The organism is Roseibium sp. MMSF_3544 (assembly GCF_030732845.1).
Classification (GTDB): Bacteria; Pseudomonadota; Alphaproteobacteria; order Rhizobiales; family Stappiaceae; genus Roseibium.
The window spans coordinates 113,951-170,609 of record NZ_JASHKA010000009.1 but is presented as its reverse complement, the minus strand read 5'-3'; the positions used below and the strand labels follow the sequence as shown (position 1 = coordinate 170,609).

57 protein-coding genes (1 of these 57 only partly in view) are annotated in these 56,659 nt (G+C 57.8%); 24 read left to right on the top strand and 33 right to left on the bottom strand.

The features are described from left to right. Window positions 1–181: 181 nt before the first annotated feature. Window positions 182–700 carry an antibiotic resistance protein VanZ gene (locus RBB47_RS15015; protein ID WP_305986636.1) on the top strand — a complete coding sequence of 173 codons (519 nt, stop codon included), beginning with the start codon at window positions 182–184 and terminating at the stop codon, window positions 698–700. Here the strand turns inward: RBB47_RS15015 and rimM are convergent. The 10 genes from rimM to RBB47_RS14965 all read right to left on the bottom strand — a co-directional run bounded on the left by rimM (window position 649) and on the right by RBB47_RS14965 (window position 9,145). Continuing rightward, entirely contained in the window at window positions 649–1,203 is a 555-nt protein-coding gene (gene rimM, locus RBB47_RS15010; RefSeq protein ID WP_305986635.1) for a ribosome maturation factor RimM, read from the bottom strand. The genes RBB47_RS15015 and rimM overlap by 52 nt on opposite strands. 44 nt (window positions 1,204–1,247) lie before the next feature. Then, window positions 1,248–1,658, bottom strand: a complete 411-nt coding sequence (gene rpsP / locus RBB47_RS15005) for a 30S ribosomal protein S16 (RefSeq protein WP_305986634.1) — start codon at window positions 1,656–1,658, stop codon at window positions 1,248–1,250. Between the two features lie 17 nt (window positions 1,659–1,675). Continuing rightward, entirely contained in the window at window positions 1,676–1,999 is a 324-nt protein-coding gene (locus RBB47_RS15000; RefSeq protein WP_305986632.1) for a chorismate mutase, read from the bottom strand. Further along, on the bottom strand, window positions 1,996–3,543 hold the full coding sequence (ffh, locus tag RBB47_RS14995; RefSeq protein WP_305986631.1) for a signal recognition particle protein: 1,548 nt from the start codon (window positions 3,541–3,543) through the stop codon (window positions 1,996–1,998). The genes RBB47_RS15000 and ffh overlap by 4 nt, the downstream gene beginning before the upstream one ends. 268 nt (window positions 3,544–3,811) lie before the next feature. Beyond that, window positions 3,812–4,684 carry an oxaloacetate decarboxylase gene (locus tag RBB47_RS14990; RefSeq protein ID WP_305986630.1) on the bottom strand — a complete coding sequence of 291 codons (873 nt, stop codon included), beginning with the start codon at window positions 4,682–4,684 and terminating at the stop codon, window positions 3,812–3,814. A gap of 19 nt (window positions 4,685–4,703) precedes the next feature. Continuing rightward, a complete protein-coding gene (locus RBB47_RS14985; protein WP_305986629.1) occupies window positions 4,704–5,978 on the bottom strand; it encodes a TRAP transporter large permease in 1,275 nt (424 codons plus the stop codon). Continuing rightward, window positions 5,975–6,469, bottom strand: a complete 495-nt coding sequence (locus tag RBB47_RS14980) for a TRAP transporter small permease (protein WP_305986628.1) — start codon at window positions 6,467–6,469, stop codon at window positions 5,975–5,977. Before RBB47_RS14980 ends, RBB47_RS14985 begins: the two co-directional genes overlap by 4 nt. A 145-nt stretch (window positions 6,470–6,614) precedes the next feature. Further along, a complete protein-coding gene (gene dctP, locus RBB47_RS14975) occupies window positions 6,615–7,607 on the bottom strand; it encodes a TRAP transporter substrate-binding protein DctP (RefSeq protein WP_305986627.1) in 993 nt (330 codons plus the stop codon). A 187-nt stretch (window positions 7,608–7,794) separates the two neighbouring features. Then, window positions 7,795–8,025 (bottom strand): hypothetical protein, encoded by a 231-nt coding sequence (locus RBB47_RS14970; protein ID WP_305986626.1) that lies wholly within the window; start codon window positions 8,023–8,025, stop codon window positions 7,795–7,797. Between the two features lie 448 nt (window positions 8,026–8,473). Continuing rightward, entirely contained in the window at window positions 8,474–9,145 is a 672-nt protein-coding gene (locus RBB47_RS14965) for a YggS family pyridoxal phosphate-dependent enzyme (protein WP_305986625.1), read from the bottom strand. Between the two features lie 334 nt (window positions 9,146–9,479). On the opposite strand from RBB47_RS14965, the gene leuS reads away from it, so the two are divergent. Genes leuS through holA form a run of 3 tightly spaced genes read left to right on the top strand, consistent with a single transcriptional unit; the run spans window position 9,480 to window position 13,731 of the window. Next, the gene (leuS, locus tag RBB47_RS14960) at window positions 9,480–12,101 is read left to right on the top strand and encodes a leucine--tRNA ligase (RefSeq protein ID WP_305986624.1); all 2,622 of its coding nucleotides are present in this window, start codon (window positions 9,480–9,482) and stop codon (window positions 12,099–12,101) included. Further along, window positions 12,088–12,666 carry a hypothetical protein gene (locus RBB47_RS14955; protein WP_305986623.1) on the top strand — a complete coding sequence of 193 codons (579 nt, stop codon included), beginning with the start codon at window positions 12,088–12,090 and terminating at the stop codon, window positions 12,664–12,666. The genes leuS and RBB47_RS14955 overlap by 14 nt, the downstream gene beginning before the upstream one ends. 24 nt (window positions 12,667–12,690) lie before the next feature. Next, the gene (holA, locus tag RBB47_RS14950) at window positions 12,691–13,731 is read left to right on the top strand and encodes a DNA polymerase III subunit delta (RefSeq protein ID WP_305986622.1); all 1,041 of its coding nucleotides are present in this window, start codon (window positions 12,691–12,693) and stop codon (window positions 13,729–13,731) included. A 332-nt stretch (window positions 13,732–14,063) separates the two neighbouring features. Here the strand turns inward: holA and RBB47_RS14945 are convergent, their stop codons facing one another. The 9 genes from RBB47_RS14945 to hemE all read right to left on the bottom strand — a co-directional run bounded on the left by RBB47_RS14945 (window position 14,064) and on the right by hemE (window position 24,440). Further along, complete coding sequence (locus tag RBB47_RS14945; protein ID WP_305986621.1) at window positions 14,064–14,969, bottom strand: ParB/RepB/Spo0J family partition protein; 906 nt, start codon at window positions 14,967–14,969, stop codon at window positions 14,064–14,066. A 104-nt stretch (window positions 14,970–15,073) separates the two neighbouring features. After that, complete coding sequence (locus RBB47_RS14940; RefSeq protein ID WP_305986736.1) at window positions 15,074–15,898, bottom strand: ParA family protein; 825 nt, start codon at window positions 15,896–15,898, stop codon at window positions 15,074–15,076. A gap of 20 nt (window positions 15,899–15,918) precedes the next feature. Continuing rightward, a complete protein-coding gene (rsmG, locus tag RBB47_RS14935) occupies window positions 15,919–16,575 on the bottom strand; it encodes a 16S rRNA (guanine(527)-N(7))-methyltransferase RsmG (protein WP_305986620.1) in 657 nt (218 codons plus the stop codon). Continuing rightward, window positions 16,575–18,461 carry a tRNA uridine-5-carboxymethylaminomethyl(34) synthesis enzyme MnmG gene (mnmG, locus tag RBB47_RS14930; protein ID WP_305986619.1) on the bottom strand — a complete coding sequence of 629 codons (1,887 nt, stop codon included), beginning with the start codon at window positions 18,459–18,461 and terminating at the stop codon, window positions 16,575–16,577. Before mnmG ends, rsmG begins: the two co-directional genes overlap by 1 nt. A gap of 287 nt (window positions 18,462–18,748) precedes the next feature. Further along, complete coding sequence (gene mnmE / locus RBB47_RS14925; RefSeq protein ID WP_305986618.1) at window positions 18,749–20,098, bottom strand: tRNA uridine-5-carboxymethylaminomethyl(34) synthesis GTPase MnmE; 1,350 nt, start codon at window positions 20,096–20,098, stop codon at window positions 18,749–18,751. Window positions 20,099–20,517: 419 nt separating this feature from the next. Next, entirely contained in the window at window positions 20,518–21,090 is a 573-nt protein-coding gene (locus RBB47_RS14920) for a GNAT family N-acetyltransferase (RefSeq protein WP_305986617.1), read from the bottom strand. Window positions 21,091–21,411: 321 nt separating this feature from the next. Beyond that, complete coding sequence (rho, locus tag RBB47_RS14915; RefSeq protein ID WP_152499163.1) at window positions 21,412–22,677, bottom strand: transcription termination factor Rho; 1,266 nt, start codon at window positions 22,675–22,677, stop codon at window positions 21,412–21,414. Between the two features lie 297 nt (window positions 22,678–22,974). Continuing rightward, window positions 22,975–23,403, bottom strand: a complete 429-nt coding sequence (gene hemJ / locus RBB47_RS14910) for a protoporphyrinogen oxidase HemJ (RefSeq protein ID WP_305986616.1) — start codon at window positions 23,401–23,403, stop codon at window positions 22,975–22,977. Window positions 23,404–23,411: 8 nt separating this feature from the next. Further along, a complete protein-coding gene (gene hemE, locus RBB47_RS14905) occupies window positions 23,412–24,440 on the bottom strand; it encodes a uroporphyrinogen decarboxylase (protein ID WP_305986615.1) in 1,029 nt (342 codons plus the stop codon). A gap of 425 nt (window positions 24,441–24,865) precedes the next feature. Between hemE and RBB47_RS14900 the strand changes: the two genes are divergently transcribed. From RBB47_RS14900 to dnaQ, 5 genes are all read left to right on the top strand, one after another. Further along, on the top strand, window positions 24,866–25,714 hold the full coding sequence (locus RBB47_RS14900) for a pyruvate, water dikinase regulatory protein (protein WP_305986614.1): 849 nt from the start codon (window positions 24,866–24,868) through the stop codon (window positions 25,712–25,714). Between the two features lie 29 nt (window positions 25,715–25,743). Beyond that, entirely contained in the window at window positions 25,744–26,337 is a 594-nt protein-coding gene (locus tag RBB47_RS14895; RefSeq protein ID WP_305986613.1) for a Maf-like protein, read from the top strand. Then, window positions 26,334–27,182, top strand: coding sequence for a shikimate dehydrogenase (locus RBB47_RS14890; RefSeq protein ID WP_305986612.1), 849 nt, complete (start codon window positions 26,334–26,336; stop codon window positions 27,180–27,182). The genes RBB47_RS14895 and RBB47_RS14890 overlap by 4 nt, the downstream gene beginning before the upstream one ends. After that, window positions 27,179–27,766 (top strand): dephospho-CoA kinase, encoded by a 588-nt coding sequence (coaE, locus tag RBB47_RS14885; RefSeq protein WP_305986611.1) that lies wholly within the window; start codon window positions 27,179–27,181, stop codon window positions 27,764–27,766. The genes RBB47_RS14890 and coaE overlap by 4 nt, the downstream gene beginning before the upstream one ends. 89 nt (window positions 27,767–27,855) lie before the next feature. After that, complete coding sequence (dnaQ, locus tag RBB47_RS14880) at window positions 27,856–28,569, top strand: DNA polymerase III subunit epsilon (protein WP_305986610.1); 714 nt, start codon at window positions 27,856–27,858, stop codon at window positions 28,567–28,569. Between the two features lie 86 nt (window positions 28,570–28,655). Here dnaQ and RBB47_RS14875 read toward each other — a convergent pair whose 3' ends face one another. Together RBB47_RS14875 and RBB47_RS14870 are read right to left on the bottom strand one after the other, a co-directional pair. Then, entirely contained in the window at window positions 28,656–29,543 is an 888-nt protein-coding gene (locus RBB47_RS14875; protein WP_305986609.1) for an aminoglycoside phosphotransferase family protein, read from the bottom strand. Between the two features lie 9 nt (window positions 29,544–29,552). Next, window positions 29,553–30,539: a D-glycerate dehydrogenase gene (locus RBB47_RS14870; protein ID WP_305986608.1), complete on the bottom strand. Its 987-nt coding sequence runs from the start codon at window positions 30,537–30,539 to the stop codon at window positions 29,553–29,555. 246 nt (window positions 30,540–30,785) lie between these two features. On the opposite strand from RBB47_RS14870, the gene RBB47_RS14865 reads away from it, so the two are divergent. Beyond that, window positions 30,786–31,325 (top strand): SH3 domain-containing protein, encoded by a 540-nt coding sequence (locus tag RBB47_RS14865; RefSeq protein WP_305986607.1) that lies wholly within the window; start codon window positions 30,786–30,788, stop codon window positions 31,323–31,325. A gap of 124 nt (window positions 31,326–31,449) precedes the next feature. Here the strand turns inward: RBB47_RS14865 and fabI are convergent, their stop codons facing one another. The 3 genes from fabI to fabA form a co-directional block, all read right to left on the bottom strand. After that, window positions 31,450–32,262 (bottom strand): enoyl-ACP reductase FabI, encoded by an 813-nt coding sequence (fabI, locus tag RBB47_RS14860; RefSeq protein ID WP_305986606.1) that lies wholly within the window; start codon window positions 32,260–32,262, stop codon window positions 31,450–31,452. Between the two features lie 10 nt (window positions 32,263–32,272). Further along, window positions 32,273–33,496 carry a beta-ketoacyl-ACP synthase I gene (gene fabB / locus RBB47_RS14855; protein WP_305986605.1) on the bottom strand — a complete coding sequence of 408 codons (1,224 nt, stop codon included), beginning with the start codon at window positions 33,494–33,496 and terminating at the stop codon, window positions 32,273–32,275. 131 nt (window positions 33,497–33,627) lie between these two features. Next, window positions 33,628–34,134 carry a 3-hydroxyacyl-[acyl-carrier-protein] dehydratase FabA gene (gene fabA / locus RBB47_RS14850; RefSeq protein WP_305986604.1) on the bottom strand — a complete coding sequence of 169 codons (507 nt, stop codon included), beginning with the start codon at window positions 34,132–34,134 and terminating at the stop codon, window positions 33,628–33,630. Between the two features lie 339 nt (window positions 34,135–34,473). On the opposite strand from fabA, the gene irrA reads away from it, so the two are divergent. Next, window positions 34,474–34,908 carry an iron response transcriptional regulator IrrA gene (irrA, locus tag RBB47_RS14845; RefSeq protein WP_305986603.1) on the top strand — a complete coding sequence of 145 codons (435 nt, stop codon included), beginning with the start codon at window positions 34,474–34,476 and terminating at the stop codon, window positions 34,906–34,908. Between the two features lie 18 nt (window positions 34,909–34,926). Here irrA and RBB47_RS14840 read toward each other — a convergent pair whose 3' ends face one another. Continuing rightward, the gene (locus RBB47_RS14840) at window positions 34,927–35,460 is read right to left on the bottom strand and encodes a GNAT family N-acetyltransferase (protein ID WP_305986602.1); all 534 of its coding nucleotides are present in this window, start codon (window positions 35,458–35,460) and stop codon (window positions 34,927–34,929) included. Further along, complete coding sequence (nth, locus tag RBB47_RS14835; protein ID WP_305986601.1) at window positions 35,457–36,272, bottom strand: endonuclease III; 816 nt, start codon at window positions 36,270–36,272, stop codon at window positions 35,457–35,459. The genes RBB47_RS14840 and nth overlap by 4 nt, the downstream gene beginning before the upstream one ends. 22 nt (window positions 36,273–36,294) lie before the next feature. On the opposite strand from nth, the gene RBB47_RS14830 reads away from it, so the two are divergent. Beyond that, complete coding sequence (locus tag RBB47_RS14830; RefSeq protein WP_305986600.1) at window positions 36,295–36,816, top strand: DUF2244 domain-containing protein; 522 nt, start codon at window positions 36,295–36,297, stop codon at window positions 36,814–36,816. A gap of 168 nt (window positions 36,817–36,984) precedes the next feature. On the opposite strand, the gene mutS is transcribed toward RBB47_RS14830, so the two are convergent. Continuing rightward, complete coding sequence (mutS, locus tag RBB47_RS14825) at window positions 36,985–39,699, bottom strand: DNA mismatch repair protein MutS (protein WP_305986599.1); 2,715 nt, start codon at window positions 39,697–39,699, stop codon at window positions 36,985–36,987. A 135-nt stretch (window positions 39,700–39,834) separates the two neighbouring features. Between mutS and RBB47_RS14820 the strand changes: the two genes are divergently transcribed. The 4 genes from RBB47_RS14820 (at window position 39,835) to trpB (ending at window position 44,677) form a co-directional block, all read left to right on the top strand. Next, the gene (locus RBB47_RS14820; protein ID WP_305986598.1) at window positions 39,835–42,117 is read left to right on the top strand and encodes an NADP-dependent malic enzyme; all 2,283 of its coding nucleotides are present in this window, start codon (window positions 39,835–39,837) and stop codon (window positions 42,115–42,117) included. Between the two features lie 165 nt (window positions 42,118–42,282). After that, on the top strand, window positions 42,283–42,570 hold the full coding sequence (locus tag RBB47_RS14815; protein ID WP_305986735.1) for a GIY-YIG nuclease family protein: 288 nt from the start codon (window positions 42,283–42,285) through the stop codon (window positions 42,568–42,570). Window positions 42,571–42,784: 214 nt separating this feature from the next. Continuing rightward, window positions 42,785–43,429 (top strand): phosphoribosylanthranilate isomerase, encoded by a 645-nt coding sequence (locus RBB47_RS14810; protein ID WP_305986597.1) that lies wholly within the window; start codon window positions 42,785–42,787, stop codon window positions 43,427–43,429. 42 nt (window positions 43,430–43,471) lie between these two features. Next, window positions 43,472–44,677, top strand: coding sequence for a tryptophan synthase subunit beta (trpB, locus tag RBB47_RS14805; RefSeq protein WP_305986734.1), 1,206 nt, complete (start codon window positions 43,472–43,474; stop codon window positions 44,675–44,677). A 333-nt stretch (window positions 44,678–45,010) separates the two neighbouring features. Here the strand turns inward: trpB and RBB47_RS14800 are convergent, their stop codons facing one another. After that, a complete protein-coding gene (locus tag RBB47_RS14800; protein WP_305986596.1) occupies window positions 45,011–45,232 on the bottom strand; it encodes a hypothetical protein in 222 nt (73 codons plus the stop codon). Window positions 45,233–45,491: 259 nt separating this feature from the next. Here RBB47_RS14800 and RBB47_RS14795 point away from each other — a divergent pair, with 259 nt between their 5' ends. The 6 genes from RBB47_RS14795 (at window position 45,492) to RBB47_RS14770 (ending at window position 50,882) form a co-directional block, all read left to right on the top strand. Beyond that, window positions 45,492–45,659, top strand: coding sequence for a hypothetical protein (locus tag RBB47_RS14795; RefSeq protein ID WP_305986595.1), 168 nt, complete (start codon window positions 45,492–45,494; stop codon window positions 45,657–45,659). 171 nt (window positions 45,660–45,830) lie between these two features. Beyond that, window positions 45,831–46,664: a tryptophan synthase subunit alpha gene (gene trpA, locus RBB47_RS14790; RefSeq protein ID WP_305986594.1), complete on the top strand. Its 834-nt coding sequence runs from the start codon at window positions 45,831–45,833 to the stop codon at window positions 46,662–46,664. Window positions 46,665–46,760: 96 nt separating this feature from the next. Next, entirely contained in the window at window positions 46,761–47,735 is a 975-nt protein-coding gene (gene accD, locus RBB47_RS14785) for an acetyl-CoA carboxylase, carboxyltransferase subunit beta (RefSeq protein ID WP_305986593.1), read from the top strand. Window positions 47,736–47,889: 154 nt separating this feature from the next. After that, window positions 47,890–49,206, top strand: coding sequence for a folylpolyglutamate synthase/dihydrofolate synthase family protein (locus RBB47_RS14780; RefSeq protein WP_371932792.1), 1,317 nt, complete (start codon window positions 47,890–47,892; stop codon window positions 49,204–49,206). A gap of 35 nt (window positions 49,207–49,241) precedes the next feature. Next, on the top strand, window positions 49,242–50,501 hold the full coding sequence (locus RBB47_RS14775; RefSeq protein WP_305986592.1) for a hypothetical protein: 1,260 nt from the start codon (window positions 49,242–49,244) through the stop codon (window positions 50,499–50,501). A gap of 15 nt (window positions 50,502–50,516) precedes the next feature. Beyond that, entirely contained in the window at window positions 50,517–50,882 is a 366-nt protein-coding gene (locus RBB47_RS14770) for an endonuclease domain-containing protein (RefSeq protein ID WP_305986591.1), read from the top strand. Between the two features lie 257 nt (window positions 50,883–51,139). Here RBB47_RS14770 and RBB47_RS14765 read toward each other — a convergent pair whose 3' ends face one another. Then, window positions 51,140–52,057: a bifunctional helix-turn-helix domain-containing protein/methylated-DNA--[protein]-cysteine S-methyltransferase gene (locus RBB47_RS14765; protein ID WP_305986590.1), complete on the bottom strand. Its 918-nt coding sequence runs from the start codon at window positions 52,055–52,057 to the stop codon at window positions 51,140–51,142. A gap of 85 nt (window positions 52,058–52,142) precedes the next feature. Continuing rightward, a complete protein-coding gene (locus RBB47_RS14760) occupies window positions 52,143–52,583 on the bottom strand; it encodes an Lrp/AsnC family transcriptional regulator (protein ID WP_305986589.1) in 441 nt (146 codons plus the stop codon). A gap of 108 nt (window positions 52,584–52,691) precedes the next feature. Between RBB47_RS14760 and rocF the strand changes: the two genes are divergently transcribed. Then, the gene (rocF, locus tag RBB47_RS14755; RefSeq protein ID WP_371932791.1) at window positions 52,692–53,651 is read left to right on the top strand and encodes an arginase; all 960 of its coding nucleotides are present in this window, start codon (window positions 52,692–52,694) and stop codon (window positions 53,649–53,651) included. 11 nt (window positions 53,652–53,662) lie between these two features. Beyond that, on the top strand, window positions 53,663–54,748 hold the full coding sequence (locus RBB47_RS14750) for an ornithine cyclodeaminase (RefSeq protein ID WP_305986587.1): 1,086 nt from the start codon (window positions 53,663–53,665) through the stop codon (window positions 54,746–54,748). Window positions 54,749–54,883: 135 nt separating this feature from the next. On the opposite strand, the gene pyrF is transcribed toward RBB47_RS14750, so the two are convergent. From pyrF to RBB47_RS14735, 3 genes are all read right to left on the bottom strand, one after another. Beyond that, window positions 54,884–55,612 carry an orotidine-5'-phosphate decarboxylase gene (gene pyrF, locus RBB47_RS14745; protein WP_305986586.1) on the bottom strand — a complete coding sequence of 243 codons (729 nt, stop codon included), beginning with the start codon at window positions 55,610–55,612 and terminating at the stop codon, window positions 54,884–54,886. A gap of 80 nt (window positions 55,613–55,692) precedes the next feature. Then, on the bottom strand, window positions 55,693–56,541 hold the full coding sequence (locus RBB47_RS14740; protein ID WP_305986585.1) for an SDR family oxidoreductase: 849 nt from the start codon (window positions 56,539–56,541) through the stop codon (window positions 55,693–55,695). 22 nt (window positions 56,542–56,563) lie between these two features. Continuing rightward, a protein-coding gene (locus RBB47_RS14735; RefSeq protein WP_305986584.1) for an SDR family oxidoreductase crosses the window boundary here: on the bottom strand, window positions 56,564–56,659 show its 3' portion. Its footprint extends 720 nt past the window's final position; the window shows 96 of its 816 coding nt (coding positions 721–816); its start codon lies beyond the right edge, outside the window — the gene reads right to left on this strand; its stop codon occupies window positions 56,564–56,566.

Sequence of the window (56,659 nt, the reverse complement as noted above, 5' to 3'; positions counted from 1 at the left end):
CCTCGCTGAAGCGCCGGTAAACGACATCAGATTGGTCTCTGTTTGTTGCGGTCGTTCATAATACTCTATTAACCCTGATGATCGGAAACCCGGGTTCTCAACAGGCCAATAACGATATGGAAAGAACTGATTAAGGCTCGGGGTTCAAGCTGGCAAGAGCGTTTCAATCAGGTTCTTCGCCGTGGTCCAGTTTCCAGTTTTTCGTTTCAAGCTGCCAGCCTTCATACAAAAGCGGGTCGAACAGCACTATCTCGACATTTCACTGAGCCGGGTCATTCCGTTTATCAGTCTGATAACATTCGGTATTCTGGTTGGTCTTGTGTTCAACACGGGCGTTGGGCACCCCTACGACAAAGTCATTCACATCGGCTTTTTCGCGTTGCTGACGCTGTCTATCCACGCGCTTTTCTGCTGCCGCCTGCGTTTTTCGGCAGTGATCGCCTTCGGCATGGGTCTTGCGGGCGAAATCGCGCAGGGCTTCCTGCCCCACCACGAGATGTCGGTCCCGGATACGGTCGCAAACGGCATTGGAGTTGCGTTGATTGTTGCCTTGATAGCGCTGCTCCGCTCCGAGGTCTCGCAAGCGGTCCGCGACCCGGAAGAAGAGCTTAACTTGAACCAGATGGGGCTTGAGCCGCTCCCGATCCGTTATCTTTCGGGCGATGCTTCCGATGGTTCGGGCTTTTCTTCCGAAAAGTAGTCTTCCGGCAGATCAACCTTCACAAAGCTTTCAGCCAGAGACACCTCCGGCACGAAATCCTTCGTGAAGGGAATATAGAAGGTTCTGCCACGCTTCGGCCGGACTTCCAGAAGGTCGCCCGCACCAAAATCCTGAACCGCAACGATCTTGCCGAGCTGTTCGCCAGCCTGATCGAGAACGGTCAGTCCATTCAGATCCGAATAGTAGAACTCGTCGTCTTCAGGGTCCGGAAGCTGATCCCGGTCCACATAGAGTTCCAAACCATTCAGGTCTTCTGCCTGGTTCCGGTCGGTGATCTCTCTGAATTTGGTGATCACGACCGTTTTCTGCACCCGCGCTTTCTCGACTTCGAACGAACGGTTGCCGTCCTTCGTGGTCAAGACACCATAATCGGCAAAAGAAAGCGGGTCGTCGCCAAAGGGCTTGACCCGTACTTCCCCGCGAATGCCGTGCGCGGCTCCGATCTTTGCCATCAGGACTTTCTGACTGTCCGGTGAACCCATGTCAGGAAACGTCCTTTCCAGCCTGAGCCGCGCTCTTAGCCCGATTATTCGGCAGCAGCTTCTTCGGCTGCGGCTTCACTCGGAGCTTCGGCCGGCTCAGCAGCAGCGGCAGCGGCTTCTTCCTCAGCCATGCGCTTGGCTTCCAGACGTTCCTTGGCCTTGGCGCCGAGTTCGGCTTTTTTCGGGTTGTTGCGCGGCTCGCGCTTCAACAGGCCAGCGGCATCCAGGAACCGGTGGACGCGGTCGGTCGGCTTTGCACCGTTGCCGAGCCAGTACTGAATGCGCTCGACGTCCAGCTTGACGCGGTCTTCGGAATCCTTCGGCAGCATCGGGTCGTAGGAACCGACCTTTTCGATGAAACGGCCATCACGCGGTGAGCGGATGTCAGCAATAACGATGCGGTAGTACGGGCGTTTCTTGGAACCGCCGCGTGCCAGGCGAATTTTCGTAGCCATTTTTGTTTCTCCAGTTTTCAGTTGCCGGCGTTAGCGGCAATGGCTTCGTGGTGCCGGATGACTTCTCGAACGATGAAGTTCAGGAATTTCTCGGCAAAGTCAGGATCGAGATTGGCGTCGGCAGCGAGCTGGCGCAGTCGTTCGATCTGAATTTTTTCCCGCGCCGGGTCCGCCGGCGGCAGGTCGTTGTTGGCTTTCAGGACACCCACTTTCTGAGTGCACCGGAACCGTTCGGCGAGCATGTGAATGAGCGCCGCGTCGATATTGTCGATGGAGGCCCTCAGAGCGACCAGTTCCTCAAGGGCTTCGCTCCGCCCAAGCTGGATTTCCGCTTCGCTCATCGCTTCTTACCCTTGCCCATGCCCGGCAATCCCGGAAGTTTCGGTCCGCCAAGACCGGGAAGGCCCGGCATTCCTGGAGGCAGGCCGGCGCCACCAAGACCGCCCGGCATGCCACCGGGCAAACCTTTGGGCAACTCCATTCCACCCGGAAGTTGTCCAGATTTGGCCATTTCCTCAAGCTGCTTGGGATCGACATCCGGCATGCCGCCGCCCATGCCACCCATCAGCTTGCCGAGCATGCCTTTGCCCTTGCCCATCTTCTTCATCATGTCCGCCATCTGGCGATGCATCTTCAGAAGCTTGTTGACGTCGGCAACCTGCACGCCGGAACCGGCTGCAATGCGCTTCTTTCGGCTGGCCTTGAGAAGGTCCGGTTTCGAGCGCTCTGTCGGGGTCATCGACTGGATGATCGCAATCTGGCGCGCGAACATCTTGTCGTCGATGTTGGCCGCCTCGATCTGCTTCTTCATCTTGCCGACGCCCGGCAGCATGCCCATCATGCCGGACATGCCTCCAAGCTTTTCCATCTGCTTCAGCTGCTCGGCGAGATCTTCCAGGTCGAAATGACCTTTCTGCATCTTTTTCGCCATCTTCGCGGCTTTTTCCGCATCGATGGCTTCGGCTGCCTTTTCGACGAGGGAAACGATGTCGCCCATGCCGAGGATACGGTCGGCAATCCGCTTGGGGTGGAAATCTTCCAGCGCGTCGGACTTTTCACCGGTACCAATCAGCTTGACCGGCTTGCCCGTGACCGCCTGCATGGAAAGGGCAGCACCGCCGCGGCCGTCGCCGTCCATTCTGGTCAGCACGATACCGCTGATACCGACGCGTTCATCAAAGCTCTGAGCCAGATTGACAGCGTCTTGACCGGTCAGTGAATCGGCAACCAGCAGAATTTCGTGAGGCTGAGCGGCGGACTTCACGTCCGCCATCTCGATCATCAGCGGCTCGTCGATATGAATGCGGCCCGCCGTATCGAGCATCACAACGTCATAGCCGCCGAGCTTGGCGGCAGACATGGCGCGGTTGGCGATCTCTACAGGACCCTGGCCCTCGATGATCGGCAAGGTGTCGATTTCGTTCTGTTCACCAAGGACCTTGAGCTGCTCCTGCGCCGCCGGGCGACGGGTATCGAGCGATGCCATCAGCACTTTCAGCTTGTCGCGCTGCGTCATGCGCCGCGCGATCTTGGCTGTTGTCGTGGTCTTACCGGATCCCTGAAGGCCGACCATCATGATCGCGACCGGGGCGGGCGCATTGAGATCGATCGGCTGAGCCTCGGCGCCCAGCATATCCACCAGCTGATCGTGAACGATTTTCACGACCATCTGGCCAGGCGTTACCGATTTGACCACTTCGGCGCCGACGGCGCGGCTGCGGACCTTGTCCGTGAACGACCGAACGATCGGCAGGGCAACGTCGGCTTCAATCAACGCGCGCCTGATTTCGCGCATCGCTTCATTGACGTCATTTTCCGACAGCGCACCACGTCCGGTGAGCTTGTCGAAAATTCCACTTAGTCGATCGGACAGGCTTTCAAACATCAAAGGGTCCTTAGGTCATCAATTCGGGAGATCTCCCGCACCATATGGTCAACCGAAGTTCAGATCCAACCGTATTGCGTCTCGCAAAGCAGTTTGGCACCCGAGGGCGCATCGCGCTGTCGGGTGTTAACCTCCGGGATCTCTTTACACCTTTGCGGGTCCCGGTCGGCGGTCCAAAATGTCAGTCACTCATATGGAGTTGGCGGGTCTATGCCCGAAGGTGCGGAAAGAGTCAAGATTTGACTGCGTCCAAACAAGAAGGGGGCAATCACTCCCGCTTGGACGTTTCATAGCGTGCCGACTGTTCATAATAGTCATTAAAGCCGATCCGGTCCCGGAGCTCGGTGAAATTCATCATCAGCGGCGCCCTGTCGGAGTCCGTCTTCAGCTTTGAAAGAGTTTCCGTCATGGCCTTCATTGCGCTGGCCATCAGGGTCAGAGGATAGGCGGCAATCGCAAACCCGATGTCTTCCAGTTCCTTATGCGACAGTTCCGGCGTTTCACCACCCTCAACGATGTTTGCCATCTTCGGTCCCGGAAGCTCGCGGCAGATCGTCTCCATTTCCGCGACGGTTTTCGGTGCTTCGACAAATAGAATGTCGGCTCCCAACTCCTTGAAGCGTGCCGCCCGCTTGATCGCTTCACTCAAACCATGCTCATGGCGTGCGTCGGTCCGCGCCAGGATCAGGATATCCGCACCGTCTTCTCTTGCATCGTCAGCTGCGCGAATGCGGTCGAAGGCTTCATCGCGTGAAACCACGGCTTTTCCCGGAGTGTGTCCACATCGCTTGGGTGACAGCTGGTCCTCGATCATGACCGCGGCGGCACCGGCCCGGGCGAAGCCCTTGACGGTTCGGCGTACATTCATGGCATTGCCGTATCCCGTGTCGCCGTCTGCGATAACGGGAAACTCGACGGCATGCGTGATGTTGCTGACATGATCGAGCACTTCGCCGTAGGACATGAGCCCGAGATCTGGTTGCCCGATACGCGATGCCGACGTCGCAAATCCCGACATGAATGTCAGATCGAATTCCGCCTGCTCGATCAGCTTGGCCGAAAGGGCGTCGAAGCAGCAGGGCATGACATGCAGCTTGTCTGTTTCAAGCAGTTTCCTGAGTTTGTCAGCCTGGGATGACATGCCTACCTCTTGAGCTCAGTTAGAATTTGAACGGTATGTAAAGCGCGAGATCGGTCCAGACATACAGGATCACAACCGACAGCAGCATCAGCGCCAGGAACGGCAGAACGCCGCGCGACACATCGGAAAGACTGGATTTCGCGACGGATTGAATGACGTAGAGATTGAGACCCACCGGCGGCGTAATCAACGCGCACTCCACCATGACAACCATATAGACACCGAACCAGATCGGGTCGAATCCGAGCGCCATGGCCGCCGGCAACAGAACAGGCGTCATGATCAGCACCATGGAAAGAGCCTCGAACACCAGCCCCATGATCAGCAAAACAATCGAAACGACCAGGATGAATGCCAGGGGCGTATCGATGTTCTGACCGATAAACATCGAGATTTCCTGCGGAATCCGATAGAGCGTGATGGCCTTACCGAACACTTTCGCTCCGGCCACAATCAGAAGAATCGCAACAGTCGTGACCATGGAATCATAGGCGGCCTCCTTGAGACCCTGCCAGGTCAGCGTCCTCAAGATGGCGCCCGTGATAACGAGCGCGACCGCAAAACCAATCGCCGCTGCCTCGGTTGGTGTCGCAATCCCGGTATAGATTACGCCAATCACGAAGGCTGCAAGCACCACTGACGGCAGGGCGCGCAATGAACTCCAGAACCGTTCCTCCGCGCTCGCGGCAGCTTCCGCCTGATAGCCACCGAACCAGCGCGCATGGATCATCGCGAATGCGATGAAAAACACCACCAGAAGAATGCCCGGCCCGATGCCCGCCAGAAACAGCGAGATGACGGATTGTTCTGTAACAAATCCGTAGACGATCATCGGAATGGAAGGCGGGATCAAGATCCCGAGCGTGCCGCCGGCTGCGAGCAGTCCGTAGACAAAACGACGCTCATATCCGCGGCTGATCATTTCGGGAATGGCGACTGTACCGATCGTTGCGGCGGTTGCGACCGAAGACCCTGAGATCGCGGCGAAGATCGCACAGGACAGAATTGTCGCGACGGCGAGACCGCCAGGCCAGTGACCGACCCAGGCATGCACGGCGGCAAAAAGATCCTTTCCAACACCCCCTTTCAGGAGGACGTTCGACATCAGCAGGAAAAGCGGAACGGCCAGAAGAATGAACCCGTCCAGCGTCGATAGAATGGCCTGTGGCGCCATCAGTGGTGAGAAGCCACCGAAGATCAGCAGCGCCAGTCCGAGGCCACCAAGCGTGAAAGCGACCGGCACACGAATGAGCAGGAGTGCGAAGAGGGCAACCAGGATCAGGAATGTTGTCATGACACCGGCGTGCCACGCTGATCCGTGCGCCTGACGGCCGTGCCGAGCTCTATGAGAGCCTGCACGAAAAGCAAAGAGAAACCGAAGGGAATGGCAAGTTCAGACACCCAGGTCGGTAGATCGAGCATAGAACCGGTGGTGCGGCCGCGCTCGAACGAATCGTAGAATATTTCGCCGCCTTTCCAGGTGACAATTGCACTGAAAAGCGCAATCGCTGCCATGGCGAGCACGCGGCACGCGCGCCGAGCAGCGTCGCCGAGCCTCTCGGTGACAGCATCGACCGCAATATGCTGATTGGTTTTCAAGAGCCAGGGCATCCCGATCATGCTGCCCCAGATGAGACATAGCTGCGACAGCTCCGCCGCCCAGATCGTCGGAGCGATGAACAGATATCGGGCGCTGACTTCATAAGTCAGCATACACCCGGCGAGAACGAACAAGAGCGCTGCGACCCCGGCAAGCGCCTGCAAGACAGCGTGGAACGCTTTCATTGGTTCATGGGCAATCTTTGTTGGCGGGAACGGCCAAAGGAAAGCTGCAGCATGCGCCTGTTCCTGAATGGCCGCTCAAGGCGGTAGATGGGAAAACTGAGCACGCCGCCCTGTCAGACAGGCGGCGCGCTTGAAATGGGCCGGTTCAAAGACCCTTTGCTGCATCCATCACGGTTTTGCCCAACGGCCCGGCCTTTTCGGTATAAGTGTCATAAACCGGTTGGCTCACGGCCTTCCAGGCCGCAATCTCGTCTGCAGTCGGCTTGTACACCGTCATGCCGTTCTCTTCGGCGGCCGCATATGCGTCTGCCTCGATTTCGGCCATACGATTGCGCACGTCGTTTTCCGCTTTCAGCGCCGCGGCCTGGATAACCGCTTGCTGGCCCTCTGGAAGGCTGTTCCAGAAGTCGGTGTTCACCACCACGATGAATTCAATGTCGGCATGGTTGGTGACAGAGATCGTGTCCATCACTTCCCAGAGCTTTCTGGACTTGACACCGGAAACCCCCGTCATGCCGATGTCGACGGTACCGCGCTGATAAGCAAGATACTGTTCTGAACCGGAAATCAGCGTCGGCGCGCCCCCTGCCGAGCTCACAAAGTCGCCAAGTGTCTTGCCGAAGACCCGGACTTTCTTGCCCTTCATGTCTTCCGGCGTCTTGAGCGGTCCGTCCTTGGACAACATGATCGCACCGCCATAGGCCTGCCACCACAACACCGTCGAACCGGTGTCCTTGATCGCTTCATCCAGCGGCGCGCGCACCGGAGAGCCTGGTGCGACTGCGGCCCGGACCTTTTCCTCGGTATCGAACAGGAACGGCTGATAGAAAATATCGACCGCGGGAATGTCACCGACGTAACGCGTCAGCGAGGCAACGCCCATTTCGATCGCGCCTGAACCGACGGCTGCCGGGACTTCCTTGTCCTTGTAGAGTTGGGCGGAATCATAAATCTCAACGGCAATCTCACCGTTGGAGTTCTTTTCGACCTCTTCCTTGAACAGAAGAAGGTTCTGGCCAAGGTGGCTCTTGAGCGGCAATTGCAGAGAAATACGCAACGTCGTCTCTGCGGCAAGAGCGACACCAGAAGAAAGGCCAAGCGCGACGGCTGCGCCCAGGGCCCAGGCAAGTGATTTCATGATTTCCTCCCGTTATTTGCGTGCAGTTTTGCAAAGGACCAATTCAAGGTCAACATGACGCAGCGTCGGGAAGAATGAAGAACACGAAACAAAAAACCACCGCCGGCGTGACCGTACCGGCGGTGGTCTTTTTCAGACGACCCCGCTGCGACTGCAGCTTACGGGGGGAGGATCGCCCGAAGCCGGATTACGGCTGGACCGCTGCAAATTCCGACGGATCGAGCAGGTTGTCCTGGTTCGCGTCAGCAGCCTTGAACACGTCTTCCGACATGGTCGGAACGGCAGCCGTGATCTCTTCAAAGCTCACGAAACCGTCCTGGTTGCTGTCGATCGTCTCAAACGACATGCTCTGTGCGAGCGCTGCTGTGGACGCAGTGAAAGCACCGATGAGAAGAGCAGCGGTAAGACGTTTGGACATGATATGACCTCCAACTGTTAGGTATTGGTTGGGTCGTTCCTTTCCTTGGAGCTTGATGAAGTCGAAAGGAACGCCCACCTCGTGTTCCGTCCACCCGGCAGGCCCCTGCGACCTGCCAAGCCGGAACTGGGTGGACTGTGCTGCGAGATCAGGACCGGTAAAGGGCCGCTCTTTGAAACATTCGGGGCATTGTTATGACTGTCCAGCGTATTCAGTCACAGGTCAGTCTCATTCCAGTCACTTTCACTTGTTTAAGGCAAGATAACGGCTGGAGACTACATTGTAATTTGCTGATTAGATCGAAATTAAAAGCAAAATCAGAATACTATACGTGCTGATAGTAAAACTATACTATCAAGCAACATCCGAATTTTATGTTGGACCCCTGTCTTCGTAGCCAATCAGCCAAATCCGACCTGAGATCACATTGGCTTAGGCTAACAAACAATCATGGGTAATCTCGGGCACCGAAAATCGCGGACCCAACGCGGACATGCGTGGCGCCGAAGCCGATGGCAACCTGGTAATCGGACGACATTCCCATCGAAAGCCGGTCGAGATCGTTGCGTCCGGCAATTTTCTCCAGAAGGGCAAAATGCTCCCCGGGCGCGTCCTCAACCGGCGGAATGCACATCAGCCCCATAATGTTCAGGCCGATCGACTCCCGGCACTCTTTCACGAACGCATCGGCATCTCCCGGCGAGATGCCGGCTTTTTGGGGCTCCTCACCGGTATTGACCTGAATGAAACAGGGCAAGTCCCGGCCCTGCTTTTCCATTTCCACTTTCAACGCCTTGGCGATCTTGGGCCGGTCGACCGTATGAATGACATCAAACGTCGCAACGGCTTCCTTTGCCTTGTTGGATTGCAGCGGCCCGATCAGATGCAATTCAATACCGTCAAATTCGCGGCGCAGTTCCGGCCATTTGGACATGGCCTCCTGCACCCGGTTTTCTCCAAAAACCCGTTGCCCTGCTGAAAGGACCGGCCGGATATCGTCTGCAAAAAACGTCTTGGAGACGGCAATCAGCGTTACGGACGCTTCCGTCCGCCCGAATTCGGCCTCTGCAGCTCGAATGTCGGACTGGACAGAGAAAAGACGGTCTGCTGCGGACGTCATTGATGCTTCCTTCAAGTCATGGGCCGTACCCTAGCCTGCCATACGACCTGCCAGATCCCGTTCTGAAGAGCAAGGTCATCCGCCGCCCCCGTCGGCCGAACCTTCCTGCCGCATGTCCGGTTCCGGCCAGAACAAACTCCGGGTTGCTATTTCCAGCTTTTCCGCGCTTTGGCGGCTCAGGCAGCTTTACGAATGTGGCATTGCGAAATAAACAGTCATCCAAAGGGTCTTTCGCATCTCGCATGTTGACCCGGAACCGGATTTCTGGTGACAGTCCGGCAGTTGAAGATTCAGGAATTCCGCCGGTTCGGCGGCAAGAAAAACGGCACAGTTGATGGCAACGGAACGGTACAACGCGCGCGAGGTTGAAGCGCGCTGGCAGAAAGTCTGGAACGACAAGGACGTTTTCGTCACGCATAACGACGATCCCCGCGAAAAATACTACGTCCTGGAGATGTTTCCCTATCCGTCCGGCCGCATTCACATGGGTCATGTGCGCAACTACGCGATGGGCGACGTGGTCGCGCGTTACAAGCGCGCCAAAGGCTTCAACGTTCTGCACCCAATGGGATGGGACGCCTTCGGCATGCCTGCGGAAAACGCTGCGATGCAGAACAAGGTCCACCCGAAGGACTGGACCTACGAGAACATCGCCGCGATGCGCGATCAGCTCAAGATCATGGGCCTGTCGCTGGACTGGAGCCGTGAATTCGCTACCTGCGATGTCTCCTACTACACGCAACAGCAACGCCTGTTTCTGCAATTCCTGGAAGCCGGGCTTGTCTACCGCAAGAACGCCAAGGTGAACTGGGATCCGGTCGACATGACCGTTCTGGCGAACGAGCAGGTCATCGACGGCCGCGGCTGGCGGTCAGGTGCCCTCGTCGAACAGCGTGAACTCACCCAGTGGTTCTTCAAGATATCCGACTACTCGGAAGATTTGCTGGAAGCGATCGAAACGCTCGACCGCTGGCCGGACAAGGTCCGCCTGATGCAGAAGAACTGGATCGGCCGGTCCGAAGGTCTGCGCGTGCGCTTTGCGTTTACCGAACCGGCACCAACCGGCGACAAGACCCTGGAAATCTTCACAACACGGCCGGACACATTGTTCGGTGCATCTTTCATGGGCCTCTCCCCGGATCACCCGATCTCGACGAAGCTCGCAGAGACAAATCCGGCGCTGAAGGACTTCATCGACGAGTGCAAACGGATCGGCACTTCCGAAGAAGCCATTGAAAAGGCAGAAAAAAAGGGCATCGATACCGGGCTGCGGGTCAAGCATCCGCTGGATGCTTCGCTCGAGTTGCCGGTCTATGTCGCTAATTTCATTCTGATGGACTACGGCACGGGCGCGATTTTCGCATGTCCGGCACATGACCAGCGCGACCTGGACTTTGCCCGCAAATACGGACTGCCGGTCAAGCCTGTCGTGCTGCCGAAAGACGCGGATGCGGCAACGTACGAAATCGGAACCGAGGCTTACACCGACGACGGCACGATCTTTAATTCCGATTTCATGGACGGCATGTCCATTCCGGAAGCCAAGGAAGCGATCGCGCAAAAGCTGGAATCCGTCACTGTCGACGGCGGACCCCAAGGCGAGCGGCAGGTCAATTACCGCCTGCGCGACTGGGGCATTTCGCGCCAGCGCTACTGGGGTTGCCCGATCCCTGTCGTTCATTGTGACGACTGTGGCGTCGTGCCCGAAAAAGACGAAAATCTGCCGGTGCAACTGCCGGACGACATCAATTTCGACAAGCCCGGCAACCCGCTGGACCGGCATCCGACCTGGCGCAACACGGTCTGTCCGAAATGCGGCAAGCCGGCGAGACGCGAAACGGACACGATGGACACGTTCGTGGACTCGTCCTGGTATTTTGCACGGTTTACGGCGCCCGACTGCGACCGGCCTACCGACCCGACGGCGGCAAATGGCTGGCTGCCGGTCGACCAGTATATCGGCGGTATCGAACACGCGATCCTGCACCTGCTTTATTCACGCTTCTTTACGCGCGCCATGCAAAAAGTCGGTGCGCTCGATCTGAAGGAACCATTCAAGGGTCTTTTCACGCAAGGCATGGTGACCCACGAAACCTATCGTCTTGGCGAGGGAGCGAACGGGCACTGGGTGTCTCCGGCCGACATCAAGATCGAGGACATCGACGGCAACCGGAAGGCAACGCTTCTGGAAACCGGTGAAGAGGTCGCCATCGGCTCGATCGAAAAGATGTCGAAGTCGAAAAGGAACACCGTCGACCCGACCGACATCATCGACACATACGGTGCCGATACCGCGCGCTGGTTCATGCTGTCCGACAGCCCGCCGGAACGCGACGTTATCTGGACCGAGGACGGGGTCCAGGGCGCCTGGCGTTTCGTTCAACGTGTCTGGCGCCTGATCGGCGAAGTTTCAGACAAGAGCGAACCGCGCGCCGGGGCTGCTCCGGACGTTTCCGGGAAAGCACTTGAGCTCCGGAGAGCGAGCCACAAGACCCTGGCCGCCGTTTCCAACGATCTTGAATCGCTCGGTTTCAACAGGGCTGTCGCGCGTCTTTACGAATTTGTAAATACAATCAGTAAGATACTGAGCGATGGTGTCGATGATCGGGGCACGGAATACGCAGTACGGGAAGCCGCTGACTATCTGGTCCAGATGATGGCGCCAATGATGCCTCATCTTGCGGAAGAATGCTGGTCCGCGCTTGGCCATGACAATCTGATTTCGGAAGCCAAATGGCCGGTTGCCGATCCGGATCTGCTGAGCGAAGATTCGGTGACATACCCGATCCAGATCAACGGTAAACGGCGCGGCGAACTGGAAATTGCAAAAGAAGCTTCCAAAGAGGAGGTCGAAGCAGCTACCTTGGGGCTGGATTTCGTCAAGAAGGCGCTCAACGGCGGCGCCCCGAAGAAGCTGATTGTAGTGCCGCAGAGGATCGTGAATGTCGTTGTATAACAGCATCTTCAAGCGCAAAGGCAATTTACGGCAGGTTGCCATCTGTTCTGCCTTCGCAGCAGCTGTTTTGCTGAGCGGGTGCCAGATACGTCCGCTCTACGGCACAAGCGCAACGGGCGATTTCGGCTCACAGTCCTCACCAGTCGCCGCTGAATTGTCGGCAGTCGATCTTGATTCGATTTCCTCCCGCTTCGCGAACGAAGATTCGGCACGGGTTCTGTTCAATGAACTCACTTACCGGCTCGAACGCGGCGCCGGCTCGGAGCCAAAGAAATACAGGCTCAAGGTCCTGGTCGATACCAACAATGCCGCCGTCGGTGTTGAACAGTTCGCCGACGTTCCTTCAGCCTACACGCTGACAATGAACTCCACCTACGTCCTGAGTGATATCGCAACGGACGAAACGCTTGCCACCGGCCGGTCGTTCCGCTCCGCATCCTACGACTTCTCCAGTCAGCGCTTTGCGAACCAGCGCGCCCTTAGGGACGCCCAGGAGCGTGTTGCAAAGGCAGTTGCCGACGACATTGCGACAAGGCTTGCCGGTTACTTTGCCAGCCAATCCTAAGTCCGCGGCAGGAGGCAATCGGTTGTGACCGTCCTGAAAGCCGCTGAAATCGACCGGTTCGTTACCAATCCACCAGATGGTGGTGCGGTTGTTCTGGTATTCGGACCCGATACGGGCCTGGTTTCGGAGCGCGCAACCAGGCTTGTTGCCAAGGCTTCTGAAGGCGATAGCGACCCCTTCAATCTGATCAAGATCGACGCTGCGGACCTCAGCTCCGATCCCAACCGGCTGATCGACGAGGTCCTGACCGTGCCTCTGTTCGGCGGACGCAGGATTGTCTGGGTCAAGGATGCCAGTGGCAAGAACCTGAATCCGGCGCTTGAACCCGTGCTGAATCTGGACGACTGGGAAACCTTCGTGGTTCTGGAGGGCGGTGATATCAAGAAAGGCGCCGGCCTCAGAAAACTGGTCGAAACCCATAAACGCGCCGTTGCCCTGCCGTGTTATGCCGACAACGATCGCGGCATCGATCAGCTCATTGACGAGGAAACGCGCGAAGCAGGTCTGACAATCACACGCGAAGCCCGCGCGGCTTTGCACAGCCTGCTTGGCGGCGACAGGATGGCGAGCCGGGGTGAGCTCAAAAAGCTCTGTCTCTATGCCCTCGGCAAGGGTCGGATCGACAGCGAGGATATCGAGGCGATCATCGGCGACGCATCCGCATTTGAAATGTCGGAACTCATCGATGCGGCTGCCTCGGGCGACATTGCCACGCTGGACCACGGATTGGAACGCCTCTCCGAAGCCGGTTCGAAGGCCTCGATCATTGCCAACCAGGCCCTGAAACACTTCCAGCAGCTGCATCGGATGCGGATTGACGTCGACAAGGGAAAACCGGCCCAAGCCGTTATCGACGGTCAACGCCCGCCGATCTTCTTCAGCCGCAAACCGAAGTTTTCGCAACAGCTTCGGATCTGGTCCCTAAGGGACCTGGAAAGAGCCATGGATATCCTGAGCGACGCCACCAGGATCTCCCGCCTCAATGACCCGCTCGGTGTTCCGGTTCTGTCAGAAGCCCTGCTGAAACTCGGCCGTGCAGCCCGCGCCCGCAACCAGCGGCGATAGGCCGGCATCCCAAACTTGAATACGCGATCTTATCCTGAGGATGATTGGTCAGCCTTGATGGACGGGTCGCGAACATGCAGGTAAGCCACGCGTCCTTCGAGACGGACCTCGCGGTCCTCTTCAGGATGAAGTGCTTGTATTCAAAAGTTTCACAATGGCAGCCAACCGCACCGCGTCATCCTGAGGAAGCGCGAGAGCGCTGTCTCGAAGGATGGGTCACACTGTCAAGTGAAAGCTAAGACACGACAAGGCAGCTTGCAGCAGACTGGTTCGGGGCGTGACGCCGAACTTTCGGGCATAGATCGAGCCTAAATGTAAACTATTTCAGTGGTTTATCGCGTTTCGACGCCCAGTTTCTTGCACAACTCGTCGAGCTGCTCCAGCGACGTGTATTTTATTTTGAGATCGCCGGACTCTTTGCCGGGCTTGTGGCCGACCACCACTTTCAGACCGAGTGTGTCCGTCAGCCGTTTTTCGAGAGCCTTGGTGTCGGCATCCTTCTGCGGCTTTTCGCTCGGTGTCTTGCCACCCTTCAGCTTTGCAAGGGCATCGGGATCCTGGGAGATCTTTTCCGCGTCACGAACGGTAAGACCTTTTTCAACGATGAGTTCGGCCAGCGCCGCCGGGTCTTCGACCGTGATTAGCGCTCGCGCGTGGCCTGCCGTCAGAAGGCCTTCGGCCAGGTAGTCCTTGACCGAATTCGGCAATTTCAGCAGCCGCATCGTATTGGCAACATGGCTGCGGCTCTTGCCGATCACCTTTGCCAGTTCGCCCTGACTGTAATTGAACTCTGCAGTCAGCTGCTCGTACCCCATCGCCTCTTCGATCGGATTGAGATCTGCTCGCTGCACGTTTTCAATGATTGCAAGCTCAAGCGCTTCCTGGTCGGTCACGTCCCGGATAATGATTGGCGCCTCATGAAGGCCTGCCCGCTGCGCCGCGCGCCAACGGCGCTCGCCGGCAATGATCTCAAACCGGTTGGCCTTGCCCGCCGCCGGGCGCACCAGGATCGGCTGAACGATCCCCTTGGCCTTGAGCGACTCCGCCAGATCAGCCAGATCCTTTTCGGTAAAGGTCTTGCGCGGATTGCGCGGGTTCGGCTCAAGGTGCTCGATCGGAACTTTGCGGGTGTCGCGAACAATTTTTTCAGGCGGCGCTACTGCTTCAGGGGCCGAATCTCCAATGAGAGCAGCCAATCCACGGCCCAAACGTTTGTTCTTGGCGTCCTTGTCAGCCATTACGCACCTATTTCTTCTTATATTTCAATAAATTAGGTCAAGACAACAAAGCTACACAACCGCAAGCCTGGTCATTTGTTTCAGACCCGAAACCAAATCGCCGTTTAAGCGGCGACCCGCCGCAACTGACGCTCACGCTGGATAATCTCCGACGCAAGCCGCAGATAAGCCTGGCTGCCAGCGCACTTCAGATCGTAAAGCAAGGCCGGCTTGCCGTAGGACGGTGCTTCCGAAATGCGGACATTTCGTGGAATGATCGTTTCATAAACAGCATCGCCCATGGTCTCGCGCACATCGGCGACAACCTGGCTGGAAAGATTGTTGCGGCTGTCATACATCGTCAGAACGATACCGTGAATGCTCAGTTCCGCATTCAGCGCGCCTTTGACCTGCTCGACAGTGCTCAACAACTGGCTCAGACCTTCCAGTGCGAAAAACTCGCACTGCAGTGGCACCAGGATAGAGTGCGAAGCTGAAAGAGCGTTGATCGTCAGCAAGTTAAGCGACGGCGGGCAATCGATCAGGATATACGTGAACCCGACTTCCTGGAACAAGCGTGAGCGGGTCAGGCTCTCGATCGCGCTGCGCAGGCGAAATGCCCGGTCACTGGTCGAGGCGATTTCAAGTTCAAGCCCGAGCAGATCCATGGTCGATGGAGCAACCCAGAGGCGCTGAACGGCCGTTTCGCGGACAGCCTCTGCCAACGAGCAATCGCCGCTCAGAATTTCGTAAGTCGACAGGCCCCGGTCGCGGTGCTCGATGCCGAGACCCGTCGAGGCGTTCCCCTGGGGATCGAGATCGATAACGAGAACTTTTTCCCCGATTGCCGCAAGAGCCGTGCCGAGGTTGATGGCTGTGGTGGTCTTTCCCACCCCGCCTTTTTGGTTCGCGAGTGCGAGGACACGCGGTGTTTCGGGAAGCATGCTCATTGCCACGACACCTTCCTGGGCTACTCTTGCCGGGCTGAGATATTCGAGAAAATAAGCATCCGGCTCACTGGATCGATAAGACTTTTCTTTTCTACCAGATCGAAGTTCCAAGCGTCAGAGGCTTCATCAACTTCTCTTTGAAAATCCTGCCCTTTGTGGAAAACAGCCTTTGCCCCGGCCGAAGTGAAGGGCTCCGACAACCGGAAAAGCGCATCCAGAGAGGCCAGAGCGCGCGCAGAAACCGAATCGGCCCGTCCAAATGTCCATTCTTTCGCAACCGATTCGATCCTACCGGGATGAACCGTCCCGGAGGAGCCCGTCTCGCGCAGCACTGTTCTCAGGAACGCCGCCTTGCGCTGGTTGCTTTCGATCATATGAACATGGGCATCCGGCTCATCAGCCAAGAGGATCGCGGTGACGATACCTGGAAAGCCGCCTCCACTGCCGATGTCGACCCAGGTCCGCGCCTCTGGATAACTCCACTGCGTTTGCAGGCTGTCGGCGACATGGCGTATCCAGATGTCGGGGATCGTGGACGGTGCAATGAGGTTTTGTGCGGGTTGCCACTTCAAAACCAGGTCCACATAGATCTGGAGTCTGTCCAACGTTTCACGTGAAACATCCCCAAACTTATGCACAACCTGTCCAGTGTCGTTCAACACCACGGCACGGCCCATCAGGCGGCCCCTTTATGTGCGCCACGCTTGAGATGGGAAAGGATCAACGTCAGAGCCGCCGGGGTCACGCCGTCCATCCTGGACGCCTGGCCAAGCGTGGCCGGTCGAATATCGACAAGCTTCTGCTTGACTTCGTTGGACAGGCCGACAATCGCTTCGTAGTCGAAACTATCGGGGATTTGCAAGGCTTCATCGCGTTTCAAAGCTTCGATATCCGCCTGTTGACGCTCCAGGTAAACCGCATAAAGAGCATCCGTCGTCACCTGTTCCGCGATCCCTTCTTCGACCTCATTCAGGTCTGGCCATATCCGGGTCAGCATGTCGAAAGTGACATTCGGATAGGAAAGAAGATCAAACGCCGACCGCCGAATTCCGTCCTGGTTCACAGGAAGCCCCTGCTTTTGAGCTTCTGAAGGCGTCACCGCCAAACGCTTGAGCAAATCCCGCGCGTTTGCGATCTTCTCCATTTTGGCATCAAACGCCAGTCGTCGCGTTTCCGAAACGAACCCTCTTGCTGCACCAAGAGGCGTGAGCCTCTGGTCGGCATTGTCTGCACGAAGCGAAAGCCGGTACTCGGCCCGCGACGTAAACATGCGGTACGGCTCGGTTATCCCGCGCGTCACGAGATCATCGATCATGACACCGATGTAGCCATTCGACCGGTCGACAACAAACGGATCTTTGCCCGCAACCTTGAACGCTGCATTGACGCCGGCAACAAGACCTTGCGCTCCAGCTTCCTCGTATCCGGTCGTGCCGTTGATCTGGCCCGCAAGATAGAGACCCGCACAGCGTTTGGCTTCCAGCGTCGGCCTGAGCTCTCGCGGATCCACGTGATCATACTCAATGGCATAGCCGGGCTGGATGACCTTCACGTCCTCGAGCCCTGGGATGGTTTTCAGGAACGCAAGTTGTGCGTCTTCGGGCAACGACGTCGAGATCCCGTTCGGATAAACCGTATGGTCATCAAGGCCTTCCGGTTCCAGGAAGATCTGATGACCGTCCCTTTCTCCAAAGCGAACGATCTTGTCTTCAATGGACGGACAATACCGCGGCCCCCGCCCCTTGATCTCACCTGAATACATCGCAGATCGGGAAAGATTGTCGCGAATGATCTGGTGGGTTTCAGGTGTCGTCCGGGTGATATGGCACGGGATCTGCGGCGTTTCGATCCGCTCCGTCAGCGTCGAGAACGGGATCGGCTCGTCATCGCCAGGCTGCTCTTCCAGCTTGTCCCAATGGATTGTCCGCCCATCAAGGCGCGCCGGCGTCCCGGTCTTCAAACGCCCCAGGTCAAACCCTATTTCTTCAAGAGACTCCGAGAGGCCCAATGCAGGCGCTTCGCCCGATCGCCCGGCCGGGATCTTGCGATCCCCGATATGGATAAGCCCGCGAAGGAAAGTACCGCTGGTCAGGACGACGGCCCCGCACGATATGGTACGGCCATCGGAGAGTTCGATCCCTGCGATCGATCGTGTCGCCTCCCCTTCACCGAACAAAAGTTTGTGCGCTTCAGCCTCCACCACGGTCAGCCCATCGACTGCGGCGATCTCCGCCTGCATGGCCTCGCGATAGAGTTTCCGGTCGGCCTGTGCGCGCGGTCCGCGTACGGCTGGTCCCTTGCGGCGGTTGAGCATCCGAAACTGAATTCCACCCCGGTCGGCCACCCGCCCCATCAGGCCATCGAGAGCATCGATCTCCCGAACAAGGTGACCCTTTCCAAGGCCGCCAATCGCCGGATTGCACGACATGACTCCGATCGTCTCTGCCTTGTGGGTTACGAGCGCTGTCGCCGCGCCAGCGCGTGCCGATGCTGCGGCCGCCTCGCAGCCCGCATGGCCACCACCAATCACCACAACATCGAATGTCAGTTCGCGCTCTTTCATAATCTCACCGTGCACGAAAACGCCTTTGAGCGTGCCCGCAACTTTCAGACAAAATTTCCGGATCGGTTCCTGGCGGCAATCAGGTTATCACAGGATGACGCTGCCAGCATTTTCTGTCCGGCTTTATAGAGTGTGTTGGCACCAAGGTCAAAGTGCAATTCAGCCCAAGAAACCGATCAGTTCGAGACCGCTTCAGGGAGGACAGGAGGATTCATTTCGTGATTCACGTGAAACATGTTCCGGTTCTGAATCGATCCTTGCTTCGCCTCAATGATTCACGTGAAACATCACTTGCCGATGCAAAAATCCCGAAAGATGACATCCAGCAGATCCTCGACATCGATCCGGCCCGTGATCCGCCCGAGCGCATCCGCCGCGCGCCGCAGGTCTTCGGCACGAAGTTCAGGGGGCAGGTGAACCGCATCCACCGCTGTTCTCAATCCGGAAAGACACTCCTTCAGGTAATGACGGTGCCTTTCCCGCGTTGCCAGGGGAGTTTCTCCAATGGAAATTGTTTCATCGGCAAAACGAGTAAGGGCCTGTATAAGGTCGTTCAGGCCGTCTTTGCTTTTATCGGAGCAAGCAATTTCCTTGATCGTTCCGGAAGAGTCTTGTTTCGGTTGAGTCCCTAGGTCACTCTTTGTTCTTACGACCCACACCGGAACATTTTTCTGCAAGTCTTCAGGCAGACCGGCTTTGGGATCATCCTTCTCCACCCCGCCCGGCTCGACGGCCCAAAGGATCAAGTCCCCTGCGTGCCCCCGCGCTTGCGCCCGTCGAACGCCTTCGCGTTCCACGGCATTTTCCGCATCCCGGAGCCCGGCTGTATCCACCAGGGTCATCGGATACCCACACAGATCCAAATGTACCTCAATGGCGTCGCGGGTCGTTCCGGCTTCTTCCGTAACAATAGCAACATCCCGTCCGGCAATCGCATTCAGCAAACTGGATTTGCCGGCATTAGGAGCACCCATCAGGACGACCTGCAATCCGGATCGCAATCGCTCTCCGCTTTTCGAACGCTCCAGATGATTGGCAATCTCCGAATGTAAATCGGACGCTTCTGTCCAAACCTCGTCGGCAACGCTGCCTGGCACGTCTTCTTCGTCGGCAAAGTCGAAGTCGGCTTCAATCATCGCCCGCATGTGGATGAGCCGCTTCCGCCAGCCATCATAGAGGTCGCCAAGAGCACCCCCCATCTGTCGGACCGCTTGCCTGCGCTGGCTCTCGGTCTCCGCGGCAATAAGGTCAGCGAGACCCTCGACCTCAGTGAGATCCATGCGCCCCTGGTCGAAAGCCCGGCGCGTAAACTCGCCCGCCTCAGCAGGCCGGCAATCTGCAAATGTTCCAAGGACCGCCAGAAGCCTGCTGATGACGGCGCGCCCACCGTGGCACTGGAACTCTGCCACATCTTCGCCGGTAAAACTGTGGGGCCCCTCAAAGTAGAGGACAAGGGCTTCATCGAGGATATCGTTGGTCTCCGGATCCTTCAATTTGCTCAACATGGCCAGGCGGCCCTCAGGCACACGGCCGCAAATTGCGCTGACGATCGTTCGGGTTGCACCTCCGGAAATGCGGATGACGGCGACACCTGAGGGCACCGCTCCGCTCGAAAGCGCATAGATCGTATCCCGCATCTGGTTCCTCTCTGAAGATGACCGCACCTGTCCTGGCAGACTGCGGTCGGGGCGGCTTCTTTAACAACAACTGGTCATAAGGAAAAGCACCCGCTCTCGCGACCTTGGCTAGTCATTACCAAACTGCTGACCGTTCCGGTGACGAATCGGTCTCAAAAGTATCCGTAATGCCGCGGTGCCTGTTTCACGTGAATCAACCAGTTTTTGTGACGGCGATACTCTCGTCAACACATGCACCTGGTGGCATCACCTTCACGTCCTGTCAGTTCGTTTCCGATACTATTTGAGGATTCACGTGAAACAGCAAAACAGCCTCAGCAACTCGAACCACCAAATCAGACTTTACCCGGATCCTCTGTCTCCGGCAGGGGTGTTTCACGTGAATCTCTCAGGTCCAAACGCGCTCGGCGCCGCGAGGTTCAGATCGTTTGTGCTCTCCAGGCCGCTCCGCTGAGCCTGTAGAGAACATGCGGAGCGATCGGATGGTCATTCGGCAGTGACGGATGCAGGAAATCTCCGTCGATGTCCCGGGTCATCCCGATCCGCTCCATGACCCTCTGCGACGGCACGTTCGCCGGAATCGTGAATGCAACGATCTCTTCAAGATCAATGGTTTCAAAACCGAATCGAAGCCATGCCTTGGCAGCTTCGCTGGCGTAACCCTTTCCCCAGGCCGATTGCTTCAATCGCCAGCCGATTTCGACACAGGGGTCAAACGGCAATGGCGCCGCATAACCGGGACGGTTCAAGCCGACAAACCCAAGAAACTCACCCGTCTCTTTCACTTCGATCGGCGCCATAGAGAACCCATCCGATTTCTGCTTGTCGATGCATCTAGAAATCAAATGTTCTGTTTTGTCGCGTGACAAGCGTTCCGGAAAGTGGCGCATCACCTCAGGGTCCGCACATATCTTGGCAAATGGTGCAACATCCGTGTCTTCCCAGGCGCGCAGGAACAGGCGCTCGGTTTCCAAAAAAATTGTGCGCGTCATCAATACGGTTCCGATTCAATTGGTTCGGCAGGATTCACGTGAAACACCCTAGGGCACGGACTCATAAATGAAGTCAATTTGGTTTGGATCGTTTTGACCAGCGGCAAGGAGCGAAAGCGCAGGAAATGTGGTTTATTTTCAAGCCTTTCGCGACGAAGCAGATAGCCAAAACGGCCAAATCCGAAGGACGGCAAAATGGCTTCATTTATGGGTCCGTACCCTAGACTACACACCGCCAAATGAAGCTGGTTTGAAGGCAAAAGAGAAAGGCGCTAACCATACGGTTCGCGCCTTTCTCGGTAACACTCGATCCGTACGGGATCAGGTATTCATACTGTCGAAGAACTCATCGTTCGACTTGGTCTGTTTCAGCTTGTCGAGAAGGAACTCGATGGCATCGACCGTTCCCATCGGGTTAAGGATCCGGCGGAGCACAAAGGTCTTCTTGAGACGTTCATGCGGCACAAGCAGTTCTTCCTTACGCGTTCCCGACCGCTGGATATCGATGGACGGGTAAACACGCTTGTCGGAGATCTTCCGGTCGAGAATGATCTCGGAGTTACCGGTTCCCTTGAATTCCTCGAAGATAACTTCGTCCATGCGGCTGCCGGTGTCGATCAGGGCGGTCGCAATAATCGTCAGTGACCCGCCCTCTTCGATGTTTCTGGCGGCACCAAAGAAACGTTTCGGGCGCTGCAGGGCGTTCGCGTCGACACCCCCGGTCAACACCTTGCCGGAAGACGGCACAACGGTGTTATAGGCCCGGCCCAGACGTGTGATGGAGTCCAGAAGGATCACGACGTCACGGCCGTGTTCTGTGAGCCGCTTTGCCTTTTCGATCACCATTTCAGCAACCTGAACGTGACGGGACGCCGGTTCGTCGAAGGTCGACGAAACAACTTCACCATTCACCGTGCGCTGCATGTCGGTGACTTCCTCCGGTCGCTCGTCAATCAGAAGAACGATCAGATAGCATTCCGGATGGTTGTTGGTGATGGACTTGGCAATGTTCTGAAGAAAAACGGTTTTACCCGTGCGCGGCGGCGCTGTGATCAGCGCGCGCTGGCCTTTACCAAGCGGTGCCACCAGATCGATCACCCGCGACGACAGATCCTTGATGGTCGGATCTTCGATTTCCATCCGGAAGCGTTCGTCCGGGTAAAGCGGTGTCAGGTTGTCAAAATGAACCTTGTGCCGGGCTTTTTCAGGGTCTTCGAAGTTGATCGTGTTGACCTTGAGAAGGGCAAAATAGCGCTCGCCTTCTTTCGGACTGCGGATCTGACCTTCGACGGTGTCGCCGGTCCTTAACGAGAAGCGGCGAATCTGAGACGGCGAGACGTAGATATCGTCCGGTCCTGGCAGATAGTTGGCGTCCGGTGATCTCAGGAAGCCGAAGCCGTCCTGCAACACTTCGACGACGCCTTCGCCGATAATTTCCACATCCTGTGCGGCCAGGTTTTTCAGGATGGCGAACATCAGCTCCTGCTTGCGCATGGTGCTGGCGTTTTCGACTTCGAGCTCTTCGGCAAATTGGAGCAGCTCTGTCGGTGTTTTTTCTTTTAGATCTTTGAGTTTCATTTCCCGCATCGAGTAGGGGTAAGAAGTTATTGATGTTTGGCTTGGAAGGTTGTTCTGGGCCGGATGAGATGGGTCGGCCAGAATGTATCCGAGAGACTTATAGACGTGTCCAGATTGTTCGGCGAAACGTAGCGACTAGGTACGAACACTGCGCCGATCGGAAGTGGCGCGAAGATACGTTGTTTTGCACTGAATCGCAAGACCGGAATTCTGCCGGTTTTTTAAGCTTGCCCATGTCTTTGAGACAAAGAGCCAATGGCAAATCCGGCCCTGCAATTGCCGCCAATTTGATCACGCCAAGACCGGTCAGAACGGTTTGACAATCACCAGGATGACAATGACGATCATCAGCACGGTCGGCACTTCGTTGAGGATCCTGTAAAAGCGTGCCGGCTTCGTATTCTGGTCCGACGCGAAAGTCTTCACGCATTTGCTCAAGTAACCATGAGCGCCAGACAAGACAAGAACCAGCATAAGTTTCGCGTGGAACCAGCCGTCCTGCCAGGCCGATATTTCATAGGCGGCCCAAAGCCCGAAGACCCAGGAGGCAATCATGGCAGGTGTCATGATCGCCTTTAGAAGACGCCGCTCCATCACCTTGAAGGTTTCCGACTGGACCGATCCGACCTCGGCGTCGACGTGATAGACGAAAAGGCGCGGCAGATAGAGCATCGCCGCCATCCAGGCAATAATCGAGATGACGTGGAGGGATTTAACCCACAAAAACAGATCCATTTGCCGGCTTAACCTCTCCGAACCTGTTCAACCATACGTGCCACATTGTCCGGATCCGCATCCGGCGTCACGCCATGCCCGAGATTGAAAATCAGCGGACCCTTGTCGAACGTCTTCAGAATGTGGGCAACACCGTCTTCAAGCGCCTTTCCGCCGGCGACGAGGCGCATGGGGTCCAGGTTGCCCTGAATGGGAACCGTTTTCTGAATCTCAAGCGCGAGGTGATCAGGCGCTGTCCAATCAAAACCGACCGCGTCCACGCCGGTGCCTTCGATATAAGCTGACATTCTCGCAGACGATGCCTTGGGGAACCCGATGATCCGTGCACCAGGCCTTTCGGCCCTGACCCCGTCAACGATCCTTCGAGTCGGTTCAATGGACCAGCGACGGAAGCCCGCATCGTCGAGGACGCCGGCCCAGGTATCGAAAATCTGTACGGCGTCCGCCCCCGCATCGAGCTGCCGGATCAGATACTGAATGGACGCAGTCACCAATTGATCGATGAAGCGCTGCATCATGTCCGGGTCCCTGTAGGCCCCAACCCGTGCTGCCACCTGATCCTGCGTTGTATGTCCGGCAACGGAATAGCAAGCAACCGTCCAGGGAGCCCCGCAGAAGCCCAGGAGGGTCGTTTCCGCAGGCAGCTCCGCCCGAAGACGCGAAACCGTCTCTATGACCGGTTTAAGATGATCCTCAGCACGTTCCTGTTCAAGACCGTCAAGAAGTTTGCCCGAGAGCGGTTCAAGAACAGGACCACGCCCTTCCTCAAAACGAACCGGATACCCAATAGCGTCAGGGACGACGAAGATGTCGGAAAACAGAATGCTTGCATCAAAACCATACCGGCGGATCGGTTGAAGTGTGACTTCAGTTGCAAGATCCGGGGTATAGCAGAAATCAAGGAAGTTTTTGGCCTTGGCTCGGACTTCACGATATTCGGGAAGGTAACGTCCTGCCTGACGCATCATCCAGATGGGAGGTGGCCAGATCTTCTCTCCCGAGAGAACCCGCATGACGGCTCTGTCTTGAGATTTCATATGCTCGTGCCTTTCCCACATTTCCAACCAAACAAGATTCTTATTTGAATCTGTTTTTTCTTATTGAGCGTGGATTACAGGGATCATTTTCTATCCACAATGCGTTTACGCAAATGTCCAGCCGGGAAAAATCCGGCACTCACATCTGCTGAAACACTCCCCAGGAGTCGATAACGGAATTTACGAATTAATTCCAGATACTTGATGGGCTGTTTACCTTTCGTTAAGAAATTGCGTTCACGTGGAAAATCTGTCGATATGTCACAGTTCAAATGTGAATCCACAACAACGCACATCTGTTTCGGAATCGTTTTCCGCGCGTCAATGCATTGTTAACAATTCATGCTGAGCGGGCATAAACTTCGTGCTACGCACGCAAGCTGGAAGACAACTCCCAATTCGTCAACAAGCCTGGGGATGACACCGTGAACAAGTCGAGACACTATTTTCATCTGCACCTTGTGTCCGACTCTACCGGTGAAACCCTGATGACGGTCGCGCGGGCCGCGACGGTTCAGTATGACAACGTACAGGAAATCGAGCATGTCTATCCGCTGGTTCGATCCGCAAAGCAGCTCGACCGGGTGATCTCCGAAATCGAGAACGCGCCAGGGATCGTGCTCTACACGTTGGTGGACGACGAAATCGCCAAACGGCTGGAGCAGAAGTGCAAGGATCTCGGAGTGCCCTTCGTCAACATCCTGGATCCTGTCTTTGCAGTCTTTCAGTCGTATCTGAATGTGACCCAGACGCACCGTGTCGGCGGACAGCACGAGCTCGATGCTGAGTATTTCCGACGGATGGAGGCGCTCAACTACACCATGATGCACGACGATGGCCAGATCTGGGATGACCTGGAATCAGCCGATATCGTTTTGATCGGGATATCAAGAACGTCCAAGACGCCGACCTGTATTTACCTGGCCAACCGAGGCATCAAGGCCGCGAACGTCCCATTGGTTCCCGGTATTGCCCTTCCCGATCACGTCAAGGACCTGAAAGGCCCGATGATCGTCGGTCTGATCGCATCCGTGGAACGCATTCATCAGATTCGCCGCAACCGCGTGCTCTCATTGAATTCCGAAGGCTACAACGACACTTATGTCGACCGGAAGGAGATCTCTCAGGAGATCAACATGACGCGGCGGCTGTGCACCGAGAATGGTTGGCCGCTGATCGATGTGTCCCGACGGTCAGTTGAGGAAACAGCAGCTGAAATCCTGACACTCTTCCGTGATTTTCGGGCAGATGCCGAAGGTGCGATGGAAAGCTGATTGATTTCAATGGTTTATAAGAGGATAAAATGACACTCGTACTGGCGAGCGGAAGCAAGATCCGTGCTGAACTAATGAAAAACGCAGGTCTCGCCTTCGAGATCGAACCGGCAGACGTTGATGAGCGCGCCGTTGAGGCGCCTTTGTTGGAGGCCAATTTTCCGCCTGAGGATCTTGCGAGTGTTCTGGCCGAAGCGAAGGCGAACGATGTCAGTAGCCACCGCGGCCGTGATCTTGTTGTCGGCGCGGACCAGATCCTCGCTTTTGAAGGCGAGCGCCGGACCAAACCGGAAGATATGGAGGCGGCCCGCCGGCAATTGCTGGCTTTTTCGGGCAAGACCCACGAGCTTCACTCCGCGGTCGTCATTTCACAGAATGGCGAAGCCATATGGCGCCATGTCTCTGTGGCGCGCCTAACCATGCGCGACCTGTCGCCGGAGTTCATCGGACACTATCTCGCCGATGCCGGGAACACGGTGCTGTCAAGCGTCGGCGCCTATCAGCTCGAGGGCCTTGGGGTGCAGCTTTTCGACAAAATAGACGGCGACTACTTCACAATCCTTGGTCTGCCAATGCTCCCGCTTCTGGCGAAGCTTCGGGCCCTCAAGGTCATCGAAACATGAGTGAAAACCTGAAAAGAGCTGCAGTAACCGGCCATCCCGTCGCGCATTCCAGATCTCCCCTCATCCATGGCTATTGGCTGAAGAAGCACGGAATTCGGGGAGAATATGGTCGGGTCGATGTCGCTCCGGAAGAAGCCGCCGGTTTTTACCGCGACTTAGCCGCGACCGGGCTTGTCGGCGTGAACGTCACGGTTCCGCATAAGGAAACTGCGGCAGATGCCTGCGATCAGCTTGACGACGCGGCCAAAAAGATGGGCGCTGCAAACACGCTCTGGCTGGACGACGACGGACGCTTGTGCGGCGCCAACACCGACGGACTGGGTTTTCTCGGCAATCTCGACCAGCTCGCGCCCGGTTGGGACAAGCAAGCCGGAACGGCCCTCGTTCTCGGAGCAGGCGGTGCCGCCCGTGCAATCGTCTGGGCGCTGCTTTCAAGACAATTCACAAAAGTGCATATCGTCAACCGAACGATAGAAAAAGCCCGGAAAATCAGCGATGAATTTGGCTCCAAAACGAATGCCCAAGGTTGGGATAAGTTGGGGATGTTGCTTGGAGAAACCGATCTGCTGGTCAATACAACGTCGCTCGGCATGACGGGTAAGCCACCACTGGATATTGATCTTGACGGTCTGCCCAAACATGCGTTGGTGAACGACATTGTCTATGCGCCCATGGAAACTGAGTTGCTGAAGCAGGCTGCCGCAATGGGCAACCCGACTGTCGATGGAATTGGAATGCTGCTTCACCAGGCCGTTCCGGGATTTGAACGATGGTTCGGCGTTCGTCCCGAGGTAACCGAAGAATTGAGAACCCTTGTGCTGAAAGACCTTGGAGTGATTTCGTGATCAGGATCGGTCTCACCGGGTCCATCGGAATGGGCAAATCGACGACGGCGGACATGTTCGCTTCGCGGGGCGTGCCCGTTCACGATGCCGATGCCACGGTGCACAGGCTTTATGAAGGACACGCGGCGCCTTTAATCAACGAGGCGTTTCCAGGAACTGTGGTCGACGGCAAAGTCGACAGGTCCTTGCTGTCGAAGCAGGTGCTTGGCCAGCCTGATGCAATGAAGCGCCTGGAAGAGATCGTGCATCCTCTTGTTCACGAGGAAGAGCGGACATTTCTCGATATGGCCAGACTGGACGGCCATTCTGTCGTCTTGCTCGACATTCCCCTTCTCTTCGAGACAGGCGCCGAGGACCGCGTCGACGTGATTGTGGTCGTTACTGCTGATGCCGATACGCAGAGGGAGCGGGTTCTTGCCCGGCCTGGCATGAACGAAGAGCGGTTCCAATCGATCCTCGAAAAACAGGTTCCGGATGCTGAGAAACGCGAAAAGGCAGATTTCCTGATCGACACGGGTCTCGGATTGGACGCGGCGGAGCGAAGGGTCGACGAGATTTTGGAAGAACTGGCTTCAAAGCCATAGAAAGTCTTTGAACACCGGGGAAAACAGCACACCGGGCTTGCCTCGACACGTCATCGCTGCACAGTGGAATGAGGCAAAAGGCGGAATAGATGCGCGAAATTTCCTTCGATACGGAAACAACGGGGCTCAATCCACGCGGCGGTGACCGGCTGGTGGAAATTGGCGGTGTGGAACTTCTCAATCACATCCCCACGGGCAATTCCTACCATGTCTACATTAATCCGGAACGCGACATGCCGGAGGAAGCCTTCCGCGTCCACGGACTTTCCGAAGAATTTCTGTCCGATAAGCCTCTGTTCGCAGCGGTCGCCGACGAATTCCTGGAGTTTGTCGGCGATGCCACGCTGGTCATTCACAACGCAGCCTTCGATATGGGTTTCATCAATACCGAGTTGGAACGCGCAGGCCGTAGGAAGATCCCCAACACCCAGGTCCTCGACACGTTGGAAATTGCGCGACGCAAGCACCCCACCGGCCCCAATTCACTCGACGCGCTCTGCTCGCGCTACGGCATCGACAATTCCAAGCGGGTCAAACACGGCGCGTTGCTCGATGCTGAAATCCTGGCGGAAGTTTACCTGGAGCTGATCGGCGGACGCCAAACCGCGCTCGGCTTGATGCCGGACGAAGACCAGTCGGCTGCTGAAGGGTCGTCCGTGGTCTCGGGCGAACTTGGCACTTTCAACGCAAAGCGTCGCCCGGCACCGCTTGCGTCCCGTCTGTCGGAAGACGAATACGCCGCACACAAAGAGTTCGTCAAAGGCATGGGCGACACTGCTCTTTGGGGGAAATACGGCGGCTAGGCAGCACCGGCACCAGACCCAGGCTTAAATTCCCTCCCACGAAGAGCGGGAAGGACAAAAAAATAGATCTTTCAGGCAGTTAGAAGCTAGTCACGCAATAACCAGCGCACCGTTTCGAAATGCCGTTCGGCATGGGAACTCTCGAATGCCCAGGCCATTGTCTGTCCGATGGTCCAGAATCGGGCGCGGTCCCGGTCAAGACCAAGCTCTTCGGACAGGCGGTCGAGACGGAAAAGCGCTTCCTTTTTTGAATGACCAAACTCGAAGCTCCGCACGATCGGAGCAAGTGAAAAGGCCGGATCTCCGACGAGCGGCTTCGGATCGATTGCGAGCCATGGTTCCCGCGACGCAGACAGGACGTTGTGACCGTGAAGATCCTGATGGAGCAAGACCTTTGGTGTCGTCTCCTTCGGGAGTTCGGAAAACGCCCACGTAGCTGCATCCACCAGGCGCTTTTCGCAAGGATTGCCTGATGTCTGCCAATCCTGTTCCAGATCTCTCAGCCAAATCGCGGCTTCGTCCGTCAGACTTTGAAACGGCTTACCCGCAGGAATGAGAAGTTGACGGAGCAGGTTTGCCAACGTGCCGATCCGGTCCGCGTCTGGGTCGTCGGCAAGAAAATGCCCGGGATGGCATCGTTCCAGAAGCAGCGCGTTGTACTCTGGCGCATGATCAAGAAGACGGACCGCGCCGCGGCCGGACCACAGCCTCAATGCGTCGGCCTCGAACCGGCATTCGCGATCGGGGAATTGCAGTTTCAGGACGGCATCTTCACCGTTCCGAATGACAGGCGCGACATAAGAAACATTCCCGCCGGCAAAGGGATCGCCGGGTCGTTCCAGTTCAAACTTTTGGCAAGCAGCATCCAGAAGATCCGGCAAGGTCTCCAGCCAGAGACGACCGTCCTCTCTGCCATTAAGCCAATGAAGCGCTTCGGGAATCTTGAACGCTGCGTCTGACCGCCGGACGGACAACAGACCCGCTCAGAGCATCGACGGCAGCACCCTGTCCGGTGGACGGTGTCCGTCCATGAAGGTCTTGATGTTGATGATGACCTTCTCGCCCATTTCGATACGGCCTTCGATCGTTGCCGACCCCATATGCGGCAGCAGAACCACGTTCTCGAGCTTCACGAGTTTCGGATTGACCGCCGGTTCGTGTTCGAAAACGTCGAGGCCGGCGCCGGCAAGATCGCCGGCTTCCAGCATACGGATGAGCGCATTTTCGTCGATCACCTCACCGCGCGCGGTGTTGACCACGTAGGCGTCCTGCTTCAGCAGCTTCAAACGGCGTGCCGACAGAAGGTGGAAGGTTGCCGGTGTGTGCGGACAATGCACCGAAACGACGTCCATGCGGGCCAGCATCTGGTCGAGGCTTTCCCAATAGGTCGCTTCCAGCTCTTCCTCGATCTCTTCGGGCACCCGGCGGCGATTGTGATAGTGGATCGACATGCCGAAGGCTTTTGCCCGGCGGGCGACCGCCTGACCGATTCGGCCCATGCCAATAATGCCAAGCCGTTTGCCCCAGATCCGGTGTCCCAGCATCCATGTGGGCGACCACCCTGCCCAGTCCCCAGCTTCGAGGGCACTGATGCCTGTGGCAAGTCGACGCGGAACCGACAACATGAGCGCCATGGTCATGTCTGCAGTGTCTTCTGTCAGAACGCCGGGCGTGTTGGTGACGTTGATGCCGCGGTTGTTGGCGGTGACCACATCAATGTTGTCGACACCATTTCCGAAATTCGCGATCAGTCTCAGATTTTCGCCGGCTTGCGAAAGGACCGACGAATCGATCCTGTCCGTCACTGTCGGAACCAGAACATCGGCCGTTCTGACAGCTTCCACCAGCTCCGCCTGGCTAAAAGGCCTGTCATTTTCATTGAGACGCGTTTCAAAAAGCTCACGCATCCGGGTTTCGACCACGTCCGGAAGCTTCCGGGTGACAACAACGACAGGCTTCTTTTTCGCCATACCTACTGCCTTTCGCGCTTCGTTGAAGGTTTGTTAACCCCAACGGATTCACCTTGATGCTGCGCGTTGCGCGAGCGCATGAGACCTCACCCTTTCCTTACCAGATGGTTCGGCAGAAACAAGAGATCGGTTTCAATCGCGGCGCATTGCCCACGAGCCAAATCCGGCAAGGTGGTTTTTACGCAGTTTTTTCGTTACAGGTTTGACGCAGCTCAACGATCAAAAACAATTGGACAACTGGCCAATATGACCCGTTCCACAAAAGGCACCCGCCTTCTTCTGTGTGTAGTGACCATCCTTTGCGCAATCGGCTGGAACAGCCTGCCAGTGGCAGCCCAGGGCACAACGACGGGTGCTTCCGGGCTTCCCGTTCCGCGTTTTGTGAGTCTCAAGTCGGATCGGGTCAATGTGAGGGTGGGTCCCTCGCGCGAACACGCCATCGCCTGGACATTCGTCCAGTCCGGACTGCCCGTCGAAATCATCCAGGAATTCGACAACTGGCGGCGGATCCGCGATTGGGAAGGCAAGGTCGGCTGGGTGTTTCATTCCCTGCTCTCGGGCAGGCGGACAGCACTGGTCACCCCCTGGGAGCGAAATGACAGAACTCCGTTGCGGGCGCGGTCCCGGTCTGACGCAGATATCGTTGCCGAGTTGGAACCCTTCGTCCTGACATCAGTCACCGAATGCGCCGGCGGTTGGTGCCGTGTTAATGGCGACAAATACAATGGCTGGCTCGACCAGACTCGCCTCTTCGGTGTTTACCCCGACGAAATCCTGGATGATTGATCCACTTTCGACGCATCTGGTCCGAGGGCTGCCCCGACCCTCATTTTGAAGATGCGGGATACAATAAAACGAAAAAAGGCGGCCCATCAGACCGCCTTTCTCCTAACTCGATCACTGCGCCGCGTCAGTCGACTTTCGTTTCCTGAACCTTCAGTTCCTCAAGTCGTGGCATGGACATGATGTTGTATCCGCTGTCGACGAAATGGACTTCCCCGGTCACGCCGCCGGAGAGATCCGAGAGCAGGTAGAGCCCGGTGCCGCCGATCTCATCGAGCGAAACCGTGCGGCACATTGGTGAATTGCGCTTCTGGAAATTGAACATCAACCGTGCGTCGGAAACGCCGGACCCGGCCAGCGTGCGCACAGGCCCGGCCGAAATCGCATTGACCCGGATGTTTTGCTCACCGTAGTCGACTGCGAGATACCGCACGGACGATTCAAGGGCGGCCTTGGCCACACCCATGACGTTGTAGTTCGGCATGACCTTGGTCGATCCGCCATAGGTCAGCGTGATGATCGATCCGCCATTCGGCATGATGTCGGCCGCACGCTTGGCGATTTCCGTGAAGGAAAAGCAGGAAATCAGCATCGTGCGGGTAAAGTTTTCCCGGGTCGTGTCCGCGTATTTGCCGCGCAGCTCCGTCTTGTCGGAAAACGCGATGGCGTGGACGAGAAAATCGATACTGCCCCAGGCTTCCTTGAGCGTGTCAAAGACTGAATCCACCGACGCGATGTCCTCGACATCGCAAGGAAGCAGAATGTCGGAGCCAACAGACTCTGCCAGCGGCTTCGTCCGCTTGCCGAACGCTTCGCCCTGATAGGTGAACGCAAGCTCCGCACCATGATCGGCGAGAGTCTTGGCTATGCCCCACGCAATTGAGTGGTCGTTGGCAACGCCCATGATCAGGCCGCGTTTGCCCTTCATCAGATTAGACATTTAAGTCTCCTCAGCCGTGGTAGCGCGACAGCGCGAGGGAGGCATTGGTGCCGCCGAAGCCGAAGCTGTTGGAGAGCACGGTATCGAGCCCGGCGTTGTCGACACGTTCCGTGACGACTTCATCCTTGCTGAGGGCCGGATCGAGATCAGTGATGTTGGCGGATGCCGTCATGAAATCGTTTTGCAGCATCAAGAGACAGTAGATCGCTTCCTGCACACCGGTTGCCCCAAGGCTGTGGCCGGTCAGGGATTTGGTCGACGAGGCTGGCGGCTGATTGTCGCCAAAGACGCGGCGAATGGCTTCGATTTCGCCGACATCGCCGACCGGGGTCGAGGTTCCGTGGGTATTGATGTAGTCGACCTTGCGGTCTCCGAGCGTTTCGATCGCAAGGCGCATGCAGCGTTCGCCGCCCTCGCCGGACGGCGCCACCATGTCATATCCGTCGGAGTTGGCGGCGTAACCGGTGACCTCAGCGTATATCTTGGCACCGCGTGCCTTGGCGTGTTCCAGTTCTTCCAGAACGACAAGACCGCCGCCGCCGGCAATCACGAAGCCGTCGCGGGTGGAATCGTAGGCGCGGGACGCAGTTTCAGGCGAGTCATTGTATTTCGACGACATGGCACCCATCGCATCGAACAGACAGGACAGCGTCCAGTCGAGTTCCTCGCCACCGCCGGCAAACATCACATCCTGTTTGCCGAACTGGATCTGCTCGGTCGCTGCCCCGATACAGTGGGCCGATGTGGAACAGGCGGAAGTGATGGAGTAGTTGATGCCCTTGATCTTGAACGGCGTTGCCAGACAAGCTGAGTTCGTCGAACTCATGCCGCGCGTGACCATGAAAGGCCCCATGCGTTTCGGCGCTCCCTTTTCCAGAACGATCTGGTGCGCCTGGAAAAGGTTCTTGGTTGACGGACCGCCGGATCCGGTGATCAGACCGGTCCGAGTGTTTGAGATTTCGTTTTCCTCAAGGCCGCTGTCGGCAATCGCCTGCTGCATGGAGATGTAATTGTAGGCCGCTCCATCGCCCATGAACCGAAGCTGACGCTTGTCGATCAGGGATGGAATATCGACATCCGGCATGCCATGAACCTGGCTGCGAAAGCCGTGCTCGGCATAATCTGGCGCAAAGCTGATGCCCGACTTGCCTTCGCGCAGGCTCGCAAGCACTTCCTGTGCGTTAGATCCGATGGAGGAAACAATTCCAATACCGGTGACGACAACGCGTCTCATTGCGGTCTCCTAAGTTTTCCAGAGTGCGGATGGTCCGGCTTCGCCGGGACCTTAGGCCTCTTCATAATACGCAAACCGGCGCTTCTGATGAAAAAGAAACGCCGGCCGAATTCGACAGGTAAGTAAGGACCTCAGCTTTTCGCCAGGCCGACGCGCAAATCCGTTGCCTTGTAGATTTGCTCGCCATCGGCTTTCAGCCAGCCGTCGGCAATTCCCAGGACCAGCCGACCTTTCATGATCCGCTTGAAATCGACACCGTATTCCACGAGTTTCACGTCCGGCGTCACCATGCCCTTGAACTTGATTTCACCGGTGGACAGCGCCATGCCCTTGCCTTCCAGACCGAGCCAACCGAGAAAGAAGCCAGTCAGCTGCCAGAGCGCGTCGAGTCCCAGGCATCCCGGCATGACGGGGTTACCCTGAAAGTGGCATGGGAAGAACCACAGATCCGGCTTGATGTCGAACTCAGCGCGCGCATACCCCTTGTCGTATTCGCCACCAGTTTCGGACAATTCCGTAATCCGGTCGAACATCAGCATTGGCGGGAGCGGCAATTGGGCATTGCCGGGGCCAAACAGCTCGCCGCGGCCGCAGGCGAGTAGAGCTTCGTAGTCGTAGCTTGAGCGGCGCTCGGTCATTCAGGATCCGTTTTCTTGCTTCCTACCCATTATCCCATTGCGGAACGGGTTTGTTTTTTCGTTGTGTTTGCGGCGCCTTCCTAACACAGGGGAACCATGACCGAAAGATGTCACTTGAGCGAAATTTAAGGGTTTTTAAGGCTATCCGGCCAGATTTGAATGAAAGCGCGGGCCGATTGTTACTCTGCTATCAAGTTGCGCAATGCGGTAAAAACTTGCATTTTAGGCACAGGAAATGGCAGAACATGACGAACAACCGAAGGAACAGGTCTTTGGTTAGGTTAGGTCATTGAAAAAATGGCCATAACAAACAAAGACTTAACTGTGGAACGATCTGGAATGACGACAGACAGGGCGATGATATCGACCGGCAAAGACGTGACCGACATGCTGCGATCTGCAGGATTGCGGCCGACTCGCCAGCGCGTTTCTTTGGCTGAATTGCTCTATTCCAAGGGCGATCGCCACATTTCCGCAGAGGTGCTGCACGAAGAAGCTGTCGGCGCCGATGTTCCGGTGTCTCTTGCAACGGTCTACAACACCCTGCACCAGTTCACCGAGGCTGGCCTTTTGCGCGAAGTCGCAATTGAAGGCAACAAAACGTATTTCGACACCAACGTGTCTGATCACCACCATTTCTTCATTGAAGACGAGAACCGGGTGATCGACATTCCTGGCCAAGGCGTTGGCATCGGCGAAATTCCCGAAGCCCCGGAAGGCATGGAAATCGTCCGCGTGGATGTCGTGGTGCGCGTCCGCGAAAAACGGAACTGAAGGCCGGGTTCGGACCGGTCAGCTTCGATCTACATGAATGAGGAAGTAGTCGGACGTATCGTCGTATGCGGCTAGATACCGCTGTCCGGATGCCAAGAATCCAAGCTTCAACAAAAGAGCGGCTGATCTCACGTTTTCGGTGTGCGTAATCGCGCAAAGCGTATCCAGGTCCGTGTTGTCTTTGACATAGGCAAGCACGGCCTTTGCGGCTTCAAGCGCATAGCCCTTGCCGCGATGTTTTTCCAAAAAGGCGTATCCAAGGTCCGGATGGTCAAGATCATCGCGTACCACGAGACCGCACGCCCCAATCGGCTCGCTGGTGGGCTTCAGCTCGACCACCCAAAGACCAATCTTGTGTTTGGCAAAATGTGCAAGCGGACTGCTTTCAATGTAATTGATTGCGTCCGATTCAGACCGGATGCCGCGATCGGCGATGAACCGGTGATAGTCCGGCTCGTTCATCATGTCTCTGTAAAAGCCAGCGTCTGCGCGGGTCGGCAAACGGAAGGTCAGGCGCTCGCTGAAAGGAAGCGGCAGGTCAGCAAGATTCACGCACTGTTTTCCTTCTCGATCAGTGCCTTCGTGCGCGCTGCGATGTCCGGTACGGCGTCGAACTTTTCCTTCTCAGGGCTTTTGCAAAGATCGTAGATGACACAGCGTTTGCATTCCGGCTTGCGCGCCTTGCAGATGTAGCGTCCGTGCAAAATCAGCCAGTGGTGCGCGTGCAGGGAAAATTCTTCAGGAACGGCCTTTTCCATTGCCTTTTCGACATCAAGTGGCGTCTTGCCCGGTGCGATGCCGATCCGGTTTCCAAGACGGAACAGATGCGTGTCGACAGCAATTGTCGGATGGCCGAAGAAGATATTCAGGACCACGTTTGCCGTTTTGCGTCCGACCCCAGGGAGCTGCTCAAGTGCTTCTCGGTTTTCCGGCACCTCACCGCCATGGTCCCGGATGAGTTGTTCGGACAGCAATATCGTGTTTTTCGCCTTGTTCTTATAAAGGCCGATCGTCCTGATTTCCTCGCGCACCCGGTCCTCGCCGAGGGCGACCATTTTTTCAGGCGTATCGGCGATCTTGAACAGGTTCTTCGTTGCCCGGTTGACGCCAACATCGGTGGCTTGCGCAGACAGAACGACGGCAACCAGCAATGTGAAAGCATTGACATAGTCGAGTTCGCCTTCCGGCTCCGGATTGTCCGCGTGGAACCTCTGAAAAATGGCGTAGGTCTCGGCCTTGCTGTAACGCGACCTCTTCAACACCCTGCCGGGATTGTCGACGGAAGGGGCCGTTTTCCTGGTCTGCTTCGGTTTTGCGGATCCTTTTGAGGCCTTGCGGGCGGGGGGGCTCTTTGCTTGGGTCATGAACTCTCTATAATCAGACCTCATGAGTGAGAACAATCCGAAACCCGAGAATTGTGGGTCACCGGTGGAAATGGACAAGCCATTCTTTTCCGCTGTGCTGACGCCGTATCGGTCTTTGGGTCCGAACGGGTTCATGATCCTCATGCTCTGTTTCGGCTTTGTCAGCTTTGTCGCTGGCGCTGTTTTCTGGAGCATCGGGGCATGGCCGGTCTTCGGGTTTTTTGGGCTTGATATTGCCCTTCTTTGGTTTGCGTTCCGCATGAATTATCGGTCCGCGCGCACCTACGAGGAAGTGATCGTCTCCCGGAACGAGCTCATCATCCGCAAGGTTGGTCCAGGCAAACGGTATCAGGAATTCAAGTTCAACCCGTTCTGGGTCCGGTTGTCCGTCAACCGCATCGAAGACGAGGGCGTTGTCCGGATTTCACTGACGAGCCGCGGCGAGACGGTCGATTTAGGCAATTTCCTCAATCCCGACGACCGCACGAGTTTTGCCGGCGCCATGACGAATGCGCTCGCCGTCGCAAAGGCCGGTGGTGCCTGAGGCAACGGCTCTCTTTCGTAAAATCGCGGACGAACATGACCTCATCCTGAGGAGGGCCGTCAGGTCCGTCTCGAAGGATGGCCGCTTGTCGTGGCGTCTGTCGCCCATCCTTCGAGACAGCGCTATGCGCTTCCTCAGGATGAGGACGGTGGGTGGTGAAGGAGAAAATTACTCTTCTGATTTCAACGTCTTGAGCCTGTAGAGCGCTTCGAGGGCTTCGCGCGGGGTCATGTCGTCGGGATCGCATTCCGCGAGCGCTTCAAGCACCGGATTGACCTTGACCTGCACCGCCTGCGCGCTGGGCGGCGGCGGCGCGACACTGGCAAAGAGCGGCAATTCGTCGATCAGGCTTTCCGCAGGCGATCGCCGGTCTTGCTCTTCCAACTGGCCGAGAACCTGCTTCGAACGCTCGACGACTGTCGCCGGCAAGCCGGCAAGCTTGGCCACCTGGATGCCGTAGGACCGGTCCGCAGCACCGGGCACGATCTCATGCAGGAAAATGACCTCGCCATTCCATTCCTTTACCGAGACGGTGGCGTTGTAGAGCCGGTCGAGTTTGGCCGAGAGCGCCGTCAGCTCGTGGTAGTGGGTCGCAAACAGGGCGCGTGATTTGTTCACCTCATGCAGATGCTCGATCGTCGCCCAGGCAATCGACAATCCGTCGAAGGTCGCCGTGCCGCGTCCGATTTCATCGAGGATCACCAGCGAGCGATCGCCCGCTTGGTTGAGAATGGCAGCTGTTTCGACCATTTCGACCATGAACGTCGACCGGCCGCGGGCAAGGTCGTCAGCAGCGCCGACGCGTGAAAACAGCCGGTCGACCACGCCGATATGGGCTTCATCTGCCGGGACAAATCCGCCCATCTGTGCAAGCACGGCAATCAGCGCGTTCTGGCGCAGGAACGTTGATTTACCAGCCATGTTCGGTCCGGTGATCAGCCAGATATGACCGATTTCTTCCGAATTGACCGGACCGAGATCTGCGTCATTGGCGACAAAGCTGTCGCCGCCGGATATCCGCAATGCCTGTTCGACGACCGGATGACGGCCACCCTTGATCTCGAAAGCGCGGCTGTCGTCGACGACCGGCCTCGCATAGTTCTCGTCCTGCGCCAGTTTTGCCAGCGCTGCGGAAACGTCCAGGATGCTGAGACCCTGGGCAGCCGCCTTGATGGCCTCGCCGCTGTCGATGATCGCCTGGGCAAGCTGCTCGAAGATCTCAAGTTCAATAGCGAGCGCCCGTTCCCCGGCGCTGGCGATCTTCGATTCCAGATCCGCAAGTTCCGTCGTTGTGAACCGCATCGCGCCGGCCATGGTCTGCCGGTGAATGAAGCGTGCCGGATCGGCTGTCAGCTTCTCCGTCTGGGCGGTTGGCGCTTCGATGAACCAGCCGAGCACATTGTTGTGCTTGATCTTCAACGAGCGAAGGCCGAGCTCTTCGGAATACTCTGCCTGCAGTCTGGCGATGACTTTGCGGCTTTCGTCGCGCAAGGAGCGTAGCTCATCAAGGTCGGCGTTGTATCCGGTCGCGACAAACCCACCGTCCCGCTTCAGAAGCGGCGGCTCCTCCTTGATCGCCGAGACAAGCTCGGTGCCGAGCTCATGCGGGGCCTGTTCGAGACTGGTGCGGGCGGCGGCGATTTCAGCCGGAATGTCTCCAGCGTTCGTCTGTTCGAAACCAGCCCGCGCTGCGGCAAGCCCCTGCGCGATTGCCAGGATATCGCGCGGACCGCCCCGGTTAAGGGCAATGCGCGAGAGCGCCCGGGCCATATCCGGTGCACCTTTCAGTGTCTGGCGCAGGCCTTCGCGTCTGATTTCGTTGGTGAGAAAAAAGGCGACGGCATCGTGACGGTGATGAATTGCATCGACATTGACAAGCGGTCCGGCAAGACGGCTTGCCAGCAAGCGGGATCCGCCGCCTGTCACGGTCCGGTCAATCATTGCAAGCAGTGACCCCTGCTTTTCGCCGGAGAGCGTTCGTGAGAGTTCAAGATTGGCGCGTGTCGCCGGGTCGATCAGCATGCGTCCTGCACCGGCCTCGCGCACGGGCGGGTCGAGCGGTGGACGTTCGCCGAGCTGGGTTCGCTCGATATAGGATAAGATCCCGGCAGCGGCTGAAAGTTCCGCCCGGCTGAAGGTGCCGAACCCGTCGAGCGTCTTCACGCCGAAATAGTGCGCCAGGCGGTCGGTTGCGGTGGAGCTGTCGAAAAAGGCGCGCGGAACAGGTGACAGCGCGCTGCCCGATTGTTCGGCGATCAGGCGAAGCTCGCCTTCTTGCAACAGCGTGTCCGCCAGAATCAGTTCCTGCGGCGACACCTGCGCAAGATCGGCTGCAAGCCGTTGCTGATCGGTTTCCGACACTTGAAACGAGCCCGTGGACATGTCGATCCAGGCAAGACCGTAAACGGCATCGCCGGCGAGCGATCCACCCCTCAGCCTTGTCAGCGCCATCAGAAAGTTGTTGGCGCCTGCGTCCAGAAGGCGTTCTTCCGTCAGCGTTCCCGGTGTCACCAGCCGGACGACGTCCCGGCGGACGACGGATTTGGACCCGCGCTTTTTGGCTTCCGCCGGATCTTCGGTCTGTTCGCAGACGGAAACCCGGTGACCTTTGGCGATCAGTTTCTGAAGGTAGTCGTCGGCTGCGTGGACAGGTACGCCGCACATCGGGATATCGGCACCCTGGTGTTTGCCGCGCTTGGTGAGCGTGATACCGAGCGCCTGGGACGCAATTTCCGCATCGTCAAAGAACAGCTCGTAGAAATCACCCATCCGGTAAAACAGGAGGCTGTCCGGGCTGGCCGTCTTGATCTCGATATACTGGGCCATCATCGGCGTGACCTTCTGGTCGGCCGGGGCCGCTTTCTGCGCGCTCTGTCCACTCATGATAAATACGTAGCAAACCTCGCCCGCCATTCCACAAAAGGGTTATGGCTTCCGCGCTTGAGGCTTCATTTTCCAGGGGATAAGGTCAGGGTCCCGCCTCGTTAAGAAGTGCGACCGAGAGGAAACGCCCGCGCCATGTCCACTGACAAGTCTTCGTCAAAAACAAGTATCAGCTTCACCGACCAGGAAGCATTGCAATTTCACCAGCAAGGCCGGCCCGGCAAACTGGAAGTCACACCGACCAAACCGATGGCAACGCAACGCGATCTGTCACTGGCCTATTCCCCCGGTGTGGCGGTCCCTGTCCTGGCAATCGCGGACGACCCAAGCCGGGCCTACGATTACACCACCAAGGGTAATCTTGTCGCAGTGATCTCCAATGGTTCAGCCATCCTGGGTCTTGGAAACCTCGGTGCCCTTGCATCCAAACCGGTGATGGAGGGCAAGTCCGTCCTTTTCAAGCGGTTTGCGGATGTCGATTCAATCGACCTTGAAGTGGACACCCAGGACGTTGAGGAATTCATCAATTCGGTGCGCTACCTCGGGCCGTCCTTCGGCGGCATCAACCTGGAAGACATCAAGGCACCGGACTGTTTCATCATCGAGCAGCGCCTGCGCGAGTTGATGGATATCCCGGTCTTTCATGACGATCAGCACGGCACGGCAATCATCGCAGCGGCGGGTCTTTTCAACGCGTTGCATCTGACGGGGCGGGACTTGAAGGACACCAAGGTGGTGTGCAACGGGGCCGGCGCGGCGGGCATTGCCTGTATCGAACTGGTGAAAGCCATGGGCGTTCCGCACGAAAACGTCACGCTTTGCGACACCAAGGGCGTGATTTACAAAGGCCGTTCTGAGGGCATGAACCAGTGGAAGTCGGCGCATGCCATCGAGACCAGCAACCGCTCGCTCTACGATGCCATGAAGGGTGCCGATGTCTTCCTGGGCGTCTCGGTCAAGGGCGCCCTGACGCCGGACATGCTGCGTGTCATGGCGCCGAACCCGATCATTTTTGCCATGGCCAACCCGGATCCGGAAATCACGCCGGAAGAAGCCGCCGAAGTGCGCGACGATGCCATCGTGGCGACCGGCCGGTCGGATTATCCGAACCAGGTCAACAACGTGCTCGGGTTCCCTTATATTTTCCGCGGCGCGCTCGATGTACACGCGACCACCATCAACGACGAAATGAAGGTTGCCTGTGCCCAGGCGCTGGCGGAATTGGCCCGTGAGGAGGTGCCCGATGAAGTGGCAGCGGCCTATCGTGGCAACCGCCCGAAATTCGGCCCGGAATACATCATCCCGGTCCCGTTTGATCCGCGTCTGATTTCCGCCATCCCGCCCGCCGTCGCGCAGGCCGCCATGGATTCAGGCGTCGCCAAGCGTCCGATCGTCGACATGGAAGCCTACACGCATCAGCTGTCCGCGCGGCGCGATCCGATCGCCGGAACCCTGCAGCGTATTTTCACGAAGGTCCGCCAGCAGCCGAAGCGGGTTGTCTTTGCCGAAGGGGAGGAGGAGCCGGTCATCCGCGCCGCCGCCGCCTTTGTCGCCCAGGGCCTGGGCGCTGCAATCCTGATCGGCCGGGAAGACGAAATCAAAACCATGGCGGAGCAGGCTGGTGTCGACATCGACCGGCCCGGTGTCTCTATTCAGAATGCCCGCCTTTCGGATCGGAATGCTGACTATGCGCAGTATCTTTACGGCCGTTTGCAGCGCAATGGTTACCTGCTGCGCGATTGTCAGCGCATGGTCAACAACGACCGGAACTACTGGGGTGCGATCATGGTGGCACGCGGCGATGCCGATGCAATGGTGACCGGCCTGACGCGGAACTATTCCGTTGCACTTGATACGGTCAAAGCGACGATTGACCCGAAACCGGGCCACCGGATCATCGGTGTCTCGCTTGCCTTGGTCAGGGGACGCACCGTTCTGATTGCCGATACGGCGGTGATCGACATGCCGAATTCGGAAGAACTGGCCGATATTGCAGAAGAAGCAGCACATGTCGCCCGCAAGCTCGGCTACGAGCCACGGGTCGCCATGCTGGCCTATTCCACCTTCGGCCATCCAAGGGGCGAACGGTCGGAGAAGGTTATCGAGGCGGTCAAGATCCTCGACCGGCGGCGCGTGGATTTCGAGTATGACGGCGACATGGCGGCCGACGTTGCGCTCAACATGGACCGGATGGCCGCCTACCCGTTCTGCCGTTTGTCGGGCCCGGCCAACGTTCTGGTCATGCCGGCATTCCACTCGGCTTCGATCTCCACCAAGATGCTTCAGGAACTCGGCGGCGCCACTGTGATCGGGCCCCTGCTGACCGGTTTCGACAAGTCGATCCAGATCCTGCCCATTGGCGCCAAGGACAGCGACATCGTCAACATGGCCGCCATCGCGGCGTTCAACGTGTCTTGAGGACGTATCTTAATGCCGAGTTTGTGGCTCTCCGGTCCCGGCTCTACGCTCCGCTTGGCCGGGATTACGATGGTCAAAACAAACTGTCGTTGGTCATCCCGGACGACTGAAAGGAGATCCGGGACCGGGGCGCCATAGACTTTTGCTATGTACTGGACTGTTGAGTTGACGGCTTGGGTCTACATTCTCGCGTCACGACCTTATGAAACGCTCTACACAGGGGTGACCACTGATCTTGTACGCCGCATATACGAACACCGTGAAGGACTGCTCGAAGGTTTTTCGGAAAAGTACGGTACGAAGACCCTCGTTTGGTATGAAATCCATTCCGAGATACCCGCCGCAATCACGAGAGAGAAGCAGATCAAGAGATGGCGCCGGCGCTGGAAGTTTGAATTGATTGAAAAAATGAATCCCGATTGGGAAGATCTCTACCTGACTTTAAACAACTAGCCCTTTCGCCATCATTCCGGACGCAGCGAAGCGACGATCCGGGATCGGCGCGCCGTGTAGCGGATGGTTGTTTCAAGACTTGATTCCACGGCTCTCCGATCCCGGCTCTGCGCTCTGCTTGGCCGGGATGACGATGGAGAGGCAAAGGGCGACGCGGCAAGAGTTCAAAATCCCCTTTTGACAAACTCTTCCGCACCGGCGATACCTCGATCCCATGTCTGATATCCAAGTCAAGATCTGCGGTTTGTCGACCGAGGAGACCATGGAAGCCGCGCTGGACGCCGGGGCGGACATGGTCGGCCTGATGTTCTTTCCCAAGAGCCCGAGGCACGTCTCGCTCAGCGAGGCTTGCAAGCTGGCGGACATGGCGCGCGGGAAGGCCGAAATCGTTGCGGTGACCGTGAACATGGACCCGGACGGATTGTCGCGGATCAGGGAACTGGTGAACCCGGATATTATCCAGTTTCACGGCTCAGAAGCGCCCGAAGCCTTGGCTGCGGCCAAGGTGATGCAGGGAGCCAGGGTGATGAAGGCGATTTCCGTTTCTGAACGGGAGGATCTGGAACAGGCCGATTACTACGCTATTGTAGCCGACTGGATCCTGTTTGACGCCAAACCACCCAAGGGGTCAGAGCTGCCTGGCGGCAACGGCGTCTCCTATGACTGGAAGCTGCTGAAGGATATAGAGCTCAAAAAGCCCTTCCTTCTGTCCGGGGGGCTCGATCCGACGAATGTTGCCGAGGCCATCCGGCAGAGCGGGGTCAGGGCGGTTGATGTGTCTTCCGGAGTTGAGCGGGAGAAGGGCGTCAAAGACAGTGAACTTATTCGCGCTTTTCTGGCGGCGGCCAAAAGCGCCTGATTTCCGGAGATTTCCGGCTTAAGGAGTAGACGCGTGAACGACATGGCGAACAGCATCCGGACCGGTCCGGACGAACGCGGGCATTTCGGCATTTTCGGTGGCCGTTACGTCGCCGAGACGCTGATGCCGCTGATCCTGGATCTGGAGCAGCAGTACGAGGATGCGAAGAACGATCCGGAGTTTCACGCCGAGATCGAATCCTTGAACAAGCACTATACGGGCCGTCCCTCGCCGCTCTATTTCGCCGAGCGGCTGACGGAAGAGCTTGGCGGCGCAAAGATCTACTTCAAGCGCGACGAGCTGAACCACACCGGTTCGCACAAGATCAACAACTGCCTCGGTCAGATCCTGTTGGCCAAGCGCATGGGCAAGACCCGTATTATTGCCGAAACCGGCGCTGGACAGCATGGCGTGGCGACGGCAACGGTCTGTGCCAGGTTCGGTCTGCCCTGTGTTGTTTATATGGGCGCCACCGACGTCGAACGTCAGAAGCCGAACGTCTTTCGCATGAAACTGCTGGGTGCCGAGATCGTTCCGGTCACGGCGGGTGCGGGAACGCTGAAAGACGCCATGAACGAGGCGCTGCGCGACTGGGTCACCAACGTCGAAAACACCTATTACCTGATCGGCACGGCGGCCGGACCGCACCCCTATCCGGAAATGGTGCGTGACTTCCAGTCGGTGATCGGCCGGGAATTGCGCGAGCAGTTGCTGGAAGCCGAAGGCCGTTTGCCGGATGCGCTCGTTGCCGCCGTTGGCGGCGGCTCGAACGCGATTGGCCTGTTCCATCCGTTCCTCGACGACAAGGACGTGAAGATCTACGGCGTCGAAGCCGGTGGCCGCGGGCTTGAAGGCGAAGAACACTGCGCATCGCTGACCGCCGGAAAGCCGGGCGTGTTGCACGGCAATCGCACGTTCCTGCTCCAGGATGGCGACGGTCAGATCCTGGAAGGACACTCGATCTCTGCGGGCCTTGATTATCCCGGCATCGGACCTGAGCACTCCTGGCTCAAGGATATCGGCCGCGTTGAATACGTTCCGGTCATGGATGATGAAGCCCTGGAAGCTTTCCAGTTGCTGACGCGGGTTGAAGGGATCATTCCGGCACTGGAGCCGTCCCACGCGCTCGCCCACGTCGTCAAGCTGGCGCCCCAGATGGACAAGGACCAGATCCTTGTCATGAATCTGTGCGGCCGGGGCGACAAGGACGTGTTTGCTGTCGGACAAATGCTCGGGTTCGACATCTGAACCGGATCAGCTGGAACAAACGAAACCGCGTCCTGATAAGGGCGCGGCTTTTTTGTTAACAAACTGGCGCGTACGGCTGGTCTGCGGTGCTTCGATCGTAGTGTTTTGTCGGTCGTCCCATGGCTTGACCATGGGACCCATGCCGCGACCCTTCCGGCTTGGAGAACATACTTTTGGCGCGAGTGCACGGCATGGATTGCCGGATCAGGTCCGGCAATGACGGGGCTTGTGGGCTACCCTGACGTTCAATCTGAACGTAGCCAGGTGAGTTGACGAAAAAGTCTTTAAAGCCACCGATTGGGCTGGCAAGACCAATTCAACAAAAGCCGGGCATCAGCGGCGTCCGGCTCCATTTGGTGCGATCGGCTTGGTCGTTAGCGCGGCCTGCAAAAGTTGCTGACGGCCGCGAGCGTCCAGGGTTTCGGCCTGTTTCAGTAATGCAGGATCCGTATGAGCGATCTCCCGTGGGGTCGCGCCGAGATTGAGGTCCCTGACCCGCTGCCAGATTTTTTCGTGCAGCGGTTTGGGAGCAGGCTCGAAAAGCGAATGGGCCATTTTCAGCTCCTTTGTTCTTGTTGGTGTCTCAACATAAGCGCACTTTGTGCACTTTGGAAGCTGCAAAATCTGCACATCAGCTAAGCCAGCTATGCATTTCGCGAGATCGACGCCGCAAGTCCCGCTGGCCAGCTATTCCGCAGGGACAGGGCAGCAATGCAATTCGATCGGTTGTGTGCACTGCAACAATGTTTATGTTGAAGTTCGGACACGGACGGCGGACCACAAAGTCGTCCATCTGACATGAAGGGAAAACGATATGAAATTCGATCTTCTGACAGGTTTTGTCCGCGACATCCGCTCTGCTCGTCGCGCAGCGAACGAGTTCGAACGCCTGAACCGGATGAACACCAGCGAACTTGCGCAGCTTGGTCTGGATCGCTCAGACATCTCCAGCTACACCTTTAACAAGCACTTCAAGCGCTGAACCGATGAGCCTGGCCGTGCGGCCAGGTTCCCGTCGCGCAAACGATCGTCTGACGGGCATCTTGCCCGTTTGGTACGATCTTGATTGACATCCGCTTGCCCGCTCCCCTACATCGCACTGAGTTTAAGTTGACATGAACGGCCGCGTGTTGCGCGGCAGGGGTGAAGCTGCATGACGGAAACGCGTATTGATCGCCGCTTTAAGGCCTGTGCCGACGCAGGCCGGCCTGCCTTGGTGACTTTTGTGACCGCAGGTGATCCCGATCTGGAGACATCCCAGGCGGTTTTGAACGCGCTTCCGGAAGCCGGCGCCGACGTGATCGAGCTCGGTATGCCGTTTTCCGATCCAATGGCGGAAGGCGTTCCAATCCAGCTTGGCAACCAGCGTGCGCTTGCCGCTGGCCAGACCATGGACAAAACCCTGGAGATGGTGCGCCGGTTCCGCGAGCGGGACCAGGACACGCCGATCATCTTGATGGGTTACTACAATCCGATCTACGTCCGCGATCCGAAGAAATTCGCCAAGGTTGCCAAGGATGCCGGCGTCGACGGATTCATCATTGTCGACCTCCCGGCAGAAGCTGACGATGAATTCTGTATTCCGGCACTGGATGCCGGGCTCAATTTCATTCGTCTTGCAACCCCCACCACCGATGACAAGCGTTTGCCGGCCGTTCTGGCCAACACTTCCGGTTTCGTCTATTACGTCTCCGTCACCGGCATCACGGGTGCCAATATTGCGGATACGGGCCGGGTAACGGCAGCCGTTAACCGCATCAAGGGCCACACCGATCTCCCGGTTGCCGTTGGGTTCGGCGTGAAAACCGCGGATCAGGCCGCGGTCATCGGCAAGGACGCTGACGGCGTTGTCGTCGGTTCGGTCCTTGTGAATGCCATTCGGGACAGTCTGGATGAGGCCGGCAAAGCAACCGGGCAAACCGTCAAGGCCGTTGTTGATGTGGTGACCGATCTGGCTGCGGGCTGCGCGAGAGCCCGCTCAAGCTAAGTCGGGCTGTTTGAATTGAAGGATTGCTGGCGGACCCCATATCTCCGCCGAGGGCCGCCGCCCTGGTCATTACTCGAGTAAACGGACGCGTTTGACGTGAACTGGATCAACTCTATCGTACGCCCCAAGATCCGCGACCTCTGGAAGAAGCGCGAGGTTCCCGAGAATCTCTGGATCAAGGATCCTGAGACCGGCGAAATGGTGTTTCACCGGGACCTGGAAGCCAATCTTTGGGTGATACCGAACTCCGGTCACCACATGCGCATGCCGGCGCGCAAGCGTGTCGAAGCCTTTTTCGACGATGCCGAGTACACTGACATTGAAACGCCGGAAGTTCATGCAGACCCGCACAAGTTCCGCGATTCCAAGCGCTATACCGACCGCCTGAAAGAAGCCAGGGCCAAGTCCGGTGAGGACGAGGCCATCCTGGTTGCCCAGGGCAAGGTCAACGGCATGGCCATGACCATTGCTGTTCAGAACTTCGACTTCGTGGCCGGATCGCTGGGCATGGCTGCAGGCGAGGCTATCCTTGCCGGTATGATGAAAGCAGTTGAGGACGGGACACCATTCGTCATGTTTGCCGCATCAGGCGGCGCACGCATGCAGGAAGGCATCCTTTCGCTGATGCAAATGCCGCGGACCACGGTTGGCGTCCAGATGCTGCGGGAAGCAGGGCTTCCCTATGTTGTTGTTCTGACCAACCCGACCACCGGGGGGGTTTCCGCTTCTTACGCAATGTTGGGCGACGTTCATATCGCAGAGCCTGGTGCGCAGATCGGTTTTGCCGGGCGCCGGGTCATCGAACAAACGGTTCGCGAACAGCTGCCGGAAGATTTCCAGACCGCAGAGTACCTGCTCGATCACGGCATGATCGACATGGTGGTGCCGCGTCAGGAGCTGAAAGAGACGATCGCCAGGATTTGCGGCATCCTGATGAAGCGCGAAGTAGAGCTGCCGAAGCTCGAGGCACCGAAGCCGGATGACGAGGCTGATGAAACGAGCGCGGACGAGCCCGCAGAAGACGCACCTGCCGATGACCAGGACGCCAAGGTAACGGAACCGGCGAGCTGAGACACCACAGGACAAGCGCTTGAGATTTTCCCGAAAATGTCGCGGACAAGGCCTATAGGGACAAAACCATGAGGCCTGCTTGTCAAGCGGGCGCCCTTCCCGTAAAGCCGGTAATCAGACACAAACGAAAAGAGACGGCTCTTCGGAGAGCGCCTTGGATCAGATAACGACAATCCTGGATAGGCTCCTGGCGTTGCACCCCAAGGAGATTGATCTCTCGCTCGGGCGCATGCACCGTTTGCTCTCGGCGCTGGGCAATCCCGAGCAGCGCTTGCCGCCGGTGATCCATGTCGCCGGCACCAACGGCAAGGGGTCCGTTACCGCCACTATGCGCGCCATTCTGGAAGCGGACGGCAAGAGGTGTCACGTTTATACGTCACCTCACCTGGTTTCCTTCAATGAACGCATCCGCGTCGGCACGGACGGAAAGTTCGTGTCCGATCCGGTTCTCTACGATGCGCTTCACCGCTGCGAAGAAGCCAATAACGGCGAAGAGATCACGTTTTTTGAAATCACCACGGCCGCAGCGCTGCTGATCTTTGCAGAGCACCCTGCAGACATACTGCTTCTTGAAGTCGGCCTCGGCGGGCGCCTGGACGCCACCAACGTGATCGACGCTCCCGTCGCAACCGTGATCACGCCCGTTTCCATGGATCATGAAAAGTTCCTGGGTGACGATCTTGGCGTCATCGCTGCGGAAAAGGCCGGGATCATCAAGCCCGGTATTCCGGTCATCTGCGCTGTGCAGCCCGAAGAAGCGCAACCGCCGATTATCCGCCAGGCCGCACGCGGCCGGTCGCCGCTCCGGATCAGCGGGCAGGACTTCGTCAATTCGCCGGATCAGGGCCGGATGACCTTTCAGGACGATGACGGCCTGATCGACCTGCCACTGCCGGTTCTTGGCGGCAGTCACCAATACGAGAATGCGGGCCTTGCGCTCGCCGCCCTCAAGGCGGCCGGCCTGCTGCCGGACGACGACACGATCGCAAGGGGCCTGAAGTCGGTCAACTGGCCCGGGCGCCTGCAGCCGATCACACATGGCCTGCTTCTGGACCTGTGCCCGGAGGGCGCAGAGGTCTGGATTGATGGTGGCCACAATCCCGGCGCTGGCGTTTCGGTCGCCCAGTTCATGGGCGAACAGGAAGAACGACTGCCGCGGCCGCTTTATCTTGTTTCGGGAATGCTGACGACCAAGGACCCGATTGGCTTCTTCCGTCCGTTTGACGGGCTCGTGCGCCATGTTGGGACCGTACCGATATCTTCGACCGCGACCGCCCGGTCGCCGGAAGAGCTTGCGGACCTTGCGCGCTGCGCGGGCCTTGAAGCAACGCCGTTTCCATCACTGGACGCAGCGCTGGAAGATGTGGCAGCTTGTGCCGAAAGGGATGGCGAACCGCCGAGAATTCTGATCTGCGGTTCCCTCTATCTCGCCGGCGAAGCCTTGGCACGGAACGGCACCGCTCCGGACTGACGCACTGCCGGGGCTGCCTTAAGGAGTCCTTTGGGATGCGCACTTTCTTCAATTCTACCGCAGCAGCAACTCTGCTGCTCGGTGTTGTTTTTGGCGCCGCTCCGGCGTTTTCCCTTTCCGAACAGTATGAAACACCGCCGGAGCAGGATCCGGCGGTCGTCCTTGACGGCAAGGAAAACGGGCCTGGGTATGCGGTGCTGTCTCCTGTTCGAAGCGACGGGTTCCTGCGCATCTACCAATTGCAAACCGATCTGGGTGTCGAACAGATCGAAGGTGACGGCCTCCTAAAACTCAGGCTCGCGGAGATCAAGGTTCTGATCGCCCTGGAGGGGCTCAAGAATGATGCCAGCTTTCTGGACGGGTTGAAGCAGGCCGCGAAGAAACCGGTCGATTTCGTCGAAAGCACGGTGACCGATCCGGTCGGAACCGCAAAGAGCACCGTGTCTGGCGTCGGTCGCATGTTCAGCCGGCTGGGCAAGGGCGTCGAAGAAGCGGTGACAGGCAAGGGCGGCTCCCCGGCTGAACTTGCAAAGGCAATCACCGGGCAGGCGCGCGCGGAACGCGAACTCGCGGTCGAGCTGGGCGTCGATCCCTATACGTTTTACAAACCGCTGTCGGAAAAGCTGAACGAAACCGCGAGCGTAACCACCGCCGGAAGCTGGACCGTCACTGCCATCACAGCCCTGCTGCCGGGCGGCATGATCGTCGGGGCGGCACGACAGGCGGACAATTTCCGGACGCTGATCGTTGACAGCACGCCGGCTGAACTGGCCGAGCGGACAGCAGAGACCTTGCGCTCGGCCGGTGTTTCGGAACAGACAGTCACCCGTATTGCGGAAAATCCGTTTTACACCGCATCGGAAAAAGTGGCGATTGCCTACCAGCTGCAGGCCATGCCGGGTGTTCAGGAACTCGACCTGATCGCCGCCAAGGTGGCCGACGCCGAAAGCCGGGACATTGCCTATTTCCAGCTCCGCCGCGTCGTGCTTCTGGAAACCTATAACCGCACCGTTTCGGGTCTTGGACAGATCCGGGAGGTGAACGGCTTGCCCATCGCAATCCGCCGTGACGGATTGGCCGCCGTCGTTCTGCCGCTCGATATGGTCTCCTGGACCCAGTCCGTTGCGCAGATGTTCTCCTCGCTCCACGAAGGCATGGCCGGACTGCCGTTTCCGCCGACCGGTGTCGATTTCCTGATCACCGGAGACCTGACCCCAATGGCCGCCGAACGCCTCGCCTCCTTCGGCTGGGAAATCACAGGAAACTATCCCATGCCGGATGGTCCGGTGGACTAGGCGGACGTCTGCGACGTGTCGCCGACCCATATCACGGAGAAAACCAGGCGCCTTGCGCAAAGTCTGAGACTGGACCAGACAAGTGGGGAGAAGGCTCTTTGGCGTGCGCTGCGCGAACTGAAATCGGATGGAATCCGTGTTCGTAGACAGGCACCGATCGGACCCTACGTGGTCGATTTTGCAATTTTCACAAGGAAATTGGTCATCGAAATCGACGGCGACGTTCACGCATTGCCTGACCGGATTGCCCACGATGAGAAACGCGACACTTGGCTTCGATCACAAGGCTTCGACGTGATCCGATACTCGCCTGTTGATGTCAGCGAAAACCTGGAAGGGGTCGTTTCGGATATCAGGCGAAGGCTCGAGCTGGATGCGTAGGTACCCCCACCCCTAACCCCTCCCCACAAGGGGGAGGGCAATTCTCTCGTGCTTGAGTTCAAGTTTTTGCTTCAAATACGTCTTTCTGTATGGAGTACATGATTTGCGCCCTCTTCAGGGGAGTCCCCCTCCCCCTTGTGGGGAGGGGTTAGGGGTGGGGGTCTAATACGAAATGGAACCGATCCTCCGACGCCCGCCTCTTGGCCTTGCTTCCTCCGAACCGTCGATATCCAGCGTCAGTCTTTGAACCGGGTTTTCTAAACACACTCCAGAACCGGTCCTGACAGCCCCGTTTCCCATCCAAGAATGGCGCGTTTGCGGGTGAGGCCCCAGTGGTAGCCGCCGATTTTGCCGCCTTTCGCCAGCACTCTATGGCATGGAACGACAAAGGAAATCGGGTTCCGTCCAACGGCAGTTCCGACCGCCCGCGACGCTTTCGGCTTGCCGATCGCCGCGGCAACATCCGAATAGGTTGTTGCCTGACCCATCGGGATTTTCAAAAGCGTCTGCCAGACCCGGATCTCAAAATCCGTACCGATCATCACCACGTTAAGCGGCTGATCTTCCTGCCATTTTTCCGGATCGAAGACACGTTGCGCATAAGTGAACGTCGCGTCCTGGTCATGAACGAACTTAGCCGACGGCCAGCGTTCACACATGTCCTCAAGAGCCGCCTGCTCCTCGCCGGGATCCGCAAAGCCGAGACCTGCCAGGCCTTTATCGGTCGCCATGATCAAGACCTGACCGAAAGGAGACGGATGGAAGCCATAGGCAATCTGCAGCCCCTCGCCCCGCGCCCGGTAGTCGCCGGGTGTCATGGCCTCGTGGGTGATAAAGAGATCGTGCAGGCGCGAAGATCCGGAAAGGCCGACCTCGTAGGACGCATCCAGAACACTTGCACTGTCCCGCAGGAGTGCCTTGGCATGATCCAGAGTGATTGCCTGAAGAAACTGTTTCGGCGTCAGGCCGGCCCAGCGCGAAAACACGCGCTGCAACTGGATCGGCTGCAGATCGGCTTCCTTGGCAAGCTGTTCAAGCGTCGGTTGCTCGCGCCAGTCCTCGGTGATCCGTTTAAGGGTCTGCCGGACGACGGCATAGTTTTCGGCTGCCTCTTCCCCGACTGAAATCGGTTCCGGACCGGGGGTGAGACTGGAAAGATCGATTGCCTTGGTCATCTCGAACTCGTCGGTAATTCATCCTGAGAAGAATTTAGATGGCAACAGACAGCTTTGCGACCCGATTTGCGAGAGCTGAAGAAATTTAGCCGGGCAGGACTGCCGGCCCCTTCCGCGTGTTTAAAAGGAGGTTGGTTTCCGAGCCGGTAATGCCTTCAATCAGGCGAATGCGGTTGAGGGCATCGTCAAAGGCCGCAAGATCTCTCGTTGCGATGTCCAGAACGAGGTCCCATTTGCCGTTGGTCGAGTGAATGGCCCGCACTTCAGTCATCGCGCTCAGGGCACGGATCACCGGATCCGTGTTGTGGCCAGCCACCACCAGCAAGGTGATCGCGCGGATCGGAAGGTCCCGCCAGTCGTCTCGCAGAACAGCTGTATAGCCCAGGATTTCGCCGGTTTCCTGAAGCTTTTCCATGCGCGAGCGGACGGTTGCGCGCGAAACTTTCAGAGCACTTGCCAAATCGGAAACCGATTGACGCCCATCATGGCGCAGCAAAGAGATTAATCGAAGATCCAGATCGTCCATTTTATCATCATGATCAATTCAGCTTCTCAAAATGATAAATTGAGCTGCTCTTTTGATCAATGCTTGGGATTTACTCCGCCGCGCTGCATCCGCACAATTCAGGGGACGATGAACCCGGAGAGCGAAGTGAACGATTCCAGCAGACAGATTGCGCTTGTCGGAGCGCCAGTTGACGATGGCGCCGGCCAGAAAGGTTGTCTGATGGGCCCGGATGCCTACCGCACCGCCGGACTTGCGGAGCAGCTTCAGGCTCTCGGTCATTCGGTGACCGATCACGGCAATCTGCAACAGGCAGCGGTTGGCAATATAGCGTCCACGAACCCCGTTCTGAAAAACCTGAGATCCTATGCCGGCTGGACACGGGCGCTGCATGCGAAAGCCGCCGACCTCGGTACGCAGCCTGTAATCCCGATCTACCTGGGCGGTGACCACGCCATGGCGGCGGGAACCGTGTCGGGTCAAGCCAAGGCCGCCGCGGTTTTGAACCGCCCGCTATTTGTCCTGTGGCTCGACGCACACTCGGACTTTCATACGCTGGACAGTACCGACAGCGGCAATCTGCATGGAACACCCCTTGCCTTTGCGTGCGGCCTTCCCGGTTTTGAAGAGTTGCTCGGGGCACCGCTCGCACATCCGGTCGATCCGAAAAACGTTGAAATTCTGGGCGTCCGTTCCATCGATGCGGCTGAACGCGAGATGCTGCTTAGCCATGGTGTGGGCGTTAGTGACATGCGCCGTATCGATGAAGACGGTGTCGCGACCCTCTTGAGGCCGTTCCTCGACCGCGTTCGTGCAGCGAACGGTCTTCTTCACGTCAGCCTCGACGTTGATTTTCTCGATCCGGAGATCGCGCCGGCCGTTGGGACCACCGTGCCGGGTGGCACGACCTTTCGCGAAGCGCACCTGGTGATGGAACTGCTGCATGACAGCGGTCTGGTGACGTCACTCGATCTCGTCGAGCTCAACCCGTTCCTGGACGAACGCGGAAAGACCGCGCGCCTGATGGTCGACCTGACCGGCAGCCTCTTCGGCCGCCGCGTCTTCGACCGCCCGACGCAAAGCTTCTAGAGGACAGCCTTATGACCCTTACCACTCACAATCCGAAACCTTCCGAACTCGCCTTCGTGCCTTTCGTCAGCGTTGACGACATGATGCGCAACATCCGTACCATCGGCGTGGAAAAGGCGATCCTCGGCATTGCCGAATACATCGAACAGGACTTCCTGCGCTGGGAAAGCTTCGACAAGAAACCGCGCATTCCGGCCCACGCGCCCCAGGGCGTGATCGAGCTGATGCCAACCAGCGACGGTGAAACCTTCGGGTTCAAATATGTCAACGGCCATCCCCAGAATGTGCGCGAAGGCCTGCAGACCGTGACCGGTTTCGGGGTTCTGTCGGAACTGTCCACTGGCTATCCGGTTCTCTTTACCGAGATGACCATCCTGACGGCGCTGCGCACAGCCGCGACGTCGGCACTGGCCGGCAAATACCTGGCTCCGAAAGGATCCAGAACTATGGCGATCATCGGGAATGGCGCGCAGTCCGATTTCCAATGCCTGGCTTTCAAGGAAATGGTCGGCATCACCGAGATCCGCGCCTATGACATTGATCCGGAGGCGAGCCTTCGTCTGGCCCGGAACCTTGCCAATTCTGGTCTGGACCTGACCATCTGCAAGACCCCAGAAGATGCCATCGAAGGCGCTCAGGTCATAACAACGGTGACCGCGGACAAGAAATACGCGACGATCCTGACCGACAACATGGTCGGCTCGGGCGTCCATATCAACGCGATCGGCGGCGACTGCCCGGGCAAGACCGAGCTGCACAAGGACATTCTCCTGCGTTCCGATATCTTCGTCGAGCTTCCCGAACAGACCCGGATCGAGGGCGAGTTGCAGCAGCTTCCCGAAGACCATCCGGTTACGGAGCTGTGGCAGGTCTATGCCGGCAAGGCGTCAGGCCGCACGTCCGACGATCAGATCACGCTGTTCGACAGCGTCGGCTTTGCCATCGAGGATTTTGCGGCGATGCGCTACGTCCGCGACCTGCTGCCGAAAACCGGCCACTTCGAAAAAATCGACCTGCTGGCGGACCCCGACGATCCGCGCGACCTCTACGGCATGGTGCTGCGTTCAAGCGCTGCCGACGACAACCAAGCGGCATGAAAAAACAAAGACCGTGATTTTTGACTGGCCACCGCACTTGCGGTGGCTTTTTTCTTGGGCCGAAGTTTGGGGAAAGCGTTTCAGTCACGTTCTTCGTCGAGCGCTGCGACCCCCACCCCTAAAACCGGTTGTTACCTACCCCAACGCCGCCTCGATCTCCGACACGACCGCATCTGCCGCAGCGCCCGGATCTTCGGCCTGGCTGATGGGACGCCCCACGACCAGATAGTCGCTGCCGGCCCGGATGGCGTCTTCGGGTGTCATGACCCGGCGCTGGTCGCCAGCAGCGCTTCCCTTCGGGCGAATTCCAGGCGTGACGATGACCAGTTCGTCGCCCAGGATGGGTCGCAGTTTCTCTGCTTCCGTTGCCGCGCAGACGATACCGCCCATGCCTGCCGCGCGCGCATCACGCGCCCGCGCTTCGACCACATCAGAAATCGGCCCGCGATAGCCGGCGGCCACAAGATCGTCCTCGTCCATGGAGGTCAGGACCGTCACACCGAGGAGACACAAGTTCGGATTGCCGTCTTCCATCAAGCCCTTGACTGCCGCCCGCATGGTCTTCGGGTAAGCATGTAGCGTCATGAAGGTCATGCCCATTTTGGCAACGTTCTTCACGGCTCGGGTGATGGTATTGTCGATGTCATGGAGCTTGACGTCGAGAAAGATCTTTTTGCCGTCCTCAGCGAGCTCCCGCGCAAATTCCAGTCCGCCAGCGAACTGGAGCTCCATCCCGATCTTGTAGACGCCGACCTTGCCGTCGGTCTGGCTGACCAGCCTTTCGGCCTCCTGGACTGTCGGGACGTCGACAGGCAGCATCAAACGGTCGAGCGCGGTTTTCGGGGCGAACGGGCTGGTCGGCATGGAGCGGGCTCCTTTTGGATGTCGGGAAGGCGCCCCGTCCATAGCACTCAGGTTGCCGCATGACCAGAGAAGGTTGTATTTTACACTTTTCCCGTCGTCTCGAACTCTGAAAACGCGTCCTTGTAGTCCGGATGCCAGCGGGAGAGCGCCGGCCGGTTCTCGATGATATCGCCGACCGACCATGCGGCACGGCGGTTGTCGCGGGTGTTGTCGACATCATTGTCCGGACACAGAACGTAGAAATCGCCTTCCGTCATACGCTCGATGAAATAGTCGACCGTTTGCTCGCTGGTCCAGGCTGCGGCCGGTTTTTCCGGCAACCACGACGAAATCATGCCGGTGTAGGTGAAGCCCGGCACAAACAGATGCACCGAAATCGGTGCACCTTCTTCACGCAGCTCATGAGCGAGTTGCTCGCTGAGAACTTTCACCGCCGCTTTTGTGGCATTGTAGCCCGGATTGCCCGGTGGCGTCGTGATTCCCTGCTTGGATCCGGTGTTTATGATCACCGCCGGACGCCCGGCCTCGATCATGCGCGGAGTAAAGGCCTGGACGCCCCGCAGTATGCCGAAGAAGTTGACGTCCATCATGCGTGTCCAGGCATCGAAATGGTCCCAGCACTTGGACGACTGGCCGATGCCGGCATTGTTCATCAGGACCGCGACGGGACCTGCATCAAAAGCAGTGTCGGCAAGGGATTGAACCTGCGCCATGTCCGCGACGTCTGTCGGCACCGCCAGGACAGTTGCCCCGGCTGCAGTGACTGTGCGGATCTCTTCAGTTGCCGCGTCGAGACGTTCGCCTGGCAGGTCGGCGAGGATGACCCCGAGACCTTTCTCTGCGAAACGGCGGGCTGCTACCAGACCGACCCCGCTGGCGGCTCCGGTCACGACCGCAAGACCGCCTTCGGAAACTGCTTCTTGATACATCAACCTGCCTCTCCCGAACTGGCTAAAGACCGAGCTGGCCCTTCAACGCGCGAATGAACGCAGCGTCGCCGAATTTCTCACGGTTGTCGAGATACTCTTCCGCGTCCGCGCCCGCCCT

Coding starts and splice junctions, on each gene's coding strand:
- rimM (WP_305986635.1), bottom strand. CDS start 1,203: ATGGGTTCACCGGACAGTCAGAAAGTCCTGATGGCAAAGATCGGAGCC.
- rpsP (WP_305986634.1), bottom strand. CDS start 1,658: ATGGCTACGAAAATTCGCCTGGCACGCGGCGGTTCCAAGAAACGCCCG.
- RBB47_RS15000 (WP_305986632.1), bottom strand. CDS start 1,999: ATGAGCGAAGCGGAAATCCAGCTTGGGCGGAGCGAAGCCCTTGAGGAA.
- ffh (WP_305986631.1), bottom strand. CDS start 3,543: ATGTTTGAAAGCCTGTCCGATCGACTAAGTGGAATTTTCGACAAGCTC.
- RBB47_RS14990 (WP_305986630.1), bottom strand. CDS start 4,684: ATGTCATCCCAGGCTGACAAACTCAGGAAACTGCTTGAAACAGACAAG.
- RBB47_RS14985 (WP_305986629.1), bottom strand. CDS start 5,978: ATGACAACATTCCTGATCCTGGTTGCCCTCTTCGCACTCCTGCTCATT.
- RBB47_RS14980 (WP_305986628.1), bottom strand. CDS start 6,469: ATGAAAGCGTTCCACGCTGTCTTGCAGGCGCTTGCCGGGGTCGCAGCG.
- dctP (WP_305986627.1), bottom strand. CDS start 7,607: ATGAAATCACTTGCCTGGGCCCTGGGCGCAGCCGTCGCGCTTGGCCTT.
- RBB47_RS14970 (WP_305986626.1), bottom strand. CDS start 8,025: ATGTCCAAACGTCTTACCGCTGCTCTTCTCATCGGTGCTTTCACTGCG.
- RBB47_RS14965 (WP_305986625.1), bottom strand. CDS start 9,145: ATGACGTCCGCAGCAGACCGTCTTTTCTCTGTCCAGTCCGACATTCGA.
- leuS (WP_305986624.1), top strand. CDS start 9,480: ATGGCAACGGAACGGTACAACGCGCGCGAGGTTGAAGCGCGCTGGCAG.
- RBB47_RS14955 (WP_305986623.1), top strand. CDS start 12,088: ATGTCGTTGTATAACAGCATCTTCAAGCGCAAAGGCAATTTACGGCAG.
- RBB47_RS14945 (WP_305986621.1), bottom strand. CDS start 14,969: ATGGCTGACAAGGACGCCAAGAACAAACGTTTGGGCCGTGGATTGGCT.
- RBB47_RS14940 (WP_305986736.1), bottom strand. CDS start 15,898: ATGAGCATGCTTCCCGAAACACCGCGTGTCCTCGCACTCGCGAACCAA.
- rsmG (WP_305986620.1), bottom strand. CDS start 16,575: ATGGGCCGTGCCGTGGTGTTGAACGACACTGGACAGGTTGTGCATAAG.
- mnmG (WP_305986619.1), bottom strand. CDS start 18,461: ATGAAAGAGCGCGAACTGACATTCGATGTTGTGGTGATTGGTGGTGGC.
- mnmE (WP_305986618.1), bottom strand. CDS start 20,098: ATGCGGGATACGATCTATGCGCTTTCGAGCGGAGCGGTGCCCTCAGGT.
- RBB47_RS14920 (WP_305986617.1), bottom strand. CDS start 21,090: ATGACGCGCACAATTTTTTTGGAAACCGAGCGCCTGTTCCTGCGCGCC.
- rho (WP_152499163.1), bottom strand. CDS start 22,677: ATGCGGGAAATGAAACTCAAAGATCTAAAAGAAAAAACACCGACAGAG.
- hemJ (WP_305986616.1), bottom strand. CDS start 23,403: ATGGATCTGTTTTTGTGGGTTAAATCCCTCCACGTCATCTCGATTATT.
- hemE (WP_305986615.1), bottom strand. CDS start 24,440: ATGAAATCTCAAGACAGAGCCGTCATGCGGGTTCTCTCGGGAGAGAAG.
- RBB47_RS14895 (WP_305986613.1), top strand. CDS start 25,744: ATGACACTCGTACTGGCGAGCGGAAGCAAGATCCGTGCTGAACTAATG.
- RBB47_RS14890 (WP_305986612.1), top strand. CDS start 26,334: ATGAGTGAAAACCTGAAAAGAGCTGCAGTAACCGGCCATCCCGTCGCG.
- dnaQ (WP_305986610.1), top strand. CDS start 27,856: ATGCGCGAAATTTCCTTCGATACGGAAACAACGGGGCTCAATCCACGC.
- RBB47_RS14870 (WP_305986608.1), bottom strand. CDS start 30,539: ATGGCGAAAAAGAAGCCTGTCGTTGTTGTCACCCGGAAGCTTCCGGAC.
- RBB47_RS14865 (WP_305986607.1), top strand. CDS start 30,786: ATGACCCGTTCCACAAAAGGCACCCGCCTTCTTCTGTGTGTAGTGACC.
- fabI (WP_305986606.1), bottom strand. CDS start 32,262: ATGTCTAATCTGATGAAGGGCAAACGCGGCCTGATCATGGGCGTTGCC.
- fabB (WP_305986605.1), bottom strand. CDS start 33,496: ATGAGACGCGTTGTCGTCACCGGTATTGGAATTGTTTCCTCCATCGGA.
- fabA (WP_305986604.1), bottom strand. CDS start 34,134: ATGACCGAGCGCCGCTCAAGCTACGACTACGAAGCTCTACTCGCCTGC.
- irrA (WP_305986603.1), top strand. CDS start 34,474: ATGACGACAGACAGGGCGATGATATCGACCGGCAAAGACGTGACCGAC.
- nth (WP_305986601.1), bottom strand. CDS start 36,272: ATGACCCAAGCAAAGAGCCCCCCCGCCCGCAAGGCCTCAAAAGGATCC.
- RBB47_RS14830 (WP_305986600.1), top strand. CDS start 36,295: ATGAGTGAGAACAATCCGAAACCCGAGAATTGTGGGTCACCGGTGGAA.
- mutS (WP_305986599.1), bottom strand. CDS start 39,699: ATGAGTGGACAGAGCGCGCAGAAAGCGGCCCCGGCCGACCAGAAGGTC.
- RBB47_RS14820 (WP_305986598.1), top strand. CDS start 39,835: ATGTCCACTGACAAGTCTTCGTCAAAAACAAGTATCAGCTTCACCGAC.
- RBB47_RS14810 (WP_305986597.1), top strand. CDS start 42,785: ATGTCTGATATCCAAGTCAAGATCTGCGGTTTGTCGACCGAGGAGACC.
- trpB (WP_305986734.1), top strand. CDS start 43,472: ATGGCGAACAGCATCCGGACCGGTCCGGACGAACGCGGGCATTTCGGC.
- RBB47_RS14800 (WP_305986596.1), bottom strand. CDS start 45,232: ATGGCCCATTCGCTTTTCGAGCCTGCTCCCAAACCGCTGCACGAAAAA.
- RBB47_RS14795 (WP_305986595.1), top strand. CDS start 45,492: ATGAAATTCGATCTTCTGACAGGTTTTGTCCGCGACATCCGCTCTGCT.
- trpA (WP_305986594.1), top strand. CDS start 45,831: ATGACGGAAACGCGTATTGATCGCCGCTTTAAGGCCTGTGCCGACGCA.
- RBB47_RS14775 (WP_305986592.1), top strand. CDS start 49,242: ATGCGCACTTTCTTCAATTCTACCGCAGCAGCAACTCTGCTGCTCGGT.
- RBB47_RS14765 (WP_305986590.1), bottom strand. CDS start 52,057: ATGACCAAGGCAATCGATCTTTCCAGTCTCACCCCCGGTCCGGAACCG.
- RBB47_RS14760 (WP_305986589.1), bottom strand. CDS start 52,583: ATGGACGATCTGGATCTTCGATTAATCTCTTTGCTGCGCCATGATGGG.
- rocF (WP_371932791.1), top strand. CDS start 52,692: ATGAACCCGGAGAGCGAAGTGAACGATTCCAGCAGACAGATTGCGCTT.
- RBB47_RS14750 (WP_305986587.1), top strand. CDS start 53,663: ATGACCCTTACCACTCACAATCCGAAACCTTCCGAACTCGCCTTCGTG.
- pyrF (WP_305986586.1), bottom strand. CDS start 55,612: ATGCCGACCAGCCCGTTCGCCCCGAAAACCGCGCTCGACCGTTTGATG.
- RBB47_RS14740 (WP_305986585.1), bottom strand. CDS start 56,541: ATGTATCAAGAAGCAGTTTCCGAAGGCGGTCTTGCGGTCGTGACCGGA.